The following is a 57,671-nucleotide window of genomic DNA, read 5'->3' on the forward strand; positions in this document are numbered from 1 at the left end:
TTGTTAGTATTTTCTAAAAAAAAAATTATTTATGAAAAAATTCCTAATTTAATGCTTTTTATGTAAAATAACAATATAACGCTGACTTACTTAAATAGTGACACAAAAGTGCCAATTGCATAAAAAGAGTGACACAAAAGTGCCAACTTGCTTAGAATTTTATACGTAAATAGATTTTATTATAGTTTTGAAGCAAAAATAAACGATAATAATTGCTTTATAATTTTATTCGTTATGTATTTAAGCTCCAAATTGGTACTTTTGTGTCAAACTACACAACAACATGAAAATTTAATTTTACAGAATTTAATTTTACAAAATCATCTTGTTCACAGAATCCGTATTTTGTACACATGTATGGTCATATAATAAGCACCAAGCATTTCGGGTGTGGACTCCCTACTTTGCTTGGTGCTTATTAACATCTAATGAAATTACTCGTTAAGTCTATTATATCATTGTTGCGAATCAGCTTCAATGGTAATATCTTGATCGCTTGGACTTGGGATAGCCTTACTGACTATAGCACTTATGACTAAGAGTTCCACAATTTTAGAGATAATAACTTGCACAAATGAAAAATATTCTACATATATAGAAATAACAAACTTACTTCCCGAAAGTTCTGATGGAAATGCCACATACAAACTGATAAAAGCAGATTCGATAAGATTAACGTCTACATTCAAGGTTTTATATATTATGTAATACAGAAGTCCGAAAATAAGGATTGGAGCAGCCAAGCATAAAAACAAAGAGCAAATCAATTTAGATATTGAGTATTTACTGGCATTTACAATCATTTCAGAACAAAATTTAAAGAAATCGAATATAAAAAGGAAGAATGTAATGGCGATGAATATTATTGATAAAGAGCCTAATAGCAAAGGTGAGACTTTCTGTTTCGCCCCTAAACACTCTAGGATAATAGGAAGAAGATCGTATATACAAAATATTATTATATAAACTGCTATACACGTCCTTATCAAAGTAATGACAAGATCCTTCGACTTGAGGAATGTAGATACCCACTTATAGATTCTGAATCCTTTGATTATTGTCCCCTCCTTTTCCTACTCTCTTGGTTAGTCTTTCAATTGATTAGTAAATAAAAAACACCAACAAATCGAGGTGCTCCTCAAAAAAGTTGGTGTTTTTTTGCGTAGGTCAAGCAACTAAAGCTGTAGATAATTATAACATCAATCTAAAGAGAAACAAAGTGATAAACTAAATAACTATGCTGCTTACTTTGGCGGAGCAAGTTGAGATTGTACATATCCTTGCATAATGGCAAATATGATAATAAGGGCTACAATGATACCAACTGCCCACAATAGAACTTTTACCCATGTTTTCATTTTCATACTATAACACAACCTTTAAACTTAGTTTTCTTCCGTGGCAATCAGACTATGACCAGTACCATCTGCATAGTAGACACTAGTTCCATTGCAAATACCTGTTTTTATAGAGTAACCTTTGATGGGCCCAAAGGAGAATGTGAAGGCTCCTTTACCATGAAAATCATTGCCAATACCTCCAGCTGTATATGTTGATACATAATGGGAGTCTGCATAAGGCTTAGTCGTTTGAAGCAACGGGTTTAAGTTATCAGTAATGATAAATCTCCAGGTATTTTCGGATGCTGCGTAAACACGTTTAGTGCTTGGATCTCTCTTAAACTGCCCAGTAATCGCACCTCTAAAGATTGTGATCCCTAACACCTGTACGCTACGGTTATATACAATCGGAAAGAAGGAAGTACTTGCTGCGGCGGTTAACCCATTAACTTGTACATTAGTATCGTCGTCATTTACCTGTACTTCTGGAAAAGTACTGTCACCGTCAATTGCCTTCAACATGATGTCTGGATCACTGATAAGGTCTACAAATTTCTGTTGCTGCTCTGGAGATAAGTCCTCAAACTGTGTCAGAGGAGTGCTTGTGTCAGAAGAAGCGGGAGCAATACTATTTGCATACGTATTCGGTGCACCCTCTTTTAAAAACTCAATATACTCTGCTGGAGTTAATGCACTGTCAGATGCGCTGGCATGGGTAGAAGGTGCAAACCCAACCAAAGAAACGGTTACTAAAGATATGCTCAAAAAACTATTAAATATTTTTGCTAATTTCATACTAACACTCCTGAATATGTATTTTTTGTACTATGTAAAACTATCACTCATTTTTGATATTGTCAAATTTAGGTAGCGGAAAATAAAAAAGCTAACCACCTATTTTAGTGGTTAGCTTTCCTCTATCTACTATTTTTTAAGATACTGATTGACGAGTTCCTCATGTAACTTAAACGCACTGGTTTCATCTATGGATTTTACAATTTGAAACAAAAGTATCAAATTATTTTATTTGTCTTTTTGTGTCATTATTTACTGTAGTCTTTATTCTCTGATCTGTACAATTTGCAAATGATAGTACTGATAAATATAAATTTAGTCTAGATTATCTATTCTGTTATTGATTCATCTTAGCAACTTTTTTGGTCAAATCATCAAAATCATTTCGTCCTATATCATTTAAATTTCCACTAAGAAGGTCCAAATCACGTTTAGCTAACACAATTTTCTTATCAACTATCTCAGTCAAGAGTTCCCTCATAAACTCTACATCAGAGTACTTAATGATTAATGTAAAAAAAGCATCTTTTAGCCAAATCCTGTTTAACAACTCATTAAACACCTCTGTATTAGAAAGTAAACGTTCCTGAAAAATTCTAAAACTCTTAGTAATTGCACTAAAATTATCCTTAATCAAATCCATAGCAGAGTGAGAAGGATATGTATCCCCTGCTGCCTTATAAATAGTTATGATTAAATCGATATGATCGTCATTAGTGATATGATTAAAAATCATATCATTGTATGTCAATATCAATTTGATACCAAAATTTTGGTCACCAAAATACATACTCTTAATTAATGTAAGGATCTTCTCGAAACAAATTACGTGCAATTGGCGATCCACAAATTCTTTTGACTGATTAAGATACTCTCTTATTTTTTCTTTATTTAGATCGTATTTGCCGTCCAGATTGAACGTGATCTGAGAAATTTCTGTTATGAGCTTCTCTGCATCAACATTTACTGCTAAATCTAATTTTCTAAACAACATTGATGCAAAAAAAAGCTGTTCTAGCGCTTCCTGTTCTGATGGAATTATCGAATGGTCATGCGCTAGAACATTACGAATTGACATCGTTGAACCCGAAAACAACCACATTGCTCCCATTTGCGCTGAACCATCTTTTATTTTAAGAATAGGTGCTTTCTCACTAAAAGCTTTTTGCATAAGCGCTGATCCATACAAATCTAGTTTGCTCTTAATACGAACATCATTATCTAATGCTAAATAAGTATCGAGAACAGCAGGACGAAAATATCCATCTCGAAAAGGCTCCTGGGACATTTCCAATACTCTTGGATGTAACCCTTTTAACTTATTTAATTCAGGTCCTTCAATCACTTGTGTTTTTGGTACTTGTGATGGAACTGAAGTAGCTTCACTGATCGATATAGAGCTTCCTTTATCTGTAACTGTTATTTGTGTTGGAAACTTTACATCACACATAATTAATCCTTCGTCTATCAATGTTTGTATCATCATCAAACACGGGTGCTCATCCTTTACTTCTGGGAAGAATACCGCGTAGTCTTTACTATCAAATGATAACTTCTGACCAAAATATTCCGAAAGTTGATTAAGGTTCTGCATAACTTTAAGTTTACGTTCCGCTAAAGATGGAAACTGATCAACAATTTGTTGAATGGTAAAACCTTCCGAATAATCATAAGGGTCGCTAATAAATAGAGTTGCTACTGGCTCTTTATTGATCGTTCTATACCTGGTGAATGCTGAAACCTTCATCAGCTGTGGTAGCAGTTTACGTTCAGAAGGTAAATCTTCCAAGCACTCTTGAGTAATTTTGAAGTCACCACAACTTGGGCAGCTTATATCGAGAACTTCTGATACTTCTCTTATTTTAGATGCTTCGTTACTGCAAAGTGGACAATTAACCTGCGATTTCATACTAATCACTCCATAATTTGAATTCCTCCTACACTCGCTAAAGCTGATCGACATTTTGAAAGCTTATCGATTTCTTTATAGTTCATGTAAGGAGTCGTTTATTGACTTGAAATTAGTAAGCACTTGTACAATAAAATAAACGCACAAAGATTCATTAGAATAACGAATTGGGCTTTAAATACGTTCATATTTGTCATATATGGCATCAAAAATATCATCTACTTGCTTTAAAGATTCTAAGATTATGTTCGTAACTTCACTCGCTATTGCTGACAACTCTTTAAATTCTGTAGACTCATGAAAATAAGTCGAGAAAACTTTGTGGGAGACAATATATTCAGCAGGATTTAAATCAGTTTTAATGATCGCTTTTCTCTTCGTAGGATATATTAAATTTTCCTTATAAAACGAAGATTTAAACAAATTAACTAAGTGAGGATTATGATTCTGCCAATCATTCTGCCAATCATATTCTGCTTCTTCTTCAGTATAGTCAATAATATTTTTGACAACACTACTTGGAGAATTACAAACTATATTATACTCTTCCACATAAGCAGTCTCATAACATACAAATTCACCTTCATTATCATATCTCGACATTTTTCCATCTTCAATGCTTCCATATAATTCAGTAAACCCATCAGCAAAAAAATTGCTAATTATTATAGTACATATGCTTCGAGCGCTATAATGGAATTTTTTCACGATTTTTTGAAGATTAGTTAGCGTTTCTAGTAAAGTAGAATCAACTCTAAATCTGTGTTGTTCTGATATTATTTTTTTAATGAAATTTAATTTAAACTCTGGGAAGAATATGCTTTTTTGATGTTCTTCTTTTAATTTAAGAAGTTCCTCTTTTAATGGAATATAAAGCACCCTTTTAATTTTCATAATCACTTGAGGATCAGAAGACTGTTCACTTGGAATTTGTAAACACTTGTATCTTATGTCTTGATTGTTCTTTTTATCTAACTCTTTTGCTATCGCATGAATATGAATTAGTTTAAATGAAGCATTGTTTTCTTTGCATAGTTGTTCACAAGAAGTTACTTCATTATGTTGAGGATTAGTTGCTGTAAAAGCAATACACATCAGGCTATTCTTACCTTTAAGAGAATAATAAGTATTTAAACAAGATTGAATATCTTTCACAAGTTTTCCTTTTGTACTATCTCTCGTAACTTCGACATAAATACAGTTTCCAGCTTCGTCTTCTTTCCATAGATCAGGTTGTCCTTTACGTGTCTGATTCGTGCCTTCCTTTCTACCACTAGGAACTAAATTATCCCATTCGTAATTCATGCGAGGTAATAATTCCAATGCCAACTGTTCTAATTGTCCTGCTGATAGCGACGTAATCTGTAACTCTGTATGATTCAATTTGAACAACCTCCTTCTTAAATAATTGATTATTAAATAGAATCATTGATGTCAGATAATATTATCAATTTTATTGTGTTTTATCTATGAATAGCTTTCTAGATGACAATACCACTAAAAAAGCCATCCAACTGTAGCTTGTTGAATGGCTTTGCTAAAAGTCTAACTAATAGCCTGTATCTTATTATTCTAATACAGAAAGGTTAATTAACATATCATATAATATAGAGATTACTACTCTAAGTACGGTTTGGATCAATTAAGGGGGGTCTGGTAAGATTCCTATCTACAAACTTAAGATTGGTCATACTATATCCTATTCCTTGCGCTCCTTCTACTACTCCTACTGAATAATCTGCAAATATTTGCTTTTGCCTGCAAACCAAACACATTAAATGTCTGCGATCTATTTCATGGTATCGGTAATAATTTGCGCCACAGGAGCAAGTTATATAAAAAACACATTTTTCGGGTTCTATCATTTCTTCCATTTCTTCAGTCTCCGAATTTAAAAGTAACTGTAGCTCAGATTTTTCTAAGTAAGTTGATTTAATCTCAAACGTAGCCACTAAATGTGGAGATATTCCATGCACATCTTTATCAATTTGAACCACAAATCTAGTATTTGTTTTATAACACTGCATCCACTCTACAAGTTGTTCTTTGGTTAGATACACATCTTTCTTTATTCCTGAATTCAATCTATACTCTAAACAAATTTTACTCTCCAACACGCATCCCCCATCATCTCTATTTTAATACTATTTCTTTTAGCCATATTACCATATTTAGGTGTTTTAATAATCACTATTCTACTTTTGATGCCACCTGATCGATCAACCGATTAGTCACCACTTCAAACGATTCAGGCTGGAGAAGTTCTACCGGTGAGAATCCTTTTTCAAATGTAAACCCGTCACCTTCGATGATTAAAGCATAATGATCTCCTAATGTTGTAATATGAAGTCGATACCCATAGTCTGCGAGTAATCCACTAATACGCGTATCTCCAAGTTTCATTTTTAATTCAATCGTGGGCTGGATCTCAATAATTTTCTCGGCTACTTCGATGACCTGTTGAGGTTCCCACTTCTCCTGGATATCTCGTTTATCACTAGCAGCCCAAAGCTCTAAATCATGTTCTTCTTGTTGACGAATTTCGCTGGTTGTATCATTCCATTTATTTTCAATGTAGTTCTGAGCAGAATCAATTACATGTTGATTTATAATTTCAGGGATTGATTGTTCATAGGTTACATACTTTAAAAAATCTTCAAAGTATTTTGCAGGTGAACTTTGATGGATTTTGATTTCCCATTCTTCTATCATTCCTTCTTCCGGCATATGAGGATACATGATAGATTTCATATTCGATGCGCTGATCGCCATATCGACTTCAGACACTAACTGTCTTTCATCCGATATCCGGGCAATTCGTTGCTCAAAGTCACATTTTAAGATAAAGATGAAAGGATCGCTAGAGATAGAATCTAAAGAGGCTTGAACTACAATCATGGCTCCACCACGAGCAGATGTTGTATTAATATACTGACGTACCAAGTCATCACTCATGGCTTTAAATGATTCTTTATCGTTCGTATGTCGTAGCTGATTAAACATATTGAAATTGGGGTTACTGTTTAACTCGTTTCCAGGTTCAACAACAAACGTACCTACCTTAGTAGAAACGTTTTCTTTAGCTGGATTTTTAGGAGCTTTCCGATTACAAATTTTCGAAAATTCTTTATGCAAAAAATTTTTGATATCACTGTTTTCATAATCATCTTGATCTAACGTTTGATAGTGCTTATATAAATTGTTCTGATTTCCGTCTTTTCCTTCGATTTGTAAAACAAAAAAAGATAAATAATTCATGCTTAATGACATCATTTTTGCTCCTCTATTTATGAATTGAACAACTGCTCTAATCGATTACGAAGCATGTTGTTTTCAGCAACTAATTTTTGTCTTTCTTTAGCTAACTTTTCAGCATCGGCTATTTTAGAAAGTAGCCAGCTGCATAATGTTAATTCTTTTTCTCGATTTGCCGTAAACCAGTGATCTTCAGTAGTTTTAAGCACATGCCCCTTGATCACCTTACATTTCCCTTTCGGATCTACTTCTATCAATCCCCAACCTAGCGGAAGCTCATCTACAGTGATTAATCCTTCGGGAACAAGATAATACCGATAGTTTCCCATACCCTTTTCTGGATGAATACGAAATGGTTTTTTTGAGTCTTGGAAAAAATCCTTTCTGGACACTTTGACTTCAATTAGAATCGTTTCTAAAATCACTCCATAGTTAGTACGAACACCAAAGGCATCTGCAATTTCACTTTGATACCCGCTTGAGACTTCTGATATGGCGAATGTACATGCTGCACCTGATTTGGGTAGGTCATATTGATTACGAGCTTTCTTCAGCCATTTACAAGCGACTAAGCATAGCTCTTGATGTTGAACTGTAGCCAATACCATTCTCACCTTTCTTATAAAAAGACAAAAAAAGCACCTCGATGATCGGCACATGCCAATCATCGAGGTGCTTCCTCGTCATTTATTGAATTGATTTCATTGTACTCTAAAAATGTAAATAATTCTATATGGTACTTCTAGAGCATCTCTAAAAATAAGTATTGATTAAAAAATAAATTCTTAGCTTGTTAATTTTTTTAAATTATTATTATAAAAGTATATTTAAAAGGTACTACCATCGTAAATATGGATTAAATTCTGTTTCAGGATCTTCTAATTTAAGTAATTGTTTATCCACTATTTTATAGAAAGTGGAAACATGATATTCTTCATACAATACTTCTATACAGTACGTTTCTTCAACAATTACAGTTAAAATATTTTTAAAAAAGTGCGAAATCGTGTGATCGTAGTCTTTCAAGCTACACTGAAATATCCATATGCCATCTTCTATACGATTTTTTCATTCTTTCATCTCAACTTCTCTTTTCCACATGTCCATATAAGCCAAACTTCCAAATGGAATCGAACTTGCACTGGGATATAAAGAGTATTCTTCAAACAAATCATGTCCAAGACTTGACCAATTCTCTGTATCAATTAATTTTTGAATACTATTAACAAATTCAGATTTTAATTTTACTTTACAACGTATACCTGTATACATTCCCATTTGCTTTATCTCCTTATACAATTGCTAAATTGTCTAATGACATGCTAAGACAAGATTTTATAATCAACTTCTTCATTACCTTCACAATTATCTTAAATAACCTATCAAACTACTTGCTTTATCAATGGTATAACCTTTAAAGAAAATATTGCTGAACGATAATTACCGTTATTTTTTTACTATGAACAAATTGTATTCACATCTTCATTTATTCAATAGCACATATGGTTTATAAATATAATTGAGGGTTTTCTTCTTGTTTTATTTTGTATTCGACATTTGTTCTTTGCTTTTTTAATTTTTTGAACTCAGTCTCACTTGTAGCATAGTAAGTCAGTTTTTTATTGGGACGGTTGAAGAAATGCAAAGCTATCTCTACACCTAGTGAAATACCTATAAATGTTAATAAAATAACAATCGCTAAAATAAGATCTTTAAATGTTATCTTATTCTCAATTAACATTCCAGGTGAAAATATAATTAACAAGATTAATAAAGTTAACAAGACATGTGATACCACTCTAAAAATCTCCTTAATTAATATACGAGTATATAGCATTGCCTTTCCGGAAAAATCTTTACTGCCAATTGTGTTATACCACTTATGCCTAGCATATAAAGTTTGTTGTTTTTCTTTCCTGCTCTCTTCGGTGTATACAACAAATTCCTTAAAAGCATCCCACAATTGATTTAAATTTTCTTGGGTGATCTCTTTTTTATAACGATCGTATCTTTCTTGTACATGTGTATAAGATAAAGAAACATTACTATCGAATTCGGTAACGATCGGTGAATCTTCGTTTTGTAATAACTCCATAACCGTAATAAACCCATTTGATTTTTTTCTTTGATCAGTTTCTTTGATCACATCATTCATTTTTTGAATTAGTGGATACCACTTTGTGATATCCTCTCTTGTGTTGCCCATAAAAAAATCATATCTTTTATGACTTCGTTGTCCTAAGTAACCCACAATAATAGTCAATAGCGTAAGTATCGCTGTAATGTATCCCCAATAAGGGATAAGCGATTTCATCGTATCCAGCATTTCATCTTCCTTTACAATAAATTTAATGAGTCATCTCATTTCTATCCAATATACTATAAAAGGTTACTTTGGAATATACTTCTTATCTCAACAAACAAAAATAAGAGTAGCCAATGATCGGCTACTCTTATTTTGAGATTACATATTCATTAGACGATAAATCATCATAGCTGCTTCAGCACGCGTGATTTTTGCTTTAGGTTTGAATGTACCATCTGGATAGCCTTTAAGTGTACCTCTAGCTACACTATAAGCAACGTCTGCTTTGGCCCAAGCAATGATATCATTCTGATCAGAGAATGAAGATTGCAGATTAGAAGCAGGTTTGTTACGAGATACATTCGCTAGCATAATCGCTGCTTGTTCGCGCGGAATTGATTGTGCCGGTGCATATTGAGATGCTGTAAACCCTTTGGTCACACCATTGTTTAATGCGACAATCAATTCTTTAGCATACCAGCTATTTAAATCTACATCAGAGAAGTGATGTTGATAGCCAGCCGTAGAATGCATATCTAGTGCTCTTGTAATCATGATCGCAAATTCAGCACGCGTTACAGCTTGCTCCGGTTTAAATGTCCCATCTTCATATCCTTTGATGAGTCCTTTCCCTGTAAGAGCTGTAATCGCTACATGAGCAAAATGTGTCTCACTCAAGTCAATAAAAGAATAGGTATCTTGCGTAATCGAATTACTATTTGTAGAAGATGGAGTAGAGTTTGAACTCGATTCTTTCGTTCCACTAGATTTCGATTCATTGCTTACAGATGGATTACCACCGGTACTCACACCACCTGAAGAACTATTTGTGTTCGTTGTTCCATTATTCGCATCACTTGTGTCGGCATGCTCTTTGTCTTTGTCCTTATCTTTTGTCGGTGTAGGATTGGTTGGACTAGGAGTACCAGGTACTGTTGCATTAGTACCATCTGCTGGAGTCATTACATCTACATTCGCATTACCTACTACTTCTTCAGTTCCATCTTTTTTCGTTTTAACGGCTGTAATGTTGTACTGATAGTTTGTCGATGGTTCTACACTGGTTTCTTCAAATCCAAGTGATCCATTGGTTTCGGTAACTATGCCTTGATCTTCTGTTTTACCTGTCACCGTATTATAGTACGTTTTACGGTATTGGTTTTCGGCTACTTTGGTATAGGTGATACGTGGATTACGCTCTACATAATACGTATCTGCATCAGATACCGTTTTGAAATTGAACGTAATTGTGTAGCTTTCATTACTCTTAACCGGTTGTACAACCATAACAGGCGCTTCAGCAGGCGTATTCACTGTAATTGTATCTCCCTGAGTACGTCCAAAATTATTACCCGAGTATGCTGTATAGGTATACGTTTGTTCCGATGCTACTGTATCATCTTTAAATGCAGTTAAGATACCATGATAGACAAGCACATTTTGATCTCGATACACATCATAATACGTTGCATCAGTGACACTTAACATTTGTAATTTAACATAGCCCGATGATACTTGTGTAGCTTTCAACCCTGTTACTGGTTGAGGCGCTTCGCCAGCAATACTTTGTTTAGGAACATTTACAGAGATCACAGCCGACTCGCTGGTTAAATTTCCTTTACGTGCTTTAATACCATACGTGTTTAATGTTCCACCAGTAACATTCATATCTGTGAATTCTGGTGAAGATACATTTCCGTATAACTGATTGTTTCGATATACATCATAGCTTTGAGCACCATCTACCGCTTTCCATTTTAGCGAGATTTCTTTATATGTCGCATTCACAACAGTCAAGTTTTTTGGGTAGGCTAGTGATTCAGAAGGCGTTGTCACATGGACAACTACACTTTCGCTATTAGATTCGTTATTCATGGCTACTAATTCATACGTATAAGTGGTTTCTGGAGCTACCGTTTTATCATCCCAATAAGTGCTCTCGGATGTTCCTAGTTCTACTCCATTACGCAACACTTTATATTTTTTAGCTCCACTGACTTGATCCCAAACAAGGTATACATGGTTATGAGCAACCGTAACGGCTGTAAATCCTTGAGGTTTTAAAAGCTCCGCTTTTGTAAGCGTTATGCTTGTACTCGCTGCACTACTTGTTGACGTTCCATCTGTTGCTTCTACAGTATACGTGTAACTATTTCCTGCTAAAACATCTGCATCTGTAAAGACCATATTACTTGTAACTGTGTTTAGTAGTTTCCCGTCTCGTTTGATCAGATAAGAAGTTGCCCCTGCCACCGCATCAAACGAAATTTGAACTTTACCTTCGATAAGTTGAGCTTTTAAATTGCCCGGGGCCGTAAGGACGGTTCCTACTAATGTTGTTGCTTTAGCAGATACAGCTCCACTCGTTGCTGATCCGTATTTAGCTGCTAACGTATATAAATACGATGTACTTGGAGTTAAACTACTATCTTTAAAGCTTGTAGCTGTTCCTGAGTAGATTTCTTTTCCTGCACGTTTTAGCACATATCCAGTCGCTCCACTCACTTCAACCCATTCAAGTTCCGCTTCATTAGCGGTTGTATTCATTACATATAATGCTTCTGGTTTCTCATAGACTGGATCGGTGTCTAGTGTTTTGACCGTGCCTGTTGCTGCATCACTTACATTGGTACCGATTACGGCATTGACGGTTACCGGATAAGACGTACTTTTCACCAAGCCGGATACATCGATAGACGTATCTGTTGTAGTCAGCGTTTGCGTTCCTACTTTCACTGTATAACTTTCTGCTCCTGGTACTTGTGACCAACTAGCATTAATCGTTGTTGTATTGATTCCTGTTACGACTAATTTTTCAGGAGTTGCTACCCCTCCAGATGTAATGCTCACATCTGTGCTTTTAGCATCTCCAGCTAGATTCCGAGCCACTACTGTGTACTTATACGCTGTTTGAGCTTTAGTGCTTGAATCGATATATTGCGTAATGGCATTACCTAGATTAGCGATGAGTTGACCATCGCGGTATACTGCGAATGAATTTGTTGCCAATATTAAAGGGTCCCATGAAACAGTTACCGTTTTATTGGAAACAGTTGTAGTTGCTTTAACATTCGTAGGGTTTGCAGGGAGTAATAAGTTAGGAAGATTCGCTTTGACTTCGCTAGTATCTACCCAATTAAATCCACTGGTACTATTGTAATAGTACATAATTTTGCTATCGCCACTAAACCCACTAGCGAGAGTGAAATCACCTGTTTGAGCATTATTCACCTGAGAATAATCGGTGAATCCAAGACCATTATATACAAACATCGTTCCATCTGAACTTGCGGAAACAGCTTTATATGACGAAGAACTGTTGCTTCTGAGTACAGTTCGTACTTTAGTATCCAGATCAATTGCACTAAACGTGTACAGATTCATATCAAAATACATACCATATAGTTTTTTTCCGTCTCCACTGAGTAAATACGGATGAATTCCTTCAGCACTGCCTGAATAAATGACCGTACTTTTATCTGTTGCTAGATCATAATTGACAGTCGTTGCTGCATTGCTATATCCGTCATAGATATAAGATAAAACAATCTTTGTGCCTTCTTGATTGAGAATGACTGGTGCACCGGTCACTACTGGATTGATATCTAGTGTGTTTTTACTACCATAAATAGTAGGAGAAATCATTTTGACGGAAAGATCTGCTGTATTTTGCACAGAAGCTACATATTTTGTACCGTCATAATAGCTGTAAGCTACCTTTGATCCATCTTTTGAAATAGATGGCCACCCAAAAAATTTCTTTGTACTTTTCGCTAGTTGGGTGCTTGTTTGTTGCGCTGTATTGTAGCCCATCATTTTAAATGAAGCTGTGCTTTCTGTTTCTTTGTAGATGACATATGATCCATCTGCCGAAATCACCGGATCATACAGCGAATACGTAGAGCTAATAAGTACTTTAACTACATCTTCACTTCGATCGTACATATAAATATTTTTTCCAAATGCCCAAACTGCTTGGTCTCCATCGGCATTAACTGAAATGTTTTTGAAAGAACCCTGTTCATTAGTGGGTGAAAAAGTCGTTGGGATCTGGTGAGGTCGTACCGCATCGGTATAGGCATTTGTTTTATCAACCACGACTGAGGCAGCACTCACCATGCTTGTTGATAGTGAACTTGTTAAAAGTACAGCCGTTAACAAGACAGATCCTAGTTTTTTAAAATTCAATATAATATCCCCTTTTTAATTAATTAATGATCATCCATGACAATAGATTGTTTGCTTTTTAAACCATAGCTTCTCCCCCAAAACGCAAAAAAAGCACCTCACAAAAAAGACATAGTAGTCCTTTTGCGAGGTGCTTCCCCGTTACGAATATTCATTTGACTTCATAATAGCATTTATTGAAGTAAATTTAAAGGATGATATTCCCAAATTAAAAATTACTTATTTAGAATTTACCTATATGTCCTTTTATTCATTTATGATGTACATATTCCGATATGATTTAAAGAATAAGAAAGGATGGGTTTGATGGATTGGCTTCGAGAATATAAAGAGTTTTTCATTTTAGCCACTACTGTTAGTGTAGTCATTGGTTGGTTGATTACATACATAAGCAGTCGTAAATTAAAACAGCAAGAAGTATTTCATGAGAGAACTGAAAAAAGTATTACAACAATTTTAGGACCGATAGTGAAAGAATTAAAGGCAATTATTGAAGAGAATCATGAGCAATCTCGCTTTAGAAAGCTTAAGCAATTTGTTGAGCTATATGATGGGATTGAATCCCCTCTATTTTTATCAACGAGTCGGGAGCTAGTTAAGCAGTTTGATTTTGTCGTGCAAGAATACCAATCTTATAATAAGGTGTCATCTCAGGAAAACTATAATGCACTTTGGTCATCTATACTTAGCCTACAAAAGCTCTCTAATGAAAAGTTTGATGAGCATACTGATTTTTTATTTAGACATTATGATTGGAAATACGAAGTGGCAAAAAAGAACATTTTAATTCAAGTTTTAATCTATACCTTAAAATTCATGAAAAACATTATGCAAGGATTAGCTCAAATTGTTTTCATCTCATTGTTCGCAATATTAATAATAGACAGCATTACTTATCCTTTTTTAGATTTTTTCATGATAAAATCTTATATGGTATCAGATAGATCATATTTGATACTTGCTCTTTTTGCAGTTTTCCCAATTTCTTGGTTTCTAAATTATCTAGATAAATATTTATTTGGTTCAAAATCAAAAAAAAAATCTAATATCAAAAGAAATGACAAATTGATTAGTTCAAATATAGAAACATCACCACATTTATTTTTGAATTCTTCTATTACATTAGATGAAATTCAACAAAAAAATAATGAAGATAATCTCGTTCCAAATCAAAATAAATAACTACATGTGCTTTAAATGAAAAGAAGCACCAGACGTTGATTCTGCTGTCTGGTGCTTCTTTTCATTATTTGTTGATGATAACGCAGTCTGGATATAAATATTTGGCTAATCGGTTTGCTTCATTCAGATTAGGAGCATCTAAAAATTTATTTACTGTTCCTTTGACCTTACAATGAATAGTGACTTTCCAAGTCATATAGCGATTATAGAATCTGCTGTCATATCTTCTTGCTGGGAATGCCTTTACAAAACCATCTAAGTCATCAAAATCTACGTTAGACTTGATAATAACTCCATTCTCTTCCATGTCCTTATAAAGTATATATGATGGAAAACTCTTTTTCCCTCCAACTATCCCTCGAATCATTTGATTATCTAGTGGATAAGTTAAGTAGTTATTGTTAGTGTTTCCTTGAACGTAATAATATTTTTGATTACGTTGAACGATATCCCCTTTTTTAAATTTGAATGTTTTCTCCATTTGTTCTTTAAGGTACTTCTCATACGGTGCATTCGCTTTCTTTAACTCTTTTTCTGTAAGCGGTATGGGATGAACATACAATCTGATCGGATCTTGAATTCTGAAAGAATCTGTTCTTTTTCTCAATATAAACACTCCTCTAGTTTCTTTAGAGCAAAAAAAATACGCGCTCTTTCCAGAAACCACAAAATAAATGGTCACTCGAAAGAGAGCGTATTATAATCATAAGTCTTCGTAGCGCATGCCTGAAGATAATGTATTTAATTAATGTATACAGTAAGTATAGTTGTTTTTAAGATAGGATTCAAATAAAGTGAACCTTGATTATATTGAAAATGTAATCGTATACGTTTAGCTAATTAAAGTCTATCTTCTTCATACTGCCTTTGCGCTTGGATTTGTAAATGATCCAACAAAGCCATAGCACCATGTATACTAACTGGTATAGAATCTAGCTTTAACTCTGAGCCTTTCATATGCTTTTGAAAACGTTGAGGATCGAATTGATCGACATTAAATAGGCATTCTGTTCGAACATCCAGAATTGCTAAGTACATTGGATATACTACATGACCATTTTTAACTTCTGCAATCATCTCATCACTGCTTGTGTCAGTGATCATAATAGCCGGAAATAGGTTTTTATATTGAGTGATATACTCCCATAACTCTTCAACTGTATCAATATAATCAGGGCTATGATATTGACCATTCACTTCTACTTTGTAACAAGAATAAGCCATGTTATTTATCTCCCTTCTTTTTAGACTATAAGATTGTAAATTAGCTTTCTTTTATTTTACGTATTATTGGGTTTGAATTTCTACATTCGATACTTGACTTAATAGTTCTACCCATACTTTTGAGTTATTCTTTTCATGTAGTGTTCTCATAATGGTAGCAGCAGATGGTATATCCGATTGTAGATTTTTATAATAATGATCATATTGATATCTAGTAAAGGTTGCATTAAAGAAGTAACTTGCATTTCGTAGAGCTTCCCAACAATTAAATTCTGTAAAAACTTTTGTTCTACCATTCGTTTTTAAACGTTTTCTTGGTGTTTTTCTTGTGAAATTATAACAATCTGTCAACACTGGAAGATCCTCTTTCGCAATAAGGGTTCTATCCATACTCAATCGGAGTATGGTTGTTTGTAATGATTGATTCCCATGGAAATACTTTAATAAAATATCAGCATAATCATAATCATTATTCAAAATTAATGTAATCTTCTCAATTGCTTCTAAAATGGCTATTTTGCGGTGTTCAGAGCAGAGTTCAAGTATTTCTATTCTTTTCTCTAGTACATTAAAGATTTCATCCATGTCAAACCTCCATACATAAAAAAGCACGTCACAAATTAAACATAGGTTTAATTGCGAGGTGCTTCCTCGTCAATAGGTATTAAGATGCACCTATTTTAACATTTTTCGATGATTGTGTATAGATATTTAGAACCATATTAATTACTATTTTTTTTGTGACGCATTGAGCTAAGTATCATAGTGCCTACGAAAACAATAATTAAAATAGCGAAAAAGAGAACGTGCGACATCTCAATACCAAATGCACCGATAATCATCTTCACTGCAATGATCGCAATCATGATAAAAGCTGTCTTTTCAAGTTCTGGGAACCGATCAATCAGTTTTAAGAAGACTTGTGCGACACCACGCATCATTAGAACACCTAGAATGCCTCCTAAGAATAATACCCATACCTTACTACTAATGCCGAACGCTGCAACTACACTGTCTATACTAAATGCAATATCCATTAACTCTACCATGAGAACGGTTTTCCAAAAAGACATAGGTTTGTTTTTCACTTCATCATCTTCACTACTTTTGAATAGACCTGTATAAGCAATATAGATGAGGTATAATCCACCCAAGACTTTTACTGCTGTAAAGCTTACTAGGAATGTACCCAACCCGATCGCTAAAAATCTGAAAATGTAAGCACCAATAATCCCATAAAATAAAGCCTTTTTCTGCTGCTTAGGTGGTAGGTGTCTTACCATTACAGCTAGAACTAATGCATTATCCGCAGATAATAATCCTTCCAATAAGATAAGGCTGGCAATAATCCCCCAGCTTACAGGATCAGATAACGTAGCTACAATATCAGTCCATGAAAAAAAATGACCATAATTCTCTGTGATACTATGAAAAAATTGATTTATACCGTTCATGAACATCCTCCGCTAATCTATGATTAAATAGGTAATCCATAATTCCTACATAATGCTGCTAGTCCACCTGAAAAGCCACTCCCTACAGCTTGGAACTTCCAGTCTCGCTCGTATCGATAAAACTCACAAAATACGACTGCTGTCTCTATAGAAAACTCTTCTCCCAGATCATAGTTTAATAATTCATGATTGTTACTTGCATCCTGAACGCGAACGTAAGCAGCGCTAACTTGCCCAAAATTCTGAGCGTATCGATCAGCATCATGGATAGTAACTGTAATACCAATCCGGTTAATAAAGTCAGGAATTTTTTCGAAGTTGATAATGATTTGTTCATCATCACCATCGCCTTCACCTGTACGATTATCTCCCGTGTGTACTACTGCTCCATCATAGGTTGATAAATTATTGTAGAATACAAAATCGTTTTCATCTTTTGCTTTACCATTCTCATGTTGTAAAAATGCTGAAGCATCTAAATCGAAGTCGTTACCTCCTTTATAAAGATTAGTATCCCATCCTAACCCAACGATCACACTTGTGAGTCCTGGATTGGATTTAGTAAGATCAATGCGTTGTCCTTTTTGTAGGTTGATTGTAGGTGTGTTCATTTGTATCCCTCATTCTATGTTATAATCAAAACCTTCTGGAGCATGAATTACGCTATTGTACAATCCTTTATTTATGCCATGACCTAAATCTTGTGTAAGATAATTTCCTTTTATGATAGGGACTTCACCTTTTTTTAGATCTAGTATTATATCAAAATATTTCAATTCCTCTTTTTTCTGCCCTTCTAATTCATAAACAACATGCTTTTCTTTTGGAGAGAATGCAATAGTACCACGCGTCTGTGGATCATTTTCAAGAAGCAAAATAGGCACTTCGTATTTAGATAATTCAGCAATATAAGGATTTGCGTAAGCCCTTTCCCAATATTTTTTTTGACTAATATATGTGTCTGACTTTTTTTTATACTCGTTACTACTAAAAATAATACTAAAGACAAAGAATATTATTACTGTAATGATTACACTTCTAACTACATTAATTAAAAAAGTGTCTTCTGGACAACCCATACTCATAACAATCATGAGGAAAATAAAAACAATAACCAGTAGAGTTACCCAATTCTTTGTATCTGCCCATAACCATATAAAAGAAGGCTCAGTGAATTGCTGACCAGCTGTAATAACTTGCTCTAAAGTCATTAAAAAGTGTTCCTTTCTTAAACTATTAATATAATATTATTTCAACCTAAAATTATTAGGAGCATGAATGACACCATTGTATACACCTGCATTTATACCATGACCTAAATCGTTTTCTAAGTAATTTCCCTTTAAAACAAGAGGCTCATCCTTATCCAAATCATATTCGACATCAAAATAATCTACTTCCTCCAATTTTTTTCTTTCAAATGAATAAATAATTTTTTTTTGACTACCCATCAAAACATCATCTGCTTTGTACAGTAATTTAGAGAATTCTGATTCTCTTGCTCTGACTTGGAATAGGTTACTAGATCCAATATCTTCAGCAAATTCGATCTCAATAGATTTAATAGGAAGATTAGAAATATAAGGTTTCACATATACATTCATCAAGTATTCTTTTTGCTTATCATATGAATCACCTTGTTCAGTATAATTTGCTGTACTAATTGAGAAGCTAAGGACAAAAAAAGCGAGTACAGTTGTTGTAAGGTTTACTCGTAAGCCATAACTAGTAGTTACCTCAGTGCAGAAGGAAAAAAAGAAAAGCCCAATAACAAATACAACACATAAAAACATAACCCATTTCCATTCTACCGCCCAAATCCAAACAAAATGCCTTTCTGTAAATCGTCTGCTGGCTTCGATAACCTGTTGCAAACTCATTTTTATCCGTCTCCTTGTAGAAAGGAGTAATTAAGCTTAATTACTCCTTTTCTTTTTCTACAGTCCAAATTCAGACGCGTTTAAACCTAGAGTTCGTATAATATCTCTAACGGTATTTTGTTCTTCCGTGTCAAAATCTCCATCTGCTGATCCAATAGCACTACATACAGCTACAATTAATCTTCCCTCTTCAGGTTTAGAAGCGAATTTGCTTATTGCTTTTAGTGCCTCTTGCTTTCCGATCATAGCGTCAAAATCAAAATTTTCTACATAGTGATTAAAGCGAGCAATCACTAAACTCATTTCGAATACTTTCAATTGTTCATTTCGTCCAATATAACCTGCCATTTTTTGTTTTTCGTCTGCACTGATATTTCCATCTGCTGCGGCTACCAAAGCGCATCCAGCTACAATAGCATCTAAAAAGTCTTTATTTTTGAATTTCTTCACCTGATCGACCAGACCATTTTTGCTTGATTTTAACCAATTTCTAAATTGACTCATTGAAATTCCTCCTCAAATTTAGGAATATACATACAAAAAGCACCCCGCAGATAGACGTATAGCCTATTTGCGAGGTGCTTCCTCTGTAATGTTTATTCTATTAAAGTCATATTAACATCGTATAACTAAAAAGTATAGGTGTATTTAGCGATAATTACGTGGCACGTTTTTTCTTATACATAAAATAATATAGTTTGAAAAAAGTCCAACCTATTAATTCAAATCCTAATAGAAAAAGACATAAGAATCTAAAAAAGTATATTAAAATATCTACGGTACCTGATACTGTTGCAACACTCATAGTAGGGAATTGTAAATTTGTGATTTCAGACCACAAATTTGTAGTTGCTGTGTTTCCTAAAAACACGGATTGTCCAACAGATAAACTCACAAATAAACTAAGAACAGTCAAAAATCTTGTTACTGAATTTGAATTCTTTTTTCTAGCTAGTTCTGTCCAATACCATAAATCCGGCAAAAAAATCCCTCCAATTTTGAATACCAAAACTATATTGGTACTTTGAAACATGATTAGCTAGTACTTCATTCTACTAAGTATAATACTGCCATTCTTCTATAATATCTTTAAAGACTTATTATAGCGGATTAGAATCGTTTATTCTATGATTTAAACTGTAAGGTAACGGCAGTCTTTAAATTATAATCATTGATGTAAGTATCTAAAACCTGAGATTGTTTAAGAACTCTTTCATCAGAAATCCCGTATCGATCGGCTAGTTGATTTAGTTTTTTTCTTTCGAATTCCAACTGAGAATTTTTATATAACATTATCATTCCTACTTTCTTAAATAAAGTACTTTGTTATTGTAAAACACGTTTCTAATTTTCTCTCTAATCAATTTTAGGAAAATTACTACAAAAAGGATAAAAATTATTATATTAACTTATATAGTGAATTCGTGGTTTATAGAATACATACAAAAAAAGTAAAGCCGCTTCTCCATATTACTGAGAAACGGCTTTACCAATCAAAGCGGTAAGACATTATTTAGTTTTCTTGTATGATCAGTCTGTTATGGTTGCAGTAACAGACTGACCTATTGGTGCATACTGAGTAATACTTGCTGTCATTGTATATTTACTTCCTTTTTCTAAAATGACACCAATAGTTCTATTTAAAGGCTCCAAATGATTTCCAACTGAAAGTTGACTAACTAAAGCACCACTTCCATTAGTGAGACGAATAGTACAATCACCACTTGCACCTGAAGCTGATGTTACCTTACAAGAGAAAGTTTGCATTGTGCCTTTACCAGTAATTTGTACGTCTTTATAACCAATAGCCGCAGTAGTTTGCGTTTTTGTAACAGAGGTAGCGCTTGCAATTTGAGCTACAAACGTTAAACAAAATGCTAATGCAATTACAGACCCTAATCTCATAAACCGTTTCATTACATTTCCCCCTTAGTTTGGTGTACTGGTAAGATAAAGTGTAGTAGCAATGTTAGAATCTCCTTGTATTTCGCCTTTATACAAGCACCCATTCTTCATTTGATAACTAACTACTTTAGGCTCTGCACTTGCGCGTGATAAAAATTCTAATACTGCTGGAAAACTTGTATTGCTACAGCTTTCATACAGTCGTATTCTTACTTCACCTCTAGATACTACGGATATCCTTCCAGGTTTCCCCATACCTTGTATGATATCTGTAAAACCATTGTCTTTCACTGATGTACTGGTACCGTAAGCAAATACAGATTCCCCTCCCGTTCCAAGTAAAAGCGCAAATGCTAATAATGCTGTTAAGTACTTTTTCATAATTGCCTCCTTATTCTTATGTTGTATATACACGTTATATAATACTACAACAATTTTGTTTATGTAAGGGATTTTTGTAAATTTATAGGTTAATTAATGTTGACGATTATAGTATTTATAATTATTGCAAATATCGAATTAATTGCAATTATACTAGTATGGAAAAATATAAACCTAAAAAAAAGCAGTTGCAGAAAGTCTGCTACTGCTTTTTCAGATTACTGTTGCAATGTAATTTCTGCTGATATTATAAATCCCTGCTCGTCTTTTTCAAGTTTTATTAACTGAGGTTTCACCCCTAATTTATTGCAATTTTTGATGATGTTTTGTACATATTTCTCATTATAAGAACTTTTTTTCAATGTTTTAAATTGATATATTTTGTAGAGTAAGTTAATACATGCCATGAATATTATTGCTGATCCTAAGATATTCATGATACGACTTAATTCATTTTCCGGTATGTATATCCAGCTAAATGGAATAGTAATTAAAAGAACAACACTCATTATTACGCTCGCTTTATATTTGAAGATCTCTTCTGGATTCATCATAATCCTACTTTCTAAAAGTATTTAATTCCGCTAGTCACAATACTTATATATATCGAACATTACAGTTAGATAATGTAGTTTTTGAAATTCACCCCTCTAAAAATTCGTTTGATTATCTTATTGAATTTATAATGAGAATAGAACATAGAACATAACGGAGGGGTTCATTTGGCATATACATCCTTAAATCCAAGTATTAAAAGAAAGATTAAAACTAATGAGAAATTAAATAAACTAGCGGCTAAAAAAGTTGATTTAGGGTTTAGATGGGAATTTATCAAAGGAATGCATGGAAATGTTTTTCAAGTAAAAGATCATTTACTCATGCGTTATTACAGACAAGATCGGGAAACATTAAACGCAGGAAGTTTCTTTGATGGCTTTCTACCCTACTATTGCGATTATTGCAAAACAGTTGTAAAAGAGATTGTTAACATCCCGTACACGTTGGTTTATGAATATTTGGTTCGTGCTAAATTAGACAATTCCGAATGGATTAAAAGTAAAACTAAAGTAGTATATAGCTGTTGCGCTGCTTGTGAGAACGGTCCCTTACCGTTATCCCCAGATTTAATTGGTTACCATGTCATTGAAATTTACGAAAATGAAAAATTAATTTTTACTCAGGAGAGAAAAAATTAAAGAAAATATTGTATTGGTAAACCCATTACATTAAGCGGGTTTTACCAATACTACGATAGCTTACATACTCTTCGCTAATTTTCGCCGGATGATTTCCCTACCTCTAAAAGCTTGAGTCTTTATTGTGGCCATAGGTACTTTCATTTGATCGCTAATTTCGGTTAATGTAAGATCCTTCACATATCGTAAAGAAACAGCATTTTTATATTTTTCAGGTAAAGTCTGAATTGCATTTTTGATTGCAGTATCTGCTTCTTTCACAATGTATTGGCTCTCAGGTGTGATTTCATTTCGCCATATATTATCCATAATATTGTCGTATTTCGGATCTTGATAGTATAATGTCCCATTTTTTAAAGCTCTATTTTTGCGAACTCTTAAGTAATCATAACTGATATGTTTTGTGATTTGGTATAACCAACTCGAAAATTTATACTCTATATTATATTGCTCTATATGCCGGAATAGCTTGAAAAATGTTTCCTGTACTATGTCTTCAGCATCTTGTTTATGTTGTACATAATAGTAAGCCATATTAAACAATTTTGGGGTATATAGTTCTACTATTTCTTCAAATGAATACATAGTATCATCAATTATAATACGTATATTTTCGCAGTACATATGCAAATCCTCCATTAATGTATATTATAAAAAACAGAAAAAGCACCTCACACATAGACTAGTAGCCTGTATGTGAGGTGCTTCCTCATGAATGAGTATTCTGATATGATTATCATACATGAATTTGAACATTCATACAATAAAGGGATTTGGAGCTATTACCAGACGATCTCTAACGATTTTATAGAACTATCCGATAAATAGATTATCTTCGCTTTAAAGTGAGTAAAGTACATAGTAAAATAAGACTTTGTGAAAGGATACCCTCCATGATTAATTTAGATTCTAATTATTTCATTCTATTTGTAGCTATTTTATTAATTACTTTGTCATCTATTGTTTCTGCTGTATTCCAATTCAAAAGAGGAGCTAAAATGGAGTCTGCTGGAACTGTTCTCTTCTGTGTCTCCACAGACGTTACTTTCCTCTTCTATACATTACAATTCAAACTAGGAATGTGGATTGGAGCATCTTTCATTTTATTGAGTACATGGATGCTAGTACTCATTAGTTTCAAACAATTGAAGCAGAAAAAAATAACGGATATCTCTTAACATAAAAAGCTGTATTAGGTATTATACCTAATACAGCTTTTTCATTTTATTTCGGATCTTCAATCATACCTTTACGCATAGCACGTTCAATCATAGTTGCACTTTCAGCGCGAGTAAGGTTAGCATAAGGTCTAAACGATTGGTCTGGGTAACCCTGTAAAATATTAATAGATGTTAAGCTATTTACTTCTTGTTTAGCCCACTCTGACACTTTACTACTATCAACGTAATACATTTGATCTGTTTCAGGCAGTAAGGTGTACAAAGCACCACTCAACATTTTTGCAGCTTGCTCGCGATTAATCTCCATATCTGGTTTAAAATCATTCGCATTAAATCCTTTAGCGATTCCATGTTCAATTGCTGCTTGAAGTTCTGGCATATACCATGCAGAGCGATCGATATCATTGAACGATACCTCATGATCTCCACTTGATCGAATTTGTTCAGGCGTTAAAGTCAGTCTAGTCAGCATCGACATGAATTGAGCACGAGTTGTACCTTCATTTGGAGCATACTCGTTTTCACTTATGCCCTTAACAATGCCTAAATTAGCTAAATGATCAATAGCTTCTTGTGCGAAGCTGTTTTCAATATCCATAAATCGACTTTCAGATTCGTCTTTTTCTTCTGTATCTCCTGAAGCTAAAGGAGTGATCGTAGGTTCTTCAATAAGTGTGGCTTCTGCATCATCTTGCTTACTTTCTTGTACAACAATGGATTCCCTTTCTTTTTTTGTACGTGTCACAATACTTTGTTTTTCGGATTGATTTCCTAATTCATTTTCTGTCCATACCTCAAACGTATATATCGAATCAGGGTGTAATTGATCTTGAACAAATTGATGATAGCCTTTAGCTGATCCGCGGAAGAGTTCATGTCCTTGTGATGCGATAACAAAAATTTCAGCATCTAAAGTATGATCGACATGAATAGTCACACTGGTTCGTGTGCTATCAAAGGTAAGGCTGAATTTAGGATCAGGTAAAGTCACAACATCTGGTATCGGCATCGCACGTCCCTCTCCTGTTGTATTGACCGGCACTACCGTATACCCTGTATACCGAGTCGCTGTAGAAAGTGCAGATAGGACAGATTGAGATTCTGTTGTCTGTTGCTGAACAAGTTCCCCTTTCGAATTATAAATTCGATAAGCATCTGCACCTGGTACATTAAGCCAGTGAAAGGAGAATGTACTCAGTTCTATGGTATCAATGTGTACTAATTGAGACAAATCGATATTGGCATCTACAAATCCTGGAATGGTACGCCATGTATAGCGTGACGATTTACCTTTTCCTGAAATATTAAAAGCTTCTACTACAAAGGTAGTTGTACTACCAGGTTCTAGATCTGTAGCCGTATATTCCGGCTGTTTTACTTCTTTCAAAAAGTCTCCGTCGCTAGTATAAACGTTGTAATAATCTGCACTCTTTACTGGCTCCCACTTGACTGTCAATGTGGTCGGGCTGTGATCTGCTGTTGTGTATGTGGTCGGTGCAGAAGGTAACGTTAGAACAGAAGCTTTTAAAGCTTCCCCATAACCAGCTCCATTACCAGCAGCCACCACATAATCGTATGTGGTTCCTCCTACTAATCCATTAACTGTGATTTCACCTGTTCCCACCTCAAATTCTCTGTTATCCATCATTAGTTTGTATTTTGTTGCTCCGACTACAGAAGCAATACGGAATGTTACAAAATCTTCTCCAATTATAGAAACATCGATATCGGGTTGATCGGGTAAAGTAAGGCCCAGAGAACTAATAGATTTCCCAAATCCTGATTTGTTGTAAGGACTAATTTGGATACGATGAGAAGAGCCTGCTTCAAATCCAGTAAAGGTATATTGATTTGACTCACGAGATATATCGTAAGTATACGTATCATCTATAACGGCTTGATATCCGTCTACACCTCGTACTGCTTTCCATTTCATAGTTATACTCGTTGTAGAGGCATTAACTTGATTTAAATCTTCAGGTGCTTGAGGAAGCGTCCAGATATTACTTAGATAAAATGTATTGCCAAAACCACTACGATTTCGAGCTGCTATATCATAATTATAAGACGTTCCTGCTTCTAAACCGGTATCTTTAAAATGAGTCGCTTTATCTTCATAAATCGTAGTTTGATCTCGGTGCAGTTTGTAATACGTATCTTCAGTGACTGAGTCTGCATATACATTTTGAGTCACTGTATTCCAATTCATATCTACTGAATCTTCTGTAATCAAAACAGCATTGAACCCACTAACTAGGTTGGGCAAAGAAAGGTAACTGACATGGTATGCTGCACCCTCACCTGATGTGTTGACCGCTTGGATAGAAAAATTATACCAAGTATAGGGCTGAAGACCACTAACCGATTGATACGTATCACCCATTACGGTTGTATCTACATCCAACGCTTGAGTCGTTAAATTAGTTGCTTGAATATGATACCCTGTAGCGGATTTTACTGGAGCGATGTTCACCACTGACTTACTATAATCAGTACCATCGCTATAGACATTTGCACTAACCGTAATACCCGGTAACGTTGTACCGATCACTGGTTCACTTGGTTCACTCTCTCCTACATGATTATATGCTGTAATCACATAACTGTAAGCTGAGCCATCGCTGAGCGAATCGTCCGATAACTCATTCGCCGGATAATAGACTGTCCATGTTCTTCCAGTGCTTTGATTTTCAATTTTATAGCTTGTACCATCGACTTCTGCACCATTGCTAGGTAAAGACCAAGACAAAAGCATTTTGTCTGTAGCTGTACCGATTACCTTCATCGTTGGTGTTTCTGGCTTATGCTGAAGCTGGTAAGAATTTGTCGTGAAATTCACACTATTTCCTGCTCGATCATACCCTTTTAGATGTAAATACCATATGCCTTCTTTGGTTTGCACGATTGTTTGTTCAGCTTCTGACAGCTGATCCCAAGATGATGGCTCATCAATTGAATCCGACCATTTGTAATATAAACGATTCAGATCCAGCCCTGTCTCGGCATCTGCAAATTTAGTCATCACATGAATATCTTGATCTGACCACGATCGTCCATTTTGAAATACACTCACTGTTGGTTTACGATCATCAATGTTTTCCACATTTATAATATGTTCTATAGTGTTGCCTACTACATCGGTCGCTGAGAATGTATACGTTCCATTTTTAGAAACAGCATAGGTTGTGGAATTTCCTTCTATCTTTTTACCATCAGGTAACGTTAGATACGCGACTCCACTTTCCAAGTCTGATGCATTTACCAACAAAGAAGTTTGATCCGACCATTCTTCGTCTAAATTCTTAACTTGTATCGTAGGTAAAATATCATCAATGTTATGAACCTCAATAGTTTGCTTAACGACATTCCCTGCTAGATCAAAAGCCGAAAATGTATACTCACCATTTTTTGTTACTTTGTACGTGGCTGATTTAGCTTTCTTATGTGAACCATCCGGCAAAGTCATATAATCGATTCCACTTCCCTCATCTGTAGCGGTAGCAGATAGTGTAAGATTCGTAGCCCACTCGGTATCCGAAGGTTCTACTTTCAGGACTGGTGGGGTTTTATCAAAATTGCCGACTTTGATCGTTTGCTTGACGACATTCCCTGACAAATCTGTAGCTTCAAAGGTATAGTCTCCATTTTGAGTCACTTCATAACTAGCAGAATCGCCTTTAATCTGGCTTCCATCCGGCAACGTCATGTAATCTACTTTATCTTCCGAATCGATAGCCGTAGCGGATAAGATAATACTCGATGACCATGCCGTATTCGAGCTTTCTAATTTTAAGACCGGTGGAATGTTATCTATGTTGTCTACTTTGATTGTTTTTTGAATCGAATTGCCTGCTTTATCTGTAGCTTCAAACGTGTAGTCTCCATTTTGAGTCACTTCATAACTAGCAGACTCTCCTTTAATCTGACTTCCATTAGGTAAAGTAATATGATCATTTCCTGCCTCTGAATCGGTAGCGGTAGCTGATATCACAGTCCGAGCCGACCAAACTGTATTCGAGCTTTCTAATTTTAAAAGAGGTGGAGTCTGATCAATATTCCCGACTACTATGCTTTGTTTGACTACATTTCCGGCTGCATCTGTAGCTGAGAACGTATACTCACCATTTTGAGAAACGGTATACGTGGCTGATCCACCTTTAGTTTGTTTACCATCAGGTAAGGTAATAAAATCTACTCCACTTTCTGCATCTGTAGCCGTAGCTGATAACGTAATTTGAGACGACCAAACCGTGTTTAATGTTTGAACTTTAAGGATTGGTGCAGTTTCATCTAAATGGGTAATAACTATATTCTTATTGATTGAATTCCCTGCTTGATCCGTTACTATAAATCGATAATTCCCATTTTTAGTAACGACGATAGATGCTATGTTTCCTGAAACACGTAAGCCATTCGGTAAGTAAATCTCTTTGACTCCTGAAAGACCATCTGAAGCCGTAACATTAATTCGAGTCGAAACGGCATTTATTTTTTCTTCGGACAGATTCACTATTGGATTGGAATGATCAATCAATACATTCCCAGAGACTTCTGAACTCGGATTTCCCACATTGTCGATACTTCTAGCATGAACAACTGTAATACCTTCATTCGTTATTCGTAATGAAGTGTCGACTATCCAACCTGTTGATGTGGCTCCAGAAAGGTAATATTCTGTACGATTCGTACCCGAATGTTCATCCCTTCCGGGTACAAGTGAAATATTTATCTCGGACTCATTACTGTATCCATTCGTTAACCCGTTAATACTTGGGGAAGAAGAAGGGGTACTGTCTACATAGACTACTTTAGAAGCGCCTCCGCTACGTAAACCGACAATATCTACTGCATACGCAGTAATCGTATAGGCACTAGAACTAGTTAGAGTAAAAGGGTTGGTATATTTCTGTTCAGATCCTCCATTGATACTGTACATGTAGTAATCAACTTCTGTGTTGTCTCTACTTCCTCCAATAGAAACTGTTTGTGAAGTACTCCAATTTTCAGAAGATATCGAAATACTAGGAGAAGTGGGAGGTTCCGTATCGGTAACAGATAACGTAGCGGTCTGCTTATTGTTAAGACCATAATCGATATAAGTATCTCCAGATTTGTTATAAGTAATATCTATTCTGCTAACGTTTTTATATGCACTCGCATCTAAATTGAAGTTGAGTGTATAGTTAGCCTGATTCCATCCTGAAATGCTATAAGGCCCTAAAGTTTCTGAGGAGTATGCTCCCCAACCACTACCTGATCCGTTTTTGAATTCTCCATATACTTTGGCACGAAAAGTTATACTAGAAGTTGCTGAAGGGTTAGACGTTTTATAGATATTAATTGGAATCGAAGTGCGTACTGTGCCCCCTCCAGGTACAGGCTCACTTGCATATAATAGCGATTTACTGCCAGAGAGCGTTGTACTCACTGTTGCAGCCTGACTCACATGAATAGGAATTAACGTCATGATCATTGCTACTATTAACAATGAACATATCAACGGTCTATAATTTTTATTAAAAATGAAATACATACACGCACTCCTTAAACGCAAAAAAGCACCTCGCTGAAGGACAGATCGTCCTTAAGCGAGGTGCTTCCTCGGGTATATTTAATTGAGACTATTGTAGCATAGAACTTTTGATAACCCAAGACTGAAAATGGAAATTTTCAATATTTATTCATATTACATTCGTATGAACGACATTTAGTTAATTCTTATTTACAAAATAAAAGTGCATGCTATTATTATCCTAGAAAATATAGATAAAAGGGGCTATTATGAAAAACCACATTTTAAAAATCGGCTTACTCCTTCTCAGCTGTATACTCGTATTTAGTTACTCGCAAAAAGCTTTTGCTGAAGCGTTGAACAAACCTTATGTACATCTTTCGAATCCTGGTTCTTTTATTATGAATGAAGACGATTTACCTTTTTTAGCAATAGATAATAAAGGAAATAAAACACTTGTCGTATCTATTGACTATTCTAAAGATGGTACATTCAAAGAAATGTTAAATGGTATTGATACTAAAACCGGGAAAATCAAATGGTCTAAACGAAAAATCAGTAGTCATATTAAAGTAGACTCTGATCGCGGAATTACTTATATGTATTCTACAAGATACAATAAAAAGAATACCATCACTGCTATCGCTGCTGACGGTAAAGAACTTTGGTCTAATTCAATTCCAGAGGTATATAATCAGGTTGATATTGATAACCGAAATGGGAATGTTCTTGTATATGATACTCGAAGTGACAAAAAAACTTATATTACTATCTTTAATCTCAAAGGAAAGCTAGTTAAAAAGCAAATTATAGATGGAGAACTGAATGATATCAAGGGTCGCTACTGGTTCATCTATGATTACAATTTAGAACGAACGCAAATAATCGATACCGAAACGAGTAAAGTAGTTATGAAAGCTCCTTCGACTAATAATGCATACCTCTTGAAAGATGGTACATTTTTGTTTGTTGAGGGAGACTACAAAGCGAAGAAAATGAAGATTGTTGCTTATAATTCTTCGGGTCATAAGCAATGGACTCGTTATGTATGGGGAGAAACTAATCCGCTACAAATAGTAGGTCCAAATTTTCTAGTCGTGGGTACTAAAAGTGTGAGTCTTTATTCTAGTAAAAATAAGTTGATCTCTAGCAAAGACATAGCCAACTTCCGCAACCTTCAATCTGATGATAAGGCAGTCTCATATGAGGTAGTTACAGGCGAAAACAAGCTTCAACTTAATATCTTAAATCCTTCAAATCTAGAAGTTCGGCATTCTATTGACTACTCAAATAATCGGTTATTTAATTATTATTCTGGCTACTTTGAATATCTAGGCAATCACCAATACTATCAGAATAATCAAGAAACCGATTCAATCGAACTTAATTACATTCCATAAGCATATTTTTAATTTAACAGATGTTTCTTTGTAGTAATAGAAAAGAGTATAGTGATGATCACTATACTCTTTTCTTAAGCTGACTGAGAAATTAAATTTTTAACTTCTGCTAGTAATTCAGCCATTTCTTTATTTTTGTTAAATCCACTGAATACTGTTTTTTGTAATACATAATTTACGACAAAAACAAGGTAAGAAATTAAAGCTGCATATAATGAAAAAAGTAAGATTTGAGATAAGCTTGCTCCAATACTTTTGCCTAAAACTGCACCCCATATCGCAAACAAAAACGCAACTAAAGTAAGCATATAGGTTCTTTTATGTTCTGTTATCTTAACTCCTTTACTTTGGAAATACTCTATATCTGCATCAAGCTGAGTTGATGTGATATGCAATAAAGTTACTTTCTTATACAGTAATTGAGTTTTATAGCATTTTAAAAACTCTTGATACCCTTCTTTTCGATCCATTATTTTAAGATAATCTGGGTATTGTTGAGCCATATATTTATCTGTTTTAAGTATCCACATTATTAAACATAGTACACCGGATACGAGAAAGATAAATGCAAGAATCCATAACTTATTGTCAAAAAATAATAATAGCAAAGAACCTAAAGAAGAAAAACATACACTTCCAATTGCCCATGTCAAAGTTTTAGGGGCTTTCAACAATTTTTTACTAGACAAGTCAGTATGAGTATAATCAAATAATTCTTTTCGATGGAGTGAAATTTTTACCATTTCAGGAATTTGCATCATGTGAATATCCTTTCTATATGTATTATATTTTATATTACGTAGATGTTATTTCTTGGTTTCATTTTGAGTTATTTAATACAAAAAAACCTATACTTTATGAAAAGTAATAGGTTTTTTTAGTTTTTCTATTAAACTTTAATTTTAGAACATCCATACATCTGTAATAAATATTTTTTATTTTACTTTCTATAGAAAGTACCCTGTTTCGCTAAGATCGGAGAATTTAAAATATCGCTAGGATAAACATACTGTAACCCGATCGGAGTCACTAAATCGCTGTATGGAGCATTACTAACTAATTCTCTATGCTCACCAAAATAATAGGCTTGCCAAACAAATTTGGAACAGTAATTATCACCTACTACTCGTACTCCTGGTATAAAGTTATACGCTCTTATGTTGTTCACATTGTTTTTTGACCAAGCTGCTGCTGCTGCACCACCGCCACCACGAGGTCTTAAGATTGTGAATTTATCTCCTGGTGCAAAGTTACTCATATAAAGTTCAAGTGTTTCTGAAATTCCGGGCCCATATGGATGAGAATGTCTTAGTTTCAAATCGGGTCCTACGATAGCAACATGCCCAACAAAATATGTAGATGTACTTTTTGGATTATGTATAATGTCGCCAGGCATTAAGTAAACATTTGTTCCGGGATACGTCGGGCCAATTTCTGCATTGATTCCTATGTCGCCTTTTTTAGGTAAGTATGTATTAAATGTGACTGACTCTGAGCTTGCATGTGCTTTGCTAGATAGTACAAAAACAAATAAAACACTCATCATGAAAATAAAACTAAATGATACCTTTTTCACTTACATTCCCCTTTTCGTGTATGTTATGGTAAAGTATGTAACGATAATATGCTAATTTCTTTTATTTGTAAATACATATTTATTATGGAAGGTGTGAAAAAAATGAAATATAAGAAGACGTGGATTACAATATTAAGTGTTGTAGTTATATTGGGTGTAACGGTACATTTTGGACTTAATTATTACAAAGACAAAGTTACACAGGAAGTAATAAGTTATTTGGTAGATGAAAAAGGGTATAAAAGTACAGATATTGATGAAATTAAAACTTATATAGGTAAAGCTCCAGTAGTAAGTACAAGCGTTATATTCAAAGATGAACCAAATGCAATGTATATGTACAAAGAAGAAGCAGGACACATGAAACAATATAAAGCAATTCCAGCTATTAATGATTTAAAACAAAAATACATTCATTCTGAAGAACCTCAATAAACAATAAAAAGAAGCATTCCATTTAAACATCGTTCTAATGGAGTGCTTCTTTTTTATTGTTTCGAATAATAGATAGCTAATATTTCAAGAAAAATCTTCTATGAATTTTGTTAAGGATTTAACCATTTTTTGTTCTGATAAAGATTTTACATCCTGTAACTGCATGAGTTTTAATAAATCCACGATTGTATTTATTTCTGTTCGATTTTCATTGTATATGTTACTAATAAACAAATGATCACTACTGCTTAAAGATTTATTAAGTATATGTTCTATCGTTTCTTTTATATAATTTATTTCAAGATTTTCATGTTCTGACTGATCTATACGAAAAGGATTAATGCTGCCCGAAATTTCATCTATGTCAATCATTTTACCTTCCAATTCATTTAATTTTTCGAGTAACTCTTGTTGCTTATCATGCATGGTATTCCTCCATCATTAATAGATTATTACATTAATATTATACCCGTTTTTGATATCTGGTAATGACACTTCTCATATTTTCTTATTTAATCAGTAATCTTAAATAACGATATAAGCAAAGTTAAAAATTAATTTTGAATAGTTTAGTCAATATTATAATTTATCGATATGGGCAAACTATTCAAATCTATTATTTCAAATTTCAGAATGTGTTAAAAGTGGACTCGAATTCTTTTAAATCTAATTGACCATAGGAGTAATAGGTACTGTCATTGCTATCACAAATTAAATATTGCGCATATGAATAATCAACTTTAAGTTCTATCGTGCAAATAAAAGTACTTTCATCAAATATTAGAAAATGTTCGTCTAAAAGCTTAGTTAACTTCTTTACTTCTATTTGATTGTTTGTCACATATTGATAAAAGAATGGATTTCCTTCCTGATTATCAAACTGCTTTAATTGAAATCCTTTATTTAATAATTCTTCTACTTTAATCATTTTGCCATCCCCCTTATCTGTGACTTACTGTTTCAAAAGGAATTTCGTCTACTTTTCCAGTTAAATAATCTAATAAAGACTCCATGCCAGCATACTCACAGTCAATCCGTTTTTGATCTTTAGCCATGATTGCCATTAGACGATGGTGTCCTTTTTCTAAGACAGGAAAAGGTACAGACATATCTCCGACATAGCGACTATGGAGTGTAATAGGCTCCATTGTCTCAATATGATTAGCTAAAAATTTAATACGACCTAAATGCCAATCTTTTGATTTAACAATAGGATTCATAAGGTATAAATTATTATCATCGTAGTGTTCTTCTACTTCTACAATTTTTTCATTATTTAGAGCTTCAATGGCATCATTAAGTGTTACTTCAGTACTTAGCCAATTTAATTTTTTCTCATCTCCAAAATATAAATTAACAAGTCTTTCTGTAAGAATGGAATAGATCATAATTAATCCTCTCCTTCGAGTTCAGCTGTTAATAAAATACGTTTACCTTGATAATCTTCTTTTTCGCTAATTCGATAAACAAGTCCATAAAAACGTCCTTTATTTTCAGCACCGGTAGAGACTTCTACGGGCAATGTCTTGTCTTCTACTTCACTAAACTTTTCTAGTATATCTGCAACAGTCATTACCATTTTCATATATTATCGCTTCCCTTTTCAATTTTTCTTTTACGATATTTAACAAGTCCATAGTAAACTACTAATCCTGGGAATATAAATTTAAAAAATGCAATAATAAAAAGCAAAAATAAAAAACTCAAGAGATTTGGATTATTTAACCTATATTGTGGAGTAAGATGATAGATATACTGAAGTATGGGATCAGAAGAGAAATATAATATAGTTAAGCTAGACACTATAAAGAACCATTCTTTTCTGGATAATTTCATACATTACTTTGTTGATTAATATAGTTTAAAATGTCTTCGTCATTTCCAGTACATTCAATCTTCCCGTCTACATAAACAGAGAATTCTTCAATGTTTAATCTTTGAATTACAAATTTCCCTATTTCTTTTTGATTTGTAATTTTAATAATATCAAATTCAGTGATTTTCATATTGTATCCTCCTTATTATTTTATAGCGATCGTTACCACGATATATTAAGTTCGTTCAATTTCCGACCGATCTCAAATATCACAGCAAACTCTACATTTCCGACTGCTTCAAGAATAGTATCGTCAGCTTTTCGATAATAATTTACTCCATCTGAATACATTAATGAATATAATGGTCTGATATCTATCATTTCATATTTTGTGATGATCCCCTCACCTTTCACTATGCCAGCCATAATTGAATGATTACCAGAATTAACACAACAAACCCCCACCGGTTGCATAAGATAGATGTCATGATTAGAATCTTGTTTCCAAGCCTTACTTGTATTATGTTGGCCTATTTTTATTAAAGCATCTGTAAATTTAATATGATTCCAAGGACACGGAAGTATTAAATCTCTGGCTAATTTCACATCTTTTTTTAACTTCACATCTTCTTCTAACGATGGAATTTTAGTTTTTTCAACGATATCCCATAATGTTTGCCCATTAAAAAGATGAAAAAAATTAAAAAATTCGATAAATTCTGGACCCCGCTGCGGAGCTCTTCCATAAATGATATTCGTTATATACTTTGTCTGAATAGATAAACCCAAAACTTTAATATAGCTAAAGATAGGATGCTTATAATCTGGATCTGAGTATGCACTTTCATCAGGTTTAGCATTTTCTAAAATAAATATTGCCCTAGCGAACATATTATTAAAAAGAAGCTTTTGCTCTTCAATTTCTTTTTGTTTCTCCACTTCAAAAAGAAATTTTTGTTTTTCAATTTTTTTTCGGTACTCCAACTCAAATACCTCTTGTTCATCCTCTGATTCATTGAAAGTCTCCTGAATGCAGCGACCAATAATCATTAGTTTTTCTAGAAATGATTTTGTCATAATTTACTCTGCTCCGCTCGCAATTTTAGTTAAGCGTTCTTTTGTTTCACCTTCGGATCGGTTAAGTAACTCCTCGAATCTTATTCCAGTTATCAACTCAATCAATTCTTTTGCGTGAAGTGAATGATCGACTGCTTTCTCAGCTACAGCTAAAGCCACTCTTATTTGATTATATTGGATCGCTTTCTCTTTCTCATTTTGAAGTTCCAACATTTTATTCTGATGTTTTAATTCAATAATGTTCAATTGCTGCTGATGTGTTTCTTTCAAACGATCTACATTTTCCTCCATTCTATCCTTTTCATTTTTTACGTTGTTCATCTCATGTGATTGTCGTGTTAATGTTTGCTCAAACGCTGATACAGTGGCTTTAGCTTTTTTATCTACTTCTAAATAAGTTTGTTTTAGCTGTTTATGGAGTTCTACTTCATGTAGATAATCATTCCGATATCTATCATTTTGCTCCGCCTGTTTTTTGTACTGTTCTGCTAATTCCGTTTGTGCTTTCAAACTGTCCAACAAATCTGTATATTTTTGCTGTGTCTCTGCTAATTCCTTCAGATGAAGCGTTGAATCCTTCTTGTAGTTCTCTATGCTTTTATGAAGATTTTGTATTTCGATTTCCAATTTTTCGATTATCGCGTCTTTATCTGAAAGCCCTTTACCTATATGAGCCTTCTGTACCTCTATAGCATCTAAACCTTTTTCTAAGAAATTGTTGAAAACATCAGCTTGTCTTTTTAATAACATCGCCATTTCTACAATATTAGGTTGTAAATTCGGATTCTCTGTGGCTTTTTCGTATAGTTTTGCTTTAGTAAGCATATCTCTAAACCATTCCGCATCCTTAAAGGGTGAATTTGCAATCAGAACATTCAACTCTTTAACTTCTTCTTCCTCCAGTCGAAATGCCTTCTGTTTCTCTACCGTCATATCCATTACCTCCATTATTTTAATTTGTTACTTAGCTACGATTATATCACTTTAATATTTTGTTAACAACAAAAACCTTGTAATAACAATGTTAACGAAGAAAATACTTTGTAACAAAATAATGATATTGATGTATTTTAGTACAAAATGCTATAATAGCGACAGCGCTATTCTAACATGGGATAAGTTATCATTATCCCATGTTAGAATAAAATCATTCCCGAAATGGGCAGATGAAGGAAGAGGTTATTCGCACGAAATGTTGCCTGAAAAAGAGGAAGGGGATGTGAGGTCATGAATACAGACGATTGGATTGAACGTGTGAGTATAGAGGAATCCGTGAATACATTATCGATCCAGGAGATTGAACAGAAAAAAGAGTTGCTACGCGAAGTGGTACAAGAAATAGCCAAAGCATCCAAATCGGAGAATACCAAAAAAGCGTACCGATCCGATTGGAATCGATACACGACCTGGTGCAATCAAATGCAGTGTATTCACTTGCCAGCTACCGATGACACGCTTTCCATGTACTTTGCAGACATGATGATGGTCGGTTATAAAACATCTACGATTATTAGAGCGCTCAGTACAATCCAAGAAGCACACCGAAAAGCCGGACACCCCTTTAATGCTACCCCTATCCTAGATAGCGTAGTGCAAGGCGTGAAGCGTTTAAATGGCGTGAAACAAAAAGGGAAAGAACCGGTGAAGGCTGATCTCCTGATACAGCTTGTAGATCAAATTCCTGTTGATGATGATATCCTCCACGTCCGCGATCGTTTTCTGCTTTTGTTTGGTTGGAGTAGCTCCATGCGTCGGAGTGAATTGGTCAGCTTAAATGTAGAAGATATCCAAGAAGAAAAAGCTGGATTAGTTGTACACTTACAAAAAAGCAAAACGGATCAGGAAAGCATCGGTCGGTCAATTGGGATTCCTTTTGGCCAAAATCCTTCCACCTGTCCCGTACTGGCATATCGTAAATGGATGGACTTAAGTGGTATCAGTGAAGGGGCAGTGTTTCGCGCAGTTAACCGTCATCGTCAAGTACGTACAAATCGAATGAATGCAGAATCGATTAATACGATTTTAAAAAAGCATATTCGTGCTGCCGGATTAAAAGATGAAGATTTTGGTGCACATAGTCTTCGTGCCGGTTATGTGACGACTGCCAGAGCAATGAACGTTCCAGATCACGTTATCCAAGGGCAGACGGGACATACCTCAACTGTAATGCTTGATCGTTATACTCGTAATAATCCATTATCAAAAAATAATTCTCCCAAATTAGGGTTATAGAAATCTATTTTTTTGAAGCTTAATCTTAGAAGCTCTTTAAATCGCACGAGCGTTTCACAATATTGTAATTCTAAATCCAAAAAGAACTTTGCAGGATCTTTTAGATTAGATTCAATCTTACAGCTTATAGCCTCAGTAATTTCAATTACGAATAAACAAATTATCGTATCTGTATTTGCACTTGTCTAATAAAAATATAATACTTGCATAATGTTATCAAGGTATGATTAAATATTATCATAGGTTGATAACATTAGATTAATAAGTGACGCCTTATTAATCTAATATATTTTACCTTGATCAAGTTACTATATTAATAAGGAGCGATAATATGTTGGATAAAGCTGGGTTAATACAATCGAGTGTTGCTGAAAAACTGCCACAGGAATATATAGACCGTTGTGACGATTTGCTTACATTATTGAATACAATCTGGAAATCTCCTATGATTCTCTTCCAAAAATTAGTTCCAAGTGATCTTAACGAGCTCGATGCAAAAGGGGGCGTTTATGTAATTGGTATGCTCTCCAGTAACGAAATATTGTATGTGGGGCGTACTAAAAATTTAAAGCGTCGCTTATATACAAATCATTTGATGGGCAATCAGAGTACGGCACGTCTTAAAAAATATTTAACATCTGATGAGCTACTTCGCGAATTTGCAAAATCGATGGAAGCAGTTTTCACACTTCCAACTAGTGCTGAATATGATAAAGCAAGTAGCTACAAATTAGCTAAAGAATTTCTACGTAAAAATTGTTATATCAAATTTTTGGAAATTGATGAATCACGACTCAGAGGATTAACTGAAGGTGGACTGGCATACGCATTTAACGTGCGATTCATTGAGGATGAACATTAATATTTGTGTATAACTTAACGTTTTAAACGATTTAAATCTAATTCTAGAGCTTCAAACATTGATAAAACCATCACAGATCTAAATACATTACCTCTCATAAGAACGTTTACTCTTATAATATAATAAATTTATAAAAAAAGACTACTGGTTGTAGAACATTCCAGTAGTCTTTAAATATTATGTTGCAAATGAGAATTGTGGATATTTATATTTAAAATATTCATTTTCCGATTTGTACAAAAAGATGAATGCGGTTTGTCCGGAGTTTTAGCATCTTTGTAAAGCTGATCTTTGTATTCGCCATCACCTAAATTAAACTTTTCTAAATAATAACTATCTACACTAACTGTATCTTGATAGGCTAGCTGTTTGCCACCATATGCTGCTAATTCAGGTGCATGAGCAAATACCTTTTTACTATTCTCTAATATTTATATTTTCTTTACAATTACATTATCTACATTCTTCAAACAATTCGATTCTCTTCTTTCTGCATATTAAACCATCTAATTGTTTGTTGTGCGATCATATTCAGAAATTTAGCAAACTCTTTTAATTGAGATTCAGGACATTCTGTTCCTTTAATCTTGTAATTAGTTTTGGCATGTGCAAATTTATTCCTGGTAGCAGTAACCGCGTCTATAATTTCCACAAATGCTTGATCTCTAGCTTCAGTTTTACTTTCTATAGTTATCTTCTTTGTTTTCTTTAAAAATTCAGGAGCAACTTCAATTAATTCAAGAATATCACAGCAAGTTTCTATAGTTATTTTAAATGCTTGATAATCTTTTCCTAAATCTCGATGATCATCAAAAATTTTATTCAACTCTAAAATATAAGTTGAATCTGGAGATAATGCTCTTTTACTAGACAATTTTATCATTGTTTTCTCAATTAAATCTTTACGAATAACCGTTTGTGAAACATATTCTATAATACGACTAAAACTTAAAATTTGCTGTTCAGGATATGAAGTATTAAAAGCATTTTTATAAATATTCAACAATTCATTAATTCCTTTCCCTTGAAGCAATGGTCTTAATCTAGTTGATCCTAGTTCATCATCTTTTTGGACTTCATAATCAGTAAAATCATCTTCTTCCCATGGAGCTATCGTAATTTCTATGTCTAATGTAGTTTTTAATTCAAAAAAATATGAATTAAATACGTTGTCTAGAATTGCGTTATTGATACTGCCAACACTAGTTATTTTTAAAAAGTAATCTCCTTCCAGATAAGCAGGTGTATATTTAGAATATTTTCCTTCTTCTGCAATCTTCACATTAAAACTATTTATTTCTGTTATCAGATTAACCGTATAAGTAATATCATTAAACTTTATCGATGTCTCAAACTGTTCCTTATGAAGCAATTCTATATAATTAAAATCAATTATAGGTATATCTATTCGAATATAAGAAGTATTACTACTCACAAAAGTATAATCATTAAGAAATGTTCCATCTTTAGCTTCATTTATCATGTTTATTAATTTATTTAACTCAATATCAACAGCATAAGCATCTCTTGGTAAAATCACTTCAACTATAGTTTTTTCGGTTAATAAAATTAGTTCATCTTCGTCTTCTTTAATAGCTTTGTCAAAGATTAAATAGTCTCCAAAACAAATTTCTATTTTATTTTCAATGCAGTATGATTTTATTCCATTTAATTTACTGCTAAGTTCTTCATTTATACAATCCATCTCTCTCTCCTAACGTTAATTAAATAACTATGATAAAATTTTATAATCTAAGCATGTACCATAATAATTAGTTAGTCTATCAGAAATATTAGGCTATTCTATATTCATTTCTTTTGTATATACATAGAGTGCTTGTGCAACAGAGAGTCCATCCTTCTGCTCTAACATCAATGAAATAGCTATTAGAATATCTCACATGAGCCTTAATTTCACCGATCCACTCTTTGTTAAGACGTTCATTTTTACAATTAAATTTCATAAATATCCTCCTCCTATTTTTCTGTATAATATGATTATTCATAGCTTTAATTTTTAATAAATACTCTTCAATTTATCCTTTTTGTCACTTCCATATGAAATAGAAGTAGCTCACTTTCTACAGCAAATTATTTGTTATAGCTTTAAGCCTTTTAATGCTACTTCTAAATTCCTTTATATGAATCACACTTTTCTTCTCACTGGTGGATATTAGATTAGAAGGAATATCTTGTTGTTTGTCTTTTCCCTCATCACCATTAGGGTCAACAATAAACATATTACTTACTAAAACTGGTTCACGATTATCAAATCCAAAGCGATAATGAGAATTTAGGAATGCTTTAAGTTAAAACATTCTCTCACGAGTCCCATGTAGCAATCACTTCTGATCATTAAACTTTATAATATAGCGATTACTTGTAAAAACCTAATCTATTTATAAAAATTAGATCATTCTTTTTAGCTAAAAGCGTAGTGGTATATCTGATTTTGTATATTTTATTCCCTGCTTTTCTTCATGATATTCTGGAAGTGAAATTGATTTTGATTCAACTCTACTTGTAATCCAACGTCTTAAACCTTCTAATGCTAATTCGTGTTTGACCATAGGACCTACAGTGATCTCAGTAATAGGTAAGATGTTATTTTCATCTACCAACGGAATAGCTATATAAGGAGCCATGATTCCCTGATATACTCGATATTTAATAAATTCATCTGGGGAAAACACCATTCGATATTCTTGTTCAGAAATAAAACTAGAATGTTTAAAAAAGGGGTAATAATACGCCCAACGATGAAACAATTGATCAATTATATTCTTCTGATATTCTTTACTACATGGATTAGAATTTTCAAAAAAATAATCTACTACTTTTCTTAATTCAGAAGATAAAATTGCTTTTTGTTCACTTTTTTCATATATGACTTTAGCACATAAAGGGTTTTGCTTATTTTTTTTTAAACTATCATTAAATATTAATGGATCAAGATGTAAACAATAACCATCATTTTTCCCATAATAATTCCATAACGATAATGAATCAGCATCACACGAAAAAGAAAGCATAAAGATATCTGTATAAAAATAGGATTTTTGATAATCAGGAATCCTTTTCTCAATTTGTAAGCACAATGACAAAAGTTGATCTTTATTTTCAATTTCGAAATATCTCAGATCATGTATGACTTCACCAAGTACATCCCAAAAATAAATCCCTTCTGATTTATCATTCATATATTCAGAATGGGTAACCCAAAATGTTTGTGATAAAATAATAGACTCTAATGCTTGAATAGAAGTGTAATGATACAACTCCATAGGAAAGTCGCTAACTAATTGAATCCCACCTAATAATTCCATAAAATCTATTTTAATCATAGAGCGCCTCTTTCTTATAATTCAAAATTGGAAGACGTTTTGCAACTTCTAGATCCACTTATACAATAAATGATTTAATTTCAAATTTAGGACTTATATACATCCCGTAACACTGATTATCTAATCCAATATCTTTAATCAACTCAGGATATTTTATAAAATAAAGAATTCTTCTAATGTGCCAATCGTTGGATCTCTCTTTAATATCATCATTATGGTGCATATGACCAAAAGGAGTAGGCTCTGGTTCTGCTCCGTCTTTTTGAGCTAAGTAAATAGATTCTTTTTTTATGGGATCTCCGTTGTTCCATTGCATAATAAGATCCAAATTAATATCTAGATTCGAGACCAATCTATCTAAAAGTATTATGTTATTATCCAAAGTATACCTCCACATGCATAAGCTTTGTTTTGAATACTTTTTAAAGTGAATTTTAGTGATCTTCAAACTGTGAAATAAGTATACATTCTAAACTCCGACTATTTTTCTTTATAAGATAAGCACCGTTTATACAATCCCGCTTTTTTTAACGCATTACTCCATGAGCCAAAATGATTTCTTATAGTTGTTGTACATGGGTGAAGTTTTAATTCTTCATATGCCGGTATAGTTATGGAACCTTCGATAAGAGATGCTGCCTCATGTAAAACACTTATAATTTCTTCTTCTGTATATTTTTTACTGGCACGTCTACTCCCTTTAGAGAACTTAGGATCGTTCACACAATCTATACAATAATTCTGATCATTTTGTGGATCAAACCTTTTTCCGCAACGTCCACATCGAATTTGCCGCATCTCTTGTTGACTTAACCCAGCTAGTTCAAGAGCATCTTTCCATTTACCTAAATTATTATATATAGACATTAAAGTTGGAGCATCAGTCGCATAATTACTTTGATAGCGTAGATACTGTGATCTGGTTAATGTATTCGATTTAAAATGATTAGCTGCTTGTTGTAAATTCTTAATCAATTGTTGTTTTTTTTCATCCATAACTTCAGTTCCTATACTCATAAATTGGATTGCGCATATTTAAATATAATAAATCGTTCAGCATTTTTAACATAGAATACCATATTACCTAAATAGGTATTTTTAGCATTAATTGATCTTTTTACAACATTTGAATCTTTAAATATATAGTCTTTTAAGATACTAGGTAAGTAAAAAGAAAATGCTATTTTTTCATACTCCTCTATCCTTACTTGCCATAAGTCTTTTTTCTCTTGATCCCATTTTATTTTTACGGAAAACGTTGATTTAGGATGATCCATTAAAAAATGTTTAAACTGTTCTGGATTTGTTGGTTTCAACAAAATAGAGAACGGCGAATCCACAGCTGCTAGATAGAGATCTCCATAACCTTCAATAAAGCTAATAAATGATTCAACAAATTCTGATTCTATTAATGAATTAGATTCAGTTTCCATATCTTTGGAAGTTGCACTGAATAGTTTCTCCTGTAATCCGCTTCTGATTTTAGACCATGTTACTGATGGTATATTTTTTAGATTTTTTTCTATAGCAACTGATATATTGTCTATTGCTTGTATTAAAGTAGAAAACTCTGATCCACTTAAATCAATCATTGTAATTTGGTTAGCAACAGCTAACCGGATAGCATTTAAAGAAAATCCGCTAACCGAGAAAATCGCGAACTTATAGGTATAGCGTTGAACAAGTAAATCTTCACCTTCGAGTTGCACCGTTTGATAACTAGTATTTAAGTCAGCCAATATACCGACAGCTGATCGTACTACATCAATTCCAACTTTTTTTGATTTTTTGAAATACTTTGCTTCCAAAAAAAGTCTTACCGGATAATTAAACGGAATAGTAATAGGAAACTGTCCTAATGCATCTGCCTGATGGATTCCACCTCGTCCTAATATGTTTAATCCATTGCCTCGTGTACAAAATTCAGGATATAATTTTTTATTTTCTATAGTAGCTTTAGTGATTAGTGTATACCCAGAGTTTTCTAATAACTTAGCTAACACATCTTCTAGTATACTGGCTTTAATATTGCTAAGTGTTACTATTACTATCACTCCTAAATTAGTTGTATAGTCTTTAATACCTATTATACTATGATTTTAGAGGAAACTACTGCATATTTTGAATATAAATAGCACAACCCAATTCGTTAATAATAACAAATTAGATTGTGCTATTTATACTCATAAGCTATGACCTCATTTTATTATCGAGGTTGTATATTTCGATCTTCATGTATATATAACGACCCTTCCCAATAATACTCACACCGATTGCATTCTCTACATACGTACCAGCAACCTAAATCCTCATCATAGATCCAATCTTCTTCTTTATCTTTACAAAAACAATCAGTCTGTGGCAGTTTCCAGCGCTGACTAGTACTAGGTATATCGATCTTCGGGTGATTTTGTGAAGGCATAATATTTTTAGATCTAGAAAATATACTTTTTAAATTGTTATTTTTCAGTTTGGTGAATATAACACTTAACAAAATAGCTATACCTAGAGCACAGTAGATATAAATCATCAGAAGCTCTCCTTTTTAGAGGTATTCGCCTTTATTCATTACGATTAGATATTTGGTGATTCATCTTTTGGAATGAGTACTATAGAATTCTTGCGTATAAGATCTTGTCGATCTACAAAATTCAGATTCTTTTGATGTAAGAAATCTTGCATTTGATTTCTTTTGGTTTGGACAACAACGATTATCTGATTTTTCTGACCTTGTGTAATATCTAGTTTATATTTATACCAAGCATCTTCTTCAAGAAAAAGCAATTCATTATACGTAATAAACCTAGGTTGAAATAGACTTAAATCATCAGAAAATCTACTTTGTGCTTCTTGTATAGTTTGCTCCCATTGATTTGGAAAATTATTGGTTAGAATAATCAAGCATATTCCCATCCTTTTGGTTATAGTTTCAATAATATACCTTTAGAAAATAACCGATCAATAATGTTAGCACTCTCTATGCGACTTAATATCTGATTGGGCCGAAATGAAGAATCACTATACCCGTCTAAAATTCCAAGTGCACAGAGAGTATATACTTCTTGATTGAATGAAATATGATTAGAATCAGTAAAGTTCTTCTCTGCTGCATAATTATACTGTTCTAATCCAAGCATATCATAAATCATTTTCGCAGCTTGCTCACGCGTTAAAGAGTCATTTAAACGATCATGCTCTTTAGCTGTACCTTTAATTTTATTTTGGAAAATAATTATCTGAGAAAAGTTGGTATCAGTAACATCCAAACTGTTTTCCGTAACGCTAGAACTATACTTTTCTAATGATGATAAAATAGTTGCAAACTCACTTTTAGTCATAGGTTGAGTCACAACTACCAGGTCAGATGTATACCGATTGTTTGGCTTGTTAAAAGTTTCATTTGGAGTAGGAAGAGCTGCTGAAGCTGTATATCCCCCAAGCATAAGAGAGATCAACATAGTTAATGTTACCAGCTTATAAATGTTCATACCTTTGCTCGACCTGAAGCTTGCTTCACTTCTACCTTCATTGCATATTTTATAATTGAGCTTCTATGTTGTTCTTTAATTTGGCTGAATTTCAAAGCAACTTTGTATTGGTTTAATTCCAGCTCTTCGCAGTAAACCACTTCGGCTTGAAAAGGAATGGATACTTGGTCATTACCTTTAAATAAATAGATCACACCAGACCATTCTTTTTCTTCTAAGACTAATGGAACTTTAGAAATATATGAAAGTCCTCCACCACTAATATCTTTTGTCAAAATAATTTTCGCATCACTTGGTTCAATAAGAGAAAATAGATGGCATTCAAGTTCAGTATTAACTCGGACGTATTCCCGATTTTGCACTTTCATGATTGCAGATTCTTCCGGAATGGATAATCTGTACATCGAACTTTCTTCTATAAAATCAATAACGTTTGTAGTAAATTGGTATTTGGTTTGATCCGATCCGGTATAATAAACAAAAATAAGTTTATCTAAAAAATGAGATAATGGTACCGCTTTTTTTTGCAATTTCGACTCAAATAAAAACGTGTTAGTGCGAGATTCTAATGCATGGATTCGTCCTAAAATCATCTTTCCTTCTTCATCTTGAATTTCAAGATATTGATCTTTAAATAAATCTGTTTTTCTCATTGTAAATTCCTCCAAATTAATATCAAATTGAAACAAAAAAAGCACGCGCTACCCTGTTAAGGATTGCGCGTGCTTCGCGTTGTATATTGAATTACCATAATACTATCACAATTCTGAGCATGGGTGAAGTAATGTTTTCTTAAAACTAATTCGGTATACTATAGAAAACACGACCACTGGAGGTATTATGAATAGACTAACAATAAAAAAAACAGTAATTGATAATCAAGAATTAATTGCTATCAAACGTTATTTCACTAAACTTTCTTCAGAAGCGAACATGCACTTTCAAAGTGTATTTATCGATTTTGAAGGGTATGATGATGTGCTAGAACAAGTTTATGAGGTGAAAGAGATACGGACATGGGTGTCTTCCCTGTTTGATGCTTTTCCATATCTCTTATATTTTATCACTCCTTTATACAATAATGATTTGTTACTTATTGCATGTTTATGTGACACAGAAACTTTCATCGATGCAGAGCATTTAAAAACCAATCAAGAATATGATCAACAACATATAGATATATTCTTAACTGCTCCTAAGATGGCATTAGATTTAAAAATGAAAAGATCCAACTATGAGCATATAAATATGGCTCTGCAACGATTCCAGTATTTATCTAAAGATCGACATGCTACTCCAATCATCATGAACAGATTAGAAAGTAATATCAGTATTATCTAGGATCATTTGGCCCTATCACATAAACCGCTACATTTTCTTTCTTCCCGAAAGATCTGGCAACATTAAGGTCTTCCACATAGACATCAATTTTATTACCTTTGATAGCACTACCGGTATCTTCTGCTTTTCGATATCCAATACCTGTAATGTATACCCACCATCCCATAGGGATAATCGTAGGGTCTACTGCAATAGTTTGACCTTCTTTTACGATAGCACCACTCGCAGTAACTCCGTAACCTTCATCACCTAGCGACTTGCCTGTACTTTCAACTCCTGCTGTATAGGCAGTTAAAGTCGTTGAATCTATTTCATATTGGAACGTGTGATTAAAATCAGCCACCTTTTTTACTGTTAATTGAGGTTTTTCTGCTGCAACAGGTTCAATACTTTGTTGAGGTTGATACACTAAATACTTTCTTTCTTGAACTTTTGGCTTACTACCGATCGCAATCACTTTGGTTCGGTAATTACTTACGATTTGTTTAGAAAGCATTTTCTCTTGAACATTCGTTCCATTTTCTACGGTTACCGATTTAACAATTTTTATTTGCCCGGGCATCCCCTCTTGTACAGTTGACTGTTTACCTATCTCGATATTAGGATCATTGTAATAAACTGTTTTAAACGGAATGCGTTGATATTCTTCAGTGGTTTTTGCAAAGTAGCGAATAATTTGAATTTTCATTTGATCCTCAATCAAATTACCTGTACCAGGAACTACGCGATCGGCAGATGACAATCCAATATGATATTCATCTAAAACTTCTTTTACAGTGTGTGCGTTAGTGCTAAGCGTATAATTATGATTATCAACTATAATCACTACATTTTTACTTAAGCGAACAACAGGCTCTGGTGTTGTATTAGATGTAATCAATACCATTAGCACTAATATACTAATACACACAAATAACAATCCAAAGGTAAGCCACATCCATTTGGGTAAAAATACTCTATTCATTATTGCACCTCTCTGATTATATGCACGCCAAAAAGCACCAGACCCCTAGTAGGAGATCTGGTGCTTCCAGAGCAAACATATTTGATTTGTACACTTAGTATAAATTAAAATAGAGTACGCTTCAATAAACATTTATTAATTAAAAATATTATTAAATAGTTAAAGCATAATGATAACTTGGACTTTCTCGATATTTGTATTCATATACAGCCACTTCTGGCCACATGTTTTTATTGATACTACGACCTAGCTCAATAGCTAAACCAGCGGGTCCAGTATACAGCAGATGAATCAAATCGTATCTTTTTTGAAGATGTAATGCTTCAACTTTATCTTTAAAAATTTTTTGGATTTCTTGAACTTGTTCAGAGTAAAGTAATCTTTTAATATGTGGATTTTCGATAACTATATTAAATTGGTCTTTATCTTTTCCCAATATAACATGAACATCTTCTTCTGTAACGATACCGCTAATAGAGATTGTTACGACTAATTCTTTAGATTTGTTGTCTACAAATGAAAAATTAGGTATGAGTTCTTCTAGTTCAATTGTAGTAGGTGTTTTATTAACCCAATATTCATTTTCTCTATCGTATTGGTAGACAGTTAATGGGACAGTATCTGATAGAAGACTTCCCAAGTGAATTAATAAGGGTATAGGAGAAATAGCATATACTTCAGCCACATCGTATTTTCCTTTATTGATTTTAGCTACAAACTTTTGATATAGCTTTGAATTATCCTCTTTCCCTTTTTCCCAGCCTTCTTTAGAAAAGTCCCTAAACTCTGACTGACTTTCAACCGCTTCAACCATAATATTAGATGAATGTTCCGTCAATGGTAATGTAGTTAACGGAGGACCAAGACGTTTATGCACAATAGCAAGACTTTTTCTTTTTTCATCTGTCCAACTTCTTACCCAAGCTTCATGCTCTTTTTTCATTTCAAAAAGTACATCAGGTGGATAAGAATCTTTTGTATGTGTATCATCAATAAGTTTAGAGTGAGGATAGCACATTAGCATTAGATTTGTGATGTTTTCTAAATCTTCTTCAGAATAACCATATTCTTCTGCAAATTCTCGTCTAGGACCATTATTACTATGTCCAATAATATGAGCAATAATACCAGCATTTGTGAGTTTACCTGTATTATTAGCAACTAACCTTTCTTTACATCCTTTAAATGTACATATTCCTCCACTTACCATCCATAAGTGATAAATTTCAGCGGGCGCAAGACCTCTTCTTTTGGGAGATTTTGATTTTGCCATCTTCATTCCTCCAGTTGTTGGCTAATTTACTATTTCAATAGAATTTCGCTGATAAGATCCTAATTTGATAATTTCTTTAATAGTGGCATCGCCCATGTACACTACTAATTCTTGAGTTCCAACAATAACAAAAAATAATTGTTCTTGCTGCTGTACTGATTTGCAAATTAACTTTCGCCATTCTCTTAAATCAACTGAAGAAGGAACAGGTTGTTTTTCAGGATGCGTATGCCATTCTCCAAGATAAAAGCATCTACCTTGACTAAGTTTCCAATGTCTATTAAAGAATTCTTGATGTCCAACAGATTTTCTGATGAACCGACGTCTAGATTGAATATCTGATGACAATGGTTCTGAAACCTGATCGACAATAATGTGATCTTCCCAGCATAAAATCCTTCCTAGCATAATTCCTCCAGATTCAGGACTCTTATTTAAGTCTTGTGCAAAGGAAAACATTTTTTTCAGTACAGTATCACTTAGCTTAAACTTACGATTATCTGGTAGTAGAAAAACCGCTTTAGTTGTCATTCGTACCACCCACTTCAGCGCAAATTGGACAATTAGGATCTTGATATAGTAGTCGCTTAGACATTAGTTGCTCTTCTGTCATCATATACCTATTACTAACTTGAAATCCTTGATCTATGAAAGAAGCAGGATCGCCTTTCCATGATAACATGGGATTTCCTTCAAGCTGGTTTCTATCTATTTTGTAAATGGTACGCAAAATTCTATTAGCCGTTTCTTCACTATCCAGAAAACTATAAGGAGTAAAATAAGTTCCGCAACCTCCAAGAGATCTTGTAAATGATTGACCTGGTTCCACAAACGAAGATAAATTCCGTATAGGTTCGTCATCAATCGGACGAAATAAACACTGGTAGCATCCTTTTCTTTTTTTGTTTAAAGTAACAAGAACATGACTACCTATTCCAAAAGGTTCTACCCATGAGTAGATGACTGTAGGAGCTTTCTCTAATCGATGCATGTATTTGTTAATCGACATCTCTACATTTGGAACTCCTATACAGACTATTACAAAATTAATAGCTTCCCAATCCAGTTTATTTTCTGTTAAAACGGTACTAATTTTTTTAGAAAAAGTATCCACTTGAGTAGACGGATATCTGGATTGAATTTCTTTTTTTAATGCGTCTACTTTGTATTCAGGGCTAAAGTGTTTATCATCAACAGAAAATAAAGAGTTCATTCCAAGTTCATGTCTATAAACGTTATCCGCATCTAATGAATCATCATCAATCAGAGTTATCTTTTGAAAACCTGCTTTAGCTAATCCAACTGCAACTACACTTCCTATAGCACCTACTCCAACAACGACAGCTGTTTTTTGAGCAAATCCAGAATCGCTACCTGTTCTTTCAAGCAAAAATTCCTTTTGAAGTCGCTTAACATAAAATGGAGTTAAATTAATTTTGGGAGGAGCTTGAATAAATGGATGTAGTCGCACTCTCATCTTACGATTTGTTATCATGCCTTCAGGACAATGTATAGTGACACCAAATAAAGCTGCTTTTTCTGAATTGATAGGTAGGCTTATACACATATGCTCATCTGCATGATTACTTTTTGGTATCCTGCTCAATAATTTTTGAAGGATCATCTGATTAGCTGGATTTATATTATTCATAATAAAGTTTTTGAATGTATTAAGATCCCAAAACTCTGTATTTTTTGGCGGTATAATAAATGATCCTTGTTGAAGTGGTATATATATACATCTTTTCTTTATTAATTCTTTACGATTTTGATGAAAAACCGTTTGTAAATAATGATCAGGATTATAGTTTTTTTCGCAAATAAAGTATGCCATATTATCTTTTTTCATGATGTATACATCAAGTTCTCGGACTGTATCCATTTTTTCATCAATCATTATATAGTTATTTCGAAGAGTACTAGCTCTTGCCCAATATGCTTCAAATTCTGCTAAGAATTCATGATTATTTAACTTCGCTTCTCCAGCCTCCAAAATATTGATGACTTTCTTCAGGCAATCTAATACTACTTGTCCTGGATATCTTTCATCTATAATCAGGTTCTCCTTATGAGTAAAACAAATAAAGCCATTTTCTTCAAGATGAGGGATACCTTGAAATTGGAATTGTGAATCATAAAAATGAGGTAAGGAAGATGGAAAATCATAAGGCAAGCCAACTATAAGAGTTGAGGGGCCTTCTAAAACTTCGATTTGTATTCTAAACGCAGATTTAATATTTCGATATGATGTAAGAGTATTTTCGGAAATAAGAGTTACTTCTTCTATAAGAGATTGTCCATACATTTTAATGTATTGTATAGTTTGTTCTTGAATATCCACTTCAAATCCCTCATTTCTTTGAAGCCGATTCTGTGGAGGGAATCACAGCTGGAGCATTTGCTCTTTTGCCAGGATCTTTAGGGGGTACAGGAAAATCATCGCCAAATTGTTTTCTTAGTATCGTAGCTCCATCTGAAATATCTACTTCAGCTTTAGCATCTAACAAACAATCTCTTAATTTTTCTAGTTTCTCTTTAAACACTTTGATTTGGTTTAAACTCATTTTCTGTAGTAAATTGGGATATGGAGCTACAGGCAATTTGATTTCAACATAAGGATATTCGACCAATTTCCCGTCCTTTTCTTCCCATTTGGTTGTAAATGTTAAAAGGAACACTTCAAGGAGATGAATAAGTGCATCGCCATCGCGATATTTTTTTTCTCCAGAAAATGCATCTATAATCTCTGTTTTCACAGTCATATAATGATAAATCATAGAAGTCAGGGCAATACCTGTAGGTTTACCATAAGCTGAATCTTTAAATTGGAAATCTTTCCATCGTTTCAAATAACGAACAAGTCTTCGAAATTGTTTTCTATCTTGAGGGTCAGTATATTTTTCTCGGATTTTACTAATCAATTCTTTTGGATTGGATTCATCCCAACTATAGTTTTCGGACGAGCTTGCTAATTTGCCTTTTGCAAGATATACCTTACCGTCATCATTTTTGCTTGCATAAATAGTGACATCGATATGATATCCAGCAGTATAGGTAACCGTTACACAAGGTTGCTTCATTATAACACTAGCAGTATGTCCAACAAGTGCGTCATAAACCCATTTTTTAGCTTCAACAGGAGTTTTTACATCATCTTTTGCCATTTCAAAAAATAATCCTAAATCAATATCATAATTTCCGTCTAATGGTTTGATACCCGTTTTCATAGCATAACTGCCCTGATTAAATCTTGTATAAGGTTTAGCAGCTTCTGGCATCTTATCAGTTAATCTTTTAACAATAATATCTCTTTTTTCTCTGAGAATCTCTGATCCATCACTTAATTTTATAGATTCATGAAAACTCTCGAATTGATTTTGGTTATGTGGCATTAAAATCATTCTCCTTCTTCTTCTTAAGTTTTAGCGATTATATTCTAAGTTAATAGTGTTATAATATATTACTCTCTTAACTAATCGTATTTTAATTGCTAATAAAAGTCAAATAAATAAGAACGTATGATCTCTTTTGGTTCGTTGATTGGCTTATTCATGCAAATAAAGAGGACATATAACTTTAACCTAAAGTTTTAAAATTATAATAACGAACTTAACAGCATTTTATGTTAAACTAGCAATAATATAATAATTAATGTGGAAGCACCACATGTCTCTTATTTGGAGATGTGTGGTGCTTTTTTGTGGGGAGGATTTATGGAATTTGGAATTTTACTAATATGCATCGCACTTCTGAACTGTATCACTATTTATTTTTTGAAAAGTACAGATAATATAGATCATATTAGAGATGCTGTAATGTATACCGTTTGTATTTTGCTAATAGCTGTAGGTTTAATAACAGGCATGTGGACATTTTACCTGGGATCTTTTTTGTACTTGGGCCAATCAGTAAAGTCTAACAATATGTTAAAAGTCATTATACTATTTTCAGGATTTCCTATTAGTTACTTTGTAAATAATTCTTTCTATGCTGTATTGGGTATATCTCTTATATTTTGTTATAGCATGACTCGTTTAAGTGAAAGTTTTATAGAACTGATCTATTTCGATCCCAAACCTACAGCAGAATTAAAAAAAGAGGATACGCCAGTTATAAATGATCACAGCGACAAAGAATTAGCTTGATGCCTTATTTATACTCCTTTATAATATAGATAAATGCATAGGAATTGGGAAGCACCCAGAAACCATTACGGTATCTGGGTGCTTTTTTATGCAAAAAATAGGAGGTTTTAGAAGATGTCAGATAAAATGTTAAGAAAGAAGTTAAGCTTGAAGCAGTTATGTATCAGTATTTTTATTCTTTACAGTTTTCTTTTTATAGTTAGTCTTATTATGAAGCCTTTTTGGATATCCACTTTTTTTATATTTTTGATTAGTACTATTATCGCTGCCAGTGGTAAACAAATGTTCCAAACTCATACTAAAAACAAAACTTACTCTGTGTATTATATTATTTTACATCTATATCAAACAAGTAAACGTATTTTTAAATCCTTCATCTCTATTATCCAAAGTTTTAATCTGATTAGGCTCTCTTCAATCATGATCTTTTTATATCTTATGAATCAAGGTGTACTCACTTCGATGTTTGATGGACATTTAAGTATGGAAACAAAACTGTATATGGATTCTATTCTATCCCCATTTGCAGGCGATCTATTCAATTTCTTTGGATTTTCTATAGTGATGTATGCATTTTTTAAACTATCGTTTAGGATCTTGAGAAATACAGACGATATGGATATTATCAAAAAAATCGAAGCTAAAAATATAGATTTAACTTTTAAACATCACACAGGTCAACTAAGATTAGATGTTGATACTTTATTGGATACTTTATATACATCAAAACGTATGGATCTCTACTTTTTAGTAAAAGACAATTATTCATCTTTAAAAGATGTTCAAAAGCATGTGGAAAAAAGTTCTTCGATCGAAGATTTTTTAATTAACTTAGAAGAACAAACAAAAGAACCCCAAGCATAATGCTGGGGTTCTTTTCCTGAAGTAACCTCCTAGCTGTCTCTTTTAAGTCTCACAAGAGTTTCGCGATATTGTGAGTCTAAATCTAAGAAGAACTTTGCAGGAACTTCTAAAACAGATTCAAGCTTTAGAGCCATATCCTCAGTAATTTCATTTTGTTCTACAATAGATACATAGTTAGAGAAATCTATTTTGAAAGCAAATATATCCAAAGATAATTGTTTTTCCTCGCAAAGTTCTTTGATTGTTTCCCAGGGAGCAATAGCTATAGGTGCAAAATATTGATTAGTCATTTTCTCATCTCCTTATTATTATAATAAACGTACCAAACCAATATACCAGCTTGTAATTGAATTATTTTTTCAATACAGTACCTCGATTCTGATAATCCATTTGTTCTTACACAAAGAAAAAACAACATTTATGATTGTAAATGTTGTTTTTTCTTATGTTACTCGTACTGCTCAATAAGAGTCAGCATTTCCTTTACTTTAAACGGGGTGAACATTTGATTCTAAGATTTTTTTCATTTTTGCAATCAGATCATCATCGCTAAAAGAATTATGTTCAGCCAGTTTTTTAGAAGTATAGCTTTTTAAAAACTGTTTTGATGACATAACTTCTCTTTGACCATTGGCTTTTGTAATAACATAATGATTCGATGTAACCTTTGTTCTACCTTTTGACGTTTTAATATAATAACCGGTAATAGATACTATACCATCGTCTTCTTTATACTGTTTTTTGTCATTGTACGAGGTTCACTGAATCGATCAGGAAATTTAGGAAATGTTAGATATCCATCTTCCATACCTTTTTTGAATTTGACAGCTTCTACTTCTTTACCAGTTCGCATATCTACATATTTCATTTTACACTTCTCCTTTTGTAGCAATCATTGATTCTAAGATTTCCCATGTTTCACCATTAAAAAACACTTCAATAAACTGTTCTTCTGGATCTAGCGGAAAGAACGCAAACTTCTGGTCATAAATAGTAGCTGATTGTAAATCATCTGTATAATTATGAACACTGTCATCTAAAGATTGACGGTAATCATTGATATGATTTTCATTTTTAACACCAATAACATATTTGATTAGAGTTTGGTTGGTATTCCAATCAATAATCTTTGTTAGTATATCTGCTGGAATAATGTCTACGATATGCGTATCTTTAAAATAACTATATATTTCGGTTAACTGTGTAAAAATCATTTCTAAAAGCTCTAATTTATCTTCATTTATCCTTAGTAATCTGTAATGAATACTACTTGTACTTTTTTCTCCAGCTACTAGAAATCTTTTGCCTTCGCTAGTGACGATCGCTGCTCCTATTGAGAGATTTGCTTCAATTTCTTTTTGAGTAAACATCGTTTTATAAGCTTCATTTACCATTACATTTTGAATTTGATCAAATGACAAGCGTGTTCCTCCAGGTAGTACAACAGATATTTCTTGATCGTTGTATTCCATTGAAAGATCCATTAAAGTAGAAGCTAATATTTTATAATCATGTTTAATCTCTATCCAATTTCTTTGCTCCATCGTTTGGTAATTATGATGTTCTCCTACTAAAATAAGAATCGTATTTTGTTCTACATTCATTTTAATATCCCCTTTGATTGATTTTAGACGCAAAAAAAAGCATCTGAGAAATGATCAAATCAAATACACTTAAAGTGGATTAAATTGATCACCTGTCAGGTGCTTTTTTTAAAAGTTCTCATCGCGCTTGCAATAGAGTAAGGTTTATAGTTATACATCATATTATATCACAAATATTTTTCGGGTAACATTTTCAAAATAAATCGGGCATTATAAATCAAACCTAATTTGATATTTTATAGTATTATAGAATTATATTACTTGGAGGTAATTAAATGACTACAGTAGATCAAATCCCTTGGAAAATAAATGTCACCTATAATAAAGATCTATCTAGTGATCAGCGCTTCGTTTGGGATGTTATTATTCAAAATTTGGATAAAGAATTAAAGCAATATTTACAAGAAAAAGTAGATGTATATTTTATAGCTACATTTAAAGAAAGTTGGATAAATCGAAAAATCAAATCCGTTCGGGTTTCTAAAACTAATACCCCTTTAGAAGGTGCTGTCCCTTTTAATACTTCTATGAGATTTGCATTCGATAATGAATCAAAAGGTATTTTATTTTCACAAGCTATAGAAATCAGTATAGAAAAGTATATTGTTGCACAAAGTGTAGAGAGACATACTCTGTTAAAGCAATAATACATAATGAGTCAATTATGCTATAGTTGCGTATAAAATTTCAAAGACTGTAATTGGAGTGAATTTTATGGTTATCCCTTGGATAGTAGGCATTTGTATCATTCTTTTAGCTATTTTTTTGTTATTGGCAAAACGTACAAGTGATTCTTTTGATACATTCATGATGCAAGTCATTAAATTTCTTATGATTGGAGCTTTTTCTTCATTTTATATTGTTTCCATACTTCTAATTATCATTTATTTAACAGAACATATGGAAATAAGCATGCCATTTTATTTAATCTCGATTACAATTATTATTGCCGCGATCGCTATTCCTTACAAAGTGTTTGCCAAAAAACGTTCTGCATAAATAAGCCTCTATCTGAATTTCAGGTAGAGGCTTATTTATATTTTGTATTTTCTAAACGAGTTTTTAATTTTAATACATCTGGTTTGAAAAACAACATAGCATTAGATGTTCTTTTAATGGGAATCAATACTTCTTCTTTCACGTAATTACTGATTTCCATCACATTGCATTGTAAAAGATCAGATACTTCGGCAGTAAATAATATGTTCTCACCTACTATATCTCTTGCCACATAGGTTTCATTGCTATTATGGTTCATACTGATCCTCCAATTGATAAAATAAAAGCACCGTTACCTAGAAAATGTCTAGTGAACGGTGCTTCCGTATGTACGATTTAATTGATTCTATTATATCATAATTGCTGTTAGCCAAATAGTTCTTTTTCTGCTAATCAGACTGTATGATGGAATATCCGTAGAGTATGGTAGAACATGTACTTTCTATTGTGAATTTTTCATCTATATAATTTTTATGAATAGAATATAATGAAAGGTACTAATTCCAAACAAATTAGCACCTTTCGGTTTAGATATAGACTAGAA

At 33.3% G+C, this 57,671-nt stretch carries 65 protein-coding genes (1 of these 65 running past the window's edge); 12 read left to right on the top strand and 53 right to left on the bottom strand.

The features are described 5' to 3' along the window. Positions 1-455: 455 nt before the first annotated feature. The 10 genes from PaeCFBP13512_RS18295 to PaeCFBP13512_RS18340 form a co-directional block, all read right to left on the bottom strand. Entirely contained in the window at positions 456-743 is a 288-nt protein-coding gene (locus PaeCFBP13512_RS18295) for a hypothetical protein (protein ID WP_137225111.1), read from the bottom strand. 642 nt (positions 744-1,385) lie between these two features. Continuing rightward, positions 1,386-2,135 (bottom strand): hypothetical protein, encoded by a 750-nt coding sequence (locus PaeCFBP13512_RS18300; protein WP_137225113.1) that lies wholly within the window; start codon positions 2,133-2,135, stop codon positions 1,386-1,388. Positions 2,136-2,472: 337 nt separating this feature from the next. Next, entirely contained in the window at positions 2,473-4,044 is a 1,572-nt protein-coding gene (locus PaeCFBP13512_RS18305; RefSeq protein WP_161594310.1) for a TIGR02391 family protein, read from the bottom strand. A gap of 174 nt (positions 4,045-4,218) precedes the next feature. Further along, positions 4,219-5,427, bottom strand: a complete 1,209-nt coding sequence (locus PaeCFBP13512_RS18310; protein ID WP_137225117.1) for a hypothetical protein — start codon at positions 5,425-5,427, stop codon at positions 4,219-4,221. A gap of 239 nt (positions 5,428-5,666) precedes the next feature. Further along, positions 5,667-6,158, bottom strand: coding sequence for a hypothetical protein (locus tag PaeCFBP13512_RS18315; protein WP_137225119.1), 492 nt, complete (start codon positions 6,156-6,158; stop codon positions 5,667-5,669). Positions 6,159-6,234: 76 nt separating this feature from the next. Then, positions 6,235-7,314 carry a DUF3900 domain-containing protein gene (locus PaeCFBP13512_RS18320; protein ID WP_137225121.1) on the bottom strand — a complete coding sequence of 360 codons (1,080 nt, stop codon included), beginning with the start codon at positions 7,312-7,314 and terminating at the stop codon, positions 6,235-6,237. Between the two features lie 17 nt (positions 7,315-7,331). After that, complete coding sequence (locus PaeCFBP13512_RS18325) at positions 7,332-7,901, bottom strand: hypothetical protein (RefSeq protein WP_137225123.1); 570 nt, start codon at positions 7,899-7,901, stop codon at positions 7,332-7,334. A gap of 466 nt (positions 7,902-8,367) precedes the next feature. Beyond that, positions 8,368-8,577, bottom strand: coding sequence for a hypothetical protein (locus tag PaeCFBP13512_RS18330; RefSeq protein WP_137225125.1), 210 nt, complete (start codon positions 8,575-8,577; stop codon positions 8,368-8,370). 229 nt (positions 8,578-8,806) lie between these two features. After that, complete coding sequence (locus PaeCFBP13512_RS18335; protein WP_137225127.1) at positions 8,807-9,625, bottom strand: hypothetical protein; 819 nt, start codon at positions 9,623-9,625, stop codon at positions 8,807-8,809. A gap of 138 nt (positions 9,626-9,763) precedes the next feature. Then, positions 9,764-13,792, bottom strand: coding sequence for an S-layer homology domain-containing protein (locus PaeCFBP13512_RS18340; RefSeq protein WP_137225129.1), 4,029 nt, complete (start codon positions 13,790-13,792; stop codon positions 9,764-9,766). Positions 13,793-14,098: 306 nt separating this feature from the next. Here PaeCFBP13512_RS18340 and PaeCFBP13512_RS18345 point away from each other — a divergent pair, with 306 nt between their 5' ends. Beyond that, positions 14,099-14,974, top strand: coding sequence for a hypothetical protein (locus PaeCFBP13512_RS18345; protein ID WP_137225131.1), 876 nt, complete (start codon positions 14,099-14,101; stop codon positions 14,972-14,974). A gap of 64 nt (positions 14,975-15,038) precedes the next feature. Here the strand turns inward: PaeCFBP13512_RS18345 and PaeCFBP13512_RS18350 are convergent, their stop codons facing one another. The 13 genes from PaeCFBP13512_RS18350 to PaeCFBP13512_RS18410 all read right to left on the bottom strand — a co-directional run bounded on the left by PaeCFBP13512_RS18350 (position 15,039) and on the right by PaeCFBP13512_RS18410 (position 22,369). Continuing rightward, a complete protein-coding gene (locus PaeCFBP13512_RS18350; RefSeq protein WP_137225133.1) occupies positions 15,039-15,581 on the bottom strand; it encodes a hypothetical protein in 543 nt (180 codons plus the stop codon). A gap of 233 nt (positions 15,582-15,814) precedes the next feature. Continuing rightward, entirely contained in the window at positions 15,815-16,198 is a 384-nt protein-coding gene (locus PaeCFBP13512_RS18355) for a hypothetical protein (RefSeq protein ID WP_137225134.1), read from the bottom strand. 63 nt (positions 16,199-16,261) lie between these two features. Continuing rightward, on the bottom strand, positions 16,262-16,783 hold the full coding sequence (locus PaeCFBP13512_RS18360) for a hypothetical protein (RefSeq protein ID WP_137225136.1): 522 nt from the start codon (positions 16,781-16,783) through the stop codon (positions 16,262-16,264). A gap of 137 nt (positions 16,784-16,920) precedes the next feature. After that, on the bottom strand, positions 16,921-17,652 hold the full coding sequence (locus PaeCFBP13512_RS18365; RefSeq protein ID WP_137225138.1) for a TerC family protein: 732 nt from the start codon (positions 17,650-17,652) through the stop codon (positions 16,921-16,923). Between the two features lie 23 nt (positions 17,653-17,675). Further along, complete coding sequence (locus PaeCFBP13512_RS18370) at positions 17,676-18,263, bottom strand: TerD family protein (RefSeq protein ID WP_137225140.1); 588 nt, start codon at positions 18,261-18,263, stop codon at positions 17,676-17,678. A gap of 9 nt (positions 18,264-18,272) precedes the next feature. Further along, positions 18,273-18,863 carry a hypothetical protein gene (locus PaeCFBP13512_RS18375; protein WP_137225142.1) on the bottom strand — a complete coding sequence of 197 codons (591 nt, stop codon included), beginning with the start codon at positions 18,861-18,863 and terminating at the stop codon, positions 18,273-18,275. A 36-nt stretch (positions 18,864-18,899) separates the two neighbouring features. Beyond that, positions 18,900-19,532, bottom strand: a complete 633-nt coding sequence (locus tag PaeCFBP13512_RS18380) for a hypothetical protein (RefSeq protein ID WP_137225144.1) — start codon at positions 19,530-19,532, stop codon at positions 18,900-18,902. Positions 19,533-19,589: 57 nt separating this feature from the next. Further along, positions 19,590-20,036, bottom strand: a complete 447-nt coding sequence (locus PaeCFBP13512_RS18385; protein ID WP_137225146.1) for a tellurite resistance TerB family protein — start codon at positions 20,034-20,036, stop codon at positions 19,590-19,592. A gap of 154 nt (positions 20,037-20,190) precedes the next feature. Then, on the bottom strand, positions 20,191-20,514 hold the full coding sequence (locus PaeCFBP13512_RS18390) for a hypothetical protein (protein ID WP_137225148.1): 324 nt from the start codon (positions 20,512-20,514) through the stop codon (positions 20,191-20,193). A gap of 143 nt (positions 20,515-20,657) precedes the next feature. Continuing rightward, on the bottom strand, positions 20,658-20,831 hold the full coding sequence (locus PaeCFBP13512_RS18395) for an aspartyl-phosphate phosphatase Spo0E family protein (RefSeq protein ID WP_083243566.1): 174 nt from the start codon (positions 20,829-20,831) through the stop codon (positions 20,658-20,660). 231 nt (positions 20,832-21,062) lie between these two features. After that, entirely contained in the window at positions 21,063-21,449 is a 387-nt protein-coding gene (locus PaeCFBP13512_RS18400) for a hypothetical protein (RefSeq protein WP_137225150.1), read from the bottom strand. Positions 21,450-21,461: 12 nt separating this feature from the next. Further along, a complete protein-coding gene (locus PaeCFBP13512_RS18405; RefSeq protein ID WP_137225152.1) occupies positions 21,462-21,818 on the bottom strand; it encodes a hypothetical protein in 357 nt (118 codons plus the stop codon). A gap of 218 nt (positions 21,819-22,036) precedes the next feature. Beyond that, positions 22,037-22,369 (bottom strand): hypothetical protein, encoded by a 333-nt coding sequence (locus PaeCFBP13512_RS18410; protein WP_137225154.1) that lies wholly within the window; start codon positions 22,367-22,369, stop codon positions 22,037-22,039. Positions 22,370-22,540: 171 nt separating this feature from the next. On the opposite strand from PaeCFBP13512_RS18410, the gene PaeCFBP13512_RS18415 reads away from it, so the two are divergent. After that, entirely contained in the window at positions 22,541-23,014 is a 474-nt protein-coding gene (locus PaeCFBP13512_RS18415) for a hypothetical protein (RefSeq protein WP_137225156.1), read from the top strand. A 60-nt stretch (positions 23,015-23,074) separates the two neighbouring features. Here the strand turns inward: PaeCFBP13512_RS18415 and PaeCFBP13512_RS18420 are convergent, their stop codons facing one another. Continuing rightward, a complete protein-coding gene (locus PaeCFBP13512_RS18420) occupies positions 23,075-23,638 on the bottom strand; it encodes an RNA polymerase sigma factor (protein ID WP_161594311.1) in 564 nt (187 codons plus the stop codon). Positions 23,639-23,907: 269 nt separating this feature from the next. Between PaeCFBP13512_RS18420 and PaeCFBP13512_RS18425 the strand changes: the two genes are divergently transcribed. Then, positions 23,908-24,192, top strand: a complete 285-nt coding sequence (locus PaeCFBP13512_RS18425) for a hypothetical protein (RefSeq protein ID WP_137225161.1) — start codon at positions 23,908-23,910, stop codon at positions 24,190-24,192. Positions 24,193-24,238: 46 nt separating this feature from the next. Here PaeCFBP13512_RS18425 and PaeCFBP13512_RS18430 read toward each other — a convergent pair whose 3' ends face one another. Then, positions 24,239-29,668 carry a fibronectin type III domain-containing protein gene (locus PaeCFBP13512_RS18430; RefSeq protein WP_161594312.1) on the bottom strand — a complete coding sequence of 1,810 codons (5,430 nt, stop codon included), beginning with the start codon at positions 29,666-29,668 and terminating at the stop codon, positions 24,239-24,241. A gap of 308 nt (positions 29,669-29,976) precedes the next feature. Here PaeCFBP13512_RS18430 and PaeCFBP13512_RS18435 point away from each other — a divergent pair, with 308 nt between their 5' ends. Beyond that, positions 29,977-31,107 carry a PQQ-binding-like beta-propeller repeat protein gene (locus PaeCFBP13512_RS18435; protein WP_137225165.1) on the top strand — a complete coding sequence of 377 codons (1,131 nt, stop codon included), beginning with the start codon at positions 29,977-29,979 and terminating at the stop codon, positions 31,105-31,107. Between the two features lie 74 nt (positions 31,108-31,181). Here the strand turns inward: PaeCFBP13512_RS18435 and PaeCFBP13512_RS18440 are convergent, their stop codons facing one another. Then, on the bottom strand, positions 31,182-31,865 hold the full coding sequence (locus tag PaeCFBP13512_RS18440; protein WP_137225167.1) for a hypothetical protein: 684 nt from the start codon (positions 31,863-31,865) through the stop codon (positions 31,182-31,184). Positions 31,866-32,047: 182 nt separating this feature from the next. After that, positions 32,048-32,683 (bottom strand): hypothetical protein, encoded by a 636-nt coding sequence (locus PaeCFBP13512_RS18445; protein ID WP_137225169.1) that lies wholly within the window; start codon positions 32,681-32,683, stop codon positions 32,048-32,050. An 84-nt stretch (positions 32,684-32,767) separates the two neighbouring features. Between PaeCFBP13512_RS18445 and PaeCFBP13512_RS18450 the strand changes: the two genes are divergently transcribed. After that, the gene (locus PaeCFBP13512_RS18450) at positions 32,768-33,118 is read left to right on the top strand and encodes a DUF3139 domain-containing protein (protein WP_241669429.1); all 351 of its coding nucleotides are present in this window, start codon (positions 32,768-32,770) and stop codon (positions 33,116-33,118) included. Positions 33,119-33,202: 84 nt separating this feature from the next. On the opposite strand, the gene PaeCFBP13512_RS18455 is transcribed toward PaeCFBP13512_RS18450, so the two are convergent. The 7 genes from PaeCFBP13512_RS18455 to PaeCFBP13512_RS18480 form a co-directional block, all read right to left on the bottom strand. Then, the gene (locus tag PaeCFBP13512_RS18455; RefSeq protein WP_137225173.1) at positions 33,203-33,544 is read right to left on the bottom strand and encodes a hypothetical protein; all 342 of its coding nucleotides are present in this window, start codon (positions 33,542-33,544) and stop codon (positions 33,203-33,205) included. Positions 33,545-33,746: 202 nt separating this feature from the next. Continuing rightward, positions 33,747-34,046 (bottom strand): hypothetical protein, encoded by a 300-nt coding sequence (locus PaeCFBP13512_RS18460; RefSeq protein ID WP_137225174.1) that lies wholly within the window; start codon positions 34,044-34,046, stop codon positions 33,747-33,749. A gap of 13 nt (positions 34,047-34,059) precedes the next feature. Then, positions 34,060-34,506 (bottom strand): hypothetical protein, encoded by a 447-nt coding sequence (locus PaeCFBP13512_RS18465; RefSeq protein WP_137225176.1) that lies wholly within the window; start codon positions 34,504-34,506, stop codon positions 34,060-34,062. A gap of 2 nt (positions 34,507-34,508) precedes the next feature. Then, positions 34,509-34,703: a hypothetical protein gene (locus PaeCFBP13512_RS18470; protein ID WP_206665610.1), complete on the bottom strand. Its 195-nt coding sequence runs from the start codon at positions 34,701-34,703 to the stop codon at positions 34,509-34,511. 247 nt (positions 34,704-34,950) lie between these two features. After that, positions 34,951-35,124, bottom strand: a complete 174-nt coding sequence (locus PaeCFBP13512_RS23265; RefSeq protein ID WP_161594313.1) for a hypothetical protein — start codon at positions 35,122-35,124, stop codon at positions 34,951-34,953. 32 nt (positions 35,125-35,156) lie between these two features. Further along, positions 35,157-36,011, bottom strand: coding sequence for a DUF6710 family protein (locus PaeCFBP13512_RS18475; protein ID WP_137225177.1), 855 nt, complete (start codon positions 36,009-36,011; stop codon positions 35,157-35,159). Between the two features lie 3 nt (positions 36,012-36,014). Then, on the bottom strand, positions 36,015-36,944 hold the full coding sequence (locus PaeCFBP13512_RS18480) for a hypothetical protein (RefSeq protein WP_137225179.1): 930 nt from the start codon (positions 36,942-36,944) through the stop codon (positions 36,015-36,017). Positions 36,945-37,238: 294 nt separating this feature from the next. On the opposite strand from PaeCFBP13512_RS18480, the gene PaeCFBP13512_RS18485 reads away from it, so the two are divergent. Together PaeCFBP13512_RS18485 and PaeCFBP13512_RS18490 are read left to right on the top strand one after the other, a co-directional pair. Continuing rightward, positions 37,239-38,243 carry a site-specific integrase gene (locus PaeCFBP13512_RS18485; protein ID WP_137225181.1) on the top strand — a complete coding sequence of 335 codons (1,005 nt, stop codon included), beginning with the start codon at positions 37,239-37,241 and terminating at the stop codon, positions 38,241-38,243. Between the two features lie 331 nt (positions 38,244-38,574). Next, positions 38,575-39,105 carry a GIY-YIG nuclease family protein gene (locus PaeCFBP13512_RS18490; RefSeq protein WP_137225183.1) on the top strand — a complete coding sequence of 177 codons (531 nt, stop codon included), beginning with the start codon at positions 38,575-38,577 and terminating at the stop codon, positions 39,103-39,105. 466 nt (positions 39,106-39,571) lie between these two features. Here the strand turns inward: PaeCFBP13512_RS18490 and PaeCFBP13512_RS18495 are convergent, their stop codons facing one another. The 8 genes from PaeCFBP13512_RS18495 to PaeCFBP13512_RS18530 form a co-directional block, all read right to left on the bottom strand. Then, the gene (locus PaeCFBP13512_RS18495; RefSeq protein WP_137225185.1) at positions 39,572-40,810 is read right to left on the bottom strand and encodes a hypothetical protein; all 1,239 of its coding nucleotides are present in this window, start codon (positions 40,808-40,810) and stop codon (positions 39,572-39,574) included. A 721-nt stretch (positions 40,811-41,531) separates the two neighbouring features. Then, positions 41,532-42,431 (bottom strand): DUF2971 domain-containing protein, encoded by a 900-nt coding sequence (locus tag PaeCFBP13512_RS18500; RefSeq protein ID WP_161594314.1) that lies wholly within the window; start codon positions 42,429-42,431, stop codon positions 41,532-41,534. 76 nt (positions 42,432-42,507) lie between these two features. Continuing rightward, positions 42,508-42,831: a hypothetical protein gene (locus PaeCFBP13512_RS18505; protein WP_137225189.1), complete on the bottom strand. Its 324-nt coding sequence runs from the start codon at positions 42,829-42,831 to the stop codon at positions 42,508-42,510. 98 nt (positions 42,832-42,929) lie between these two features. Continuing rightward, the gene (locus PaeCFBP13512_RS18510; RefSeq protein ID WP_069329148.1) at positions 42,930-43,445 is read right to left on the bottom strand and encodes a homing endonuclease associated repeat-containing protein; all 516 of its coding nucleotides are present in this window, start codon (positions 43,443-43,445) and stop codon (positions 42,930-42,932) included. 17 nt (positions 43,446-43,462) lie between these two features. Beyond that, a complete protein-coding gene (locus PaeCFBP13512_RS18515) occupies positions 43,463-44,503 on the bottom strand; it encodes a hypothetical protein (protein WP_137225191.1) in 1,041 nt (346 codons plus the stop codon). A 520-nt stretch (positions 44,504-45,023) separates the two neighbouring features. Then, on the bottom strand, positions 45,024-45,350 hold the full coding sequence (locus PaeCFBP13512_RS18520; protein WP_069329150.1) for a hypothetical protein: 327 nt from the start codon (positions 45,348-45,350) through the stop codon (positions 45,024-45,026). 20 nt (positions 45,351-45,370) lie between these two features. Next, positions 45,371-45,937: an S-layer homology domain-containing protein gene (locus PaeCFBP13512_RS18525; RefSeq protein WP_137225193.1), complete on the bottom strand. Its 567-nt coding sequence runs from the start codon at positions 45,935-45,937 to the stop codon at positions 45,371-45,373. Further along, entirely contained in the window at positions 45,934-46,590 is a 657-nt protein-coding gene (locus PaeCFBP13512_RS18530) for a flagellar brake protein (RefSeq protein WP_137225195.1), read from the bottom strand. The genes PaeCFBP13512_RS18525 and PaeCFBP13512_RS18530 overlap by 4 nt, the downstream gene beginning before the upstream one ends. A gap of 187 nt (positions 46,591-46,777) precedes the next feature. On the opposite strand from PaeCFBP13512_RS18530, the gene PaeCFBP13512_RS18535 reads away from it, so the two are divergent. Then, a complete protein-coding gene (locus PaeCFBP13512_RS18535; protein ID WP_137225197.1) occupies positions 46,778-47,278 on the top strand; it encodes a hypothetical protein in 501 nt (166 codons plus the stop codon). Here PaeCFBP13512_RS18535 and PaeCFBP13512_RS18540 read toward each other — a convergent pair. The 5 genes from PaeCFBP13512_RS18540 to PaeCFBP13512_RS18560 form a co-directional block, all read right to left on the bottom strand. After that, entirely contained in the window at positions 47,271-48,242 is a 972-nt protein-coding gene (locus PaeCFBP13512_RS18540) for a G5 domain-containing protein (protein ID WP_137225199.1), read from the bottom strand. The two genes, PaeCFBP13512_RS18535 and PaeCFBP13512_RS18540, sit on opposite strands and share 8 nt — an antisense overlap. A 151-nt stretch (positions 48,243-48,393) precedes the next feature. Continuing rightward, on the bottom strand, positions 48,394-49,515 hold the full coding sequence (locus PaeCFBP13512_RS18545; RefSeq protein ID WP_161594315.1) for an SAVED domain-containing protein: 1,122 nt from the start codon (positions 49,513-49,515) through the stop codon (positions 48,394-48,396). 21 nt (positions 49,516-49,536) lie between these two features. Continuing rightward, a complete protein-coding gene (locus PaeCFBP13512_RS18550) occupies positions 49,537-50,046 on the bottom strand; it encodes a Mov34/MPN/PAD-1 family protein (protein ID WP_137225203.1) in 510 nt (169 codons plus the stop codon). Next, on the bottom strand, positions 50,036-51,856 hold the full coding sequence (locus PaeCFBP13512_RS18555; protein WP_137225205.1) for a ThiF family adenylyltransferase: 1,821 nt from the start codon (positions 51,854-51,856) through the stop codon (positions 50,036-50,038). The genes PaeCFBP13512_RS18550 and PaeCFBP13512_RS18555 overlap by 11 nt, the downstream gene beginning before the upstream one ends. Before the next feature lie 10 nt (positions 51,857-51,866). Further along, complete coding sequence (locus tag PaeCFBP13512_RS18560; RefSeq protein ID WP_137225207.1) at positions 51,867-52,907, bottom strand: nucleotidyltransferase domain-containing protein; 1,041 nt, start codon at positions 52,905-52,907, stop codon at positions 51,867-51,869. Between the two features lie 321 nt (positions 52,908-53,228). Here PaeCFBP13512_RS18560 and PaeCFBP13512_RS18565 point away from each other — a divergent pair, with 321 nt between their 5' ends. Both PaeCFBP13512_RS18565 and PaeCFBP13512_RS18570 read left to right on the top strand, forming a co-directional pair. Then, positions 53,229-53,660: a hypothetical protein gene (locus PaeCFBP13512_RS18565; RefSeq protein WP_161594316.1), complete on the top strand. Its 432-nt coding sequence runs from the start codon at positions 53,229-53,231 to the stop codon at positions 53,658-53,660. Between the two features lie 114 nt (positions 53,661-53,774). After that, on the top strand, positions 53,775-54,524 hold the full coding sequence (locus PaeCFBP13512_RS18570) for a hypothetical protein (protein ID WP_137225211.1): 750 nt from the start codon (positions 53,775-53,777) through the stop codon (positions 54,522-54,524). Positions 54,525-54,553: 29 nt separating this feature from the next. On the opposite strand, the gene PaeCFBP13512_RS18575 is transcribed toward PaeCFBP13512_RS18570, so the two are convergent. The 4 genes from PaeCFBP13512_RS18575 to PaeCFBP13512_RS18580 all read right to left on the bottom strand — a co-directional run bounded on the left by PaeCFBP13512_RS18575 (position 54,554) and on the right by PaeCFBP13512_RS18580 (position 56,128). Continuing rightward, positions 54,554-54,814, bottom strand: coding sequence for a transcriptional regulator (locus PaeCFBP13512_RS18575; RefSeq protein ID WP_137225213.1), 261 nt, complete (start codon positions 54,812-54,814; stop codon positions 54,554-54,556). A 198-nt stretch (positions 54,815-55,012) separates the two neighbouring features. Further along, positions 55,013-55,138: a hypothetical protein gene (locus PaeCFBP13512_RS23595; protein WP_275094498.1), complete on the bottom strand. Its 126-nt coding sequence runs from the start codon at positions 55,136-55,138 to the stop codon at positions 55,013-55,015. Positions 55,139-55,236: 98 nt separating this feature from the next. Further along, the gene (locus PaeCFBP13512_RS23270; RefSeq protein ID WP_161594317.1) at positions 55,237-55,392 is read right to left on the bottom strand and encodes a hypothetical protein; all 156 of its coding nucleotides are present in this window, start codon (positions 55,390-55,392) and stop codon (positions 55,237-55,239) included. A gap of 1 nt (position 55,393) precedes the next feature. Next, positions 55,394-56,128 (bottom strand): hypothetical protein, encoded by a 735-nt coding sequence (locus tag PaeCFBP13512_RS18580; protein WP_137225215.1) that lies wholly within the window; start codon positions 56,126-56,128, stop codon positions 55,394-55,396. Positions 56,129-56,403: 275 nt separating this feature from the next. Here PaeCFBP13512_RS18580 and PaeCFBP13512_RS18585 point away from each other — a divergent pair, with 275 nt between their 5' ends. Continuing rightward, on the top strand, positions 56,404-56,775 hold the full coding sequence (locus PaeCFBP13512_RS18585; protein ID WP_137225217.1) for a hypothetical protein: 372 nt from the start codon (positions 56,404-56,406) through the stop codon (positions 56,773-56,775). A 67-nt stretch (positions 56,776-56,842) separates the two neighbouring features. After that, positions 56,843-57,127 (top strand): hypothetical protein, encoded by a 285-nt coding sequence (locus PaeCFBP13512_RS18590; RefSeq protein ID WP_137225219.1) that lies wholly within the window; start codon positions 56,843-56,845, stop codon positions 57,125-57,127. 31 nt (positions 57,128-57,158) lie between these two features. Here PaeCFBP13512_RS18590 and PaeCFBP13512_RS18595 read toward each other — a convergent pair whose 3' ends face one another. Together PaeCFBP13512_RS18595 and PaeCFBP13512_RS18600 are read right to left on the bottom strand one after the other, a co-directional pair. Next, positions 57,159-57,386 carry a DNA-binding protein gene (locus tag PaeCFBP13512_RS18595; RefSeq protein ID WP_137225221.1) on the bottom strand — a complete coding sequence of 76 codons (228 nt, stop codon included), beginning with the start codon at positions 57,384-57,386 and terminating at the stop codon, positions 57,159-57,161. Positions 57,387-57,654: 268 nt separating this feature from the next. Further along, on the bottom strand, positions 57,655-57,671 hold the 3' end of the coding sequence (locus PaeCFBP13512_RS18600) for a hypothetical protein (protein WP_137225223.1). The gene runs 469 nt beyond the window's last position; 17 of the gene's 486 nt are visible here — the last part of the coding sequence; its start codon lies off the right edge, out of view; the stop codon is at positions 57,655-57,657.

The sequence above is a fragment of the Paenibacillus sp. CFBP13512 genome (assembly GCF_005233705.1).
GTDB classification, from domain to species: Bacteria; Bacillota; Bacilli; order Paenibacillales; family Paenibacillaceae; genus Saccharibacillus; species Saccharibacillus nuruki.

Excerpts from the sequence above, each read along its gene's own strand:
- PaeCFBP13512_RS18575 (WP_137225213.1), bottom strand. The coding sequence starts at position 54,814 with ATGACTAATCAATATTTTGCACCTATAGCTATTGCTCCCTGGGAAACA.
- PaeCFBP13512_RS18460 (WP_137225174.1), bottom strand. The coding sequence starts at position 34,046 with ATGATTAAAGTAGAAGAATTATTAAATAAAGGATTTCAATTAAAGCAG.
- PaeCFBP13512_RS18540 (WP_137225199.1), bottom strand. The coding sequence starts at position 48,242 with ATGAATAGAGTATTTTTACCCAAATGGATGTGGCTTACCTTTGGATTG.
- PaeCFBP13512_RS18470 (WP_206665610.1), bottom strand. The coding sequence starts at position 34,703 with ATGAAAATGGTAATGACTGTTGCAGATATACTAGAAAAGTTTAGTGAA.
- PaeCFBP13512_RS18585 (WP_137225217.1), top strand. The coding sequence starts at position 56,404 with ATGACTACAGTAGATCAAATCCCTTGGAAAATAAATGTCACCTATAAT.
- PaeCFBP13512_RS18330 (WP_137225125.1), bottom strand. The coding sequence starts at position 8,577 with ATGGGAATGTATACAGGTATACGTTGTAAAGTAAAATTAAAATCTGAA.
- PaeCFBP13512_RS18360 (WP_137225136.1), bottom strand. The coding sequence starts at position 16,783 with ATGGATGAAATCTTTAATGTACTAGAGAAAAGAATAGAAATACTTGAA.
- PaeCFBP13512_RS18485 (WP_137225181.1), top strand. The coding sequence starts at position 37,239 with ATGAATACAGACGATTGGATTGAACGTGTGAGTATAGAGGAATCCGTG.
- PaeCFBP13512_RS18525 (WP_137225193.1), bottom strand. The coding sequence starts at position 45,937 with ATGAACATTTATAAGCTGGTAACATTAACTATGTTGATCTCTCTTATG.
- PaeCFBP13512_RS18495 (WP_137225185.1), bottom strand. The coding sequence starts at position 40,810 with ATGGATTGTATAAATGAAGAACTTAGCAGTAAATTAAATGGAATAAAA.
- PaeCFBP13512_RS18410 (WP_137225154.1), bottom strand. The coding sequence starts at position 22,369 with ATGAATCCAGAAGAGATCTTCAAATATAAAGCGAGCGTAATAATGAGT.
- PaeCFBP13512_RS18370 (WP_137225140.1), bottom strand. The coding sequence starts at position 18,263 with ATGAACACACCTACAATCAACCTACAAAAAGGACAACGCATTGATCTT.
- PaeCFBP13512_RS18500 (WP_161594314.1), bottom strand. The coding sequence starts at position 42,431 with ATGGAATTATTAGGTGGGATTCAATTAGTTAGCGACTTTCCTATGGAG.
- PaeCFBP13512_RS18345 (WP_137225131.1), top strand. The coding sequence starts at position 14,099 with ATGGATTGGCTTCGAGAATATAAAGAGTTTTTCATTTTAGCCACTACT.
- PaeCFBP13512_RS18300 (WP_137225113.1), bottom strand. The coding sequence starts at position 2,135 with ATGAAATTAGCAAAAATATTTAATAGTTTTTTGAGCATATCTTTAGTA.
- PaeCFBP13512_RS18420 (WP_161594311.1), bottom strand. The coding sequence starts at position 23,638 with ATGTACTGCGAAAATATACGTATTATAATTGATGATACTATGTATTCA.
- PaeCFBP13512_RS18455 (WP_137225173.1), bottom strand. The coding sequence starts at position 33,544 with ATGCATGATAAGCAACAAGAGTTACTCGAAAAATTAAATGAATTGGAA.
- PaeCFBP13512_RS18365 (WP_137225138.1), bottom strand. The coding sequence starts at position 17,652 with ATGAACGGTATAAATCAATTTTTTCATAGTATCACAGAGAATTATGGT.
- PaeCFBP13512_RS18560 (WP_137225207.1), bottom strand. The coding sequence starts at position 52,907 with ATGCCACATAACCAAAATCAATTCGAGAGTTTTCATGAATCTATAAAA.
- PaeCFBP13512_RS18595 (WP_137225221.1), bottom strand. The coding sequence starts at position 57,386 with ATGAACCATAATAGCAATGAAACCTATGTGGCAAGAGATATAGTAGGT.
- PaeCFBP13512_RS18580 (WP_137225215.1), bottom strand. The coding sequence starts at position 56,128 with ATGAATGTAGAACAAAATACGATTCTTATTTTAGTAGGAGAACATCAT.
- PaeCFBP13512_RS18320 (WP_137225121.1), bottom strand. The coding sequence starts at position 7,314 with ATGTCATTAAGCATGAATTATTTATCTTTTTTTGTTTTACAAATCGAA.
- PaeCFBP13512_RS18570 (WP_137225211.1), top strand. The coding sequence starts at position 53,775 with ATGTCAGATAAAATGTTAAGAAAGAAGTTAAGCTTGAAGCAGTTATGT.
- PaeCFBP13512_RS18440 (WP_137225167.1), bottom strand. The coding sequence starts at position 31,865 with ATGCAAATTCCTGAAATGGTAAAAATTTCACTCCATCGAAAAGAATTA.
- PaeCFBP13512_RS18425 (WP_137225161.1), top strand. The coding sequence starts at position 23,908 with ATGATTAATTTAGATTCTAATTATTTCATTCTATTTGTAGCTATTTTA.
- PaeCFBP13512_RS18335 (WP_137225127.1), bottom strand. The coding sequence starts at position 9,625 with ATGCTGGATACGATGAAATCGCTTATCCCTTATTGGGGATACATTACA.
- PaeCFBP13512_RS18430 (WP_161594312.1), bottom strand. The coding sequence starts at position 29,668 with ATGATCATGACGTTAATTCCTATTCATGTGAGTCAGGCTGCAACAGTG.
- PaeCFBP13512_RS18405 (WP_137225152.1), bottom strand. The coding sequence starts at position 21,818 with ATGAAAAAGTACTTAACAGCATTATTAGCATTTGCGCTTTTACTTGGA.
- PaeCFBP13512_RS18465 (WP_137225176.1), bottom strand. The coding sequence starts at position 34,506 with ATGATCTATTCCATTCTTACAGAAAGACTTGTTAATTTATATTTTGGA.
- PaeCFBP13512_RS18395 (WP_083243566.1), bottom strand. The coding sequence starts at position 20,831 with ATGATAATGTTATATAAAAATTCTCAGTTGGAATTCGAAAGAAAAAAA.
- PaeCFBP13512_RS18355 (WP_137225134.1), bottom strand. The coding sequence starts at position 16,198 with ATGGCTTATTCTTGTTACAAAGTAGAAGTGAATGGTCAATATCATAGC.
- PaeCFBP13512_RS18510 (WP_069329148.1), bottom strand. The coding sequence starts at position 43,445 with ATGGATGAAAAAAAACAACAATTGATTAAGAATTTACAACAAGCAGCT.
- PaeCFBP13512_RS18475 (WP_137225177.1), bottom strand. The coding sequence starts at position 36,011 with ATGACAAAATCATTTCTAGAAAAACTAATGATTATTGGTCGCTGCATT.
- PaeCFBP13512_RS18480 (WP_137225179.1), bottom strand. The coding sequence starts at position 36,944 with ATGACGGTAGAGAAACAGAAGGCATTTCGACTGGAGGAAGAAGAAGTT.
- PaeCFBP13512_RS23270 (WP_161594317.1), bottom strand. The coding sequence starts at position 55,392 with ATGAAATATGTAGATATGCGAACTGGTAAAGAAGTAGAAGCTGTCAAA.
- PaeCFBP13512_RS18490 (WP_137225183.1), top strand. The coding sequence starts at position 38,575 with ATGTTGGATAAAGCTGGGTTAATACAATCGAGTGTTGCTGAAAAACTG.
- PaeCFBP13512_RS18590 (WP_137225219.1), top strand. The coding sequence starts at position 56,843 with ATGGTTATCCCTTGGATAGTAGGCATTTGTATCATTCTTTTAGCTATT.
- PaeCFBP13512_RS18530 (WP_137225195.1), bottom strand. The coding sequence starts at position 46,590 with ATGAGAAAAACAGATTTATTTAAAGATCAATATCTTGAAATTCAAGAT.
- PaeCFBP13512_RS18385 (WP_137225146.1), bottom strand. The coding sequence starts at position 20,036 with ATGAGTCAATTTAGAAATTGGTTAAAATCAAGCAAAAATGGTCTGGTC.
- PaeCFBP13512_RS18450 (WP_241669429.1), top strand. The coding sequence starts at position 32,768 with ATGGAAGGTGTGAAAAAAATGAAATATAAGAAGACGTGGATTACAATA.
- PaeCFBP13512_RS18380 (WP_137225144.1), bottom strand. The coding sequence starts at position 19,532 with ATGAGTTTGCAACAGGTTATCGAAGCCAGCAGACGATTTACAGAAAGG.
- PaeCFBP13512_RS23265 (WP_161594313.1), bottom strand. The coding sequence starts at position 35,124 with ATGAAAATCACTGAATTTGATATTATTAAAATTACAAATCAAAAAGAA.
- PaeCFBP13512_RS23595 (WP_275094498.1), bottom strand. The coding sequence starts at position 55,138 with ATGTCATCAAAACAGTTTTTAAAAAGCTATACTTCTAAAAAACTGGCT.
- PaeCFBP13512_RS18565 (WP_161594316.1), top strand. The coding sequence starts at position 53,229 with ATGGAATTTGGAATTTTACTAATATGCATCGCACTTCTGAACTGTATC.
- PaeCFBP13512_RS18305 (WP_161594310.1), bottom strand. The coding sequence starts at position 4,044 with ATGAAATCGCAGGTTAATTGTCCACTTTGCAGTAACGAAGCATCTAAA.
- PaeCFBP13512_RS18545 (WP_161594315.1), bottom strand. The coding sequence starts at position 49,515 with ATGGCAAAATCAAAATCTCCCAAAAGAAGAGGTCTTGCGCCCGCTGAA.
- PaeCFBP13512_RS18375 (WP_137225142.1), bottom strand. The coding sequence starts at position 18,863 with ATGACTTTAGAGCAAGTTATTACAGCTGGTCAGCAATTCACTGAGCCT.
- PaeCFBP13512_RS18435 (WP_137225165.1), top strand. The coding sequence starts at position 29,977 with ATGAAAAACCACATTTTAAAAATCGGCTTACTCCTTCTCAGCTGTATA.
- PaeCFBP13512_RS18550 (WP_137225203.1), bottom strand. The coding sequence starts at position 50,046 with ATGACAACTAAAGCGGTTTTTCTACTACCAGATAATCGTAAGTTTAAG.
- PaeCFBP13512_RS18535 (WP_137225197.1), top strand. The coding sequence starts at position 46,778 with ATGAATAGACTAACAATAAAAAAAACAGTAATTGATAATCAAGAATTA.
- PaeCFBP13512_RS18400 (WP_137225150.1), bottom strand. The coding sequence starts at position 21,449 with ATGAAACGGTTTATGAGATTAGGGTCTGTAATTGCATTAGCATTTTGT.